The sequence below is a fragment of the Streptomyces sp. NPDC017529 genome (genome assembly GCF_044329785.1).
Taxonomy (GTDB): Bacteria; Actinomycetota; Actinomycetes; order Streptomycetales; family Streptomycetaceae; genus Streptomyces.
Genome location: NZ_JBIRJY010000012.1, coordinates 141,590 through 198,064, shown reverse-complemented (window position 1 = coordinate 198,064; position 56,475 = coordinate 141,590). Strand labels below are relative to the sequence as shown.

46 protein-coding genes and 2 pseudogenes (2 of these 48 only partly in view) are annotated in these 56,475 nt (G+C 73.7%); 23 read left to right on the top strand and 25 right to left on the bottom strand.

Annotated features, from left to right (window positions below; translation table 11 throughout):
* The 8 genes from ACH4K4_RS27535 to ACH4K4_RS27500 form a co-directional block, all read right to left on the bottom strand.
* Positions 1-76, bottom strand: partial view of a GNAT family N-acetyltransferase gene (locus ACH4K4_RS27535; RefSeq protein ID WP_398170919.1) — the 5' end (the start) only. The gene continues 1,133 nt to the left of window position 1, outside the view; 76 of the gene's 1,209 nt are visible here — the first part of the coding sequence; the start codon lies at positions 74-76; its stop codon lies off the left edge, out of view.
* Between the two features lie 40 nt (positions 77-116).
* On the bottom strand, positions 117-920 hold the full coding sequence (locus tag ACH4K4_RS27530; RefSeq protein WP_398170917.1) for an MgtC/SapB family protein: 804 nt from the start codon (positions 918-920) through the stop codon (positions 117-119).
* 69 nt (positions 921-989) lie between these two features.
* The gene (gene mgtA / locus ACH4K4_RS27525; protein WP_398170915.1) at positions 990-3,716 is read right to left on the bottom strand and encodes a magnesium-translocating P-type ATPase; all 2,727 of its coding nucleotides are present in this window, start codon (positions 3,714-3,716) and stop codon (positions 990-992) included.
* Positions 3,717-4,492: 776 nt separating this feature from the next.
* Complete coding sequence (locus tag ACH4K4_RS27520; protein WP_398170913.1) at positions 4,493-5,662, bottom strand: XdhC family protein; 1,170 nt, start codon at positions 5,660-5,662, stop codon at positions 4,493-4,495.
* 38 nt (positions 5,663-5,700) lie between these two features.
* On the bottom strand, positions 5,701-7,158 hold the full coding sequence (locus ACH4K4_RS27515; RefSeq protein ID WP_398170911.1) for an NCS2 family permease: 1,458 nt from the start codon (positions 7,156-7,158) through the stop codon (positions 5,701-5,703).
* A gap of 165 nt (positions 7,159-7,323) precedes the next feature.
* Entirely contained in the window at positions 7,324-9,708 is a 2,385-nt protein-coding gene (locus ACH4K4_RS27510) for a xanthine dehydrogenase family protein molybdopterin-binding subunit (RefSeq protein WP_398170910.1), read from the bottom strand.
* Positions 9,709-9,710: 2 nt separating this feature from the next.
* Positions 9,711-10,340 carry a (2Fe-2S)-binding protein gene (locus ACH4K4_RS27505; protein ID WP_398170909.1) on the bottom strand — a complete coding sequence of 210 codons (630 nt, stop codon included), beginning with the start codon at positions 10,338-10,340 and terminating at the stop codon, positions 9,711-9,713.
* Positions 10,331-11,218: an FAD binding domain-containing protein gene (locus tag ACH4K4_RS27500; RefSeq protein WP_398170907.1), complete on the bottom strand. Its 888-nt coding sequence runs from the start codon at positions 11,216-11,218 to the stop codon at positions 10,331-10,333. Before ACH4K4_RS27500 ends, ACH4K4_RS27505 begins: the two co-directional genes overlap by 10 nt.
* A gap of 304 nt (positions 11,219-11,522) precedes the next feature.
* Here ACH4K4_RS27500 and ACH4K4_RS27495 point away from each other — a divergent pair, with 304 nt between their 5' ends.
* The 3 genes from ACH4K4_RS27495 (at position 11,523) to ACH4K4_RS27485 (ending at position 15,468) form a co-directional block, all read left to right on the top strand.
* Complete coding sequence (locus ACH4K4_RS27495) at positions 11,523-13,202, top strand: PucR family transcriptional regulator (RefSeq protein ID WP_398170906.1); 1,680 nt, start codon at positions 11,523-11,525, stop codon at positions 13,200-13,202.
* Positions 13,203-13,589: 387 nt separating this feature from the next.
* Positions 13,590-14,414 carry a hypothetical protein gene (locus ACH4K4_RS27490; RefSeq protein WP_398171053.1) on the top strand — a complete coding sequence of 275 codons (825 nt, stop codon included), beginning with the start codon at positions 13,590-13,592 and terminating at the stop codon, positions 14,412-14,414.
* Positions 14,415-14,592: 178 nt separating this feature from the next.
* Positions 14,593-15,468 carry a hypothetical protein gene (locus ACH4K4_RS27485; RefSeq protein ID WP_398170904.1) on the top strand — a complete coding sequence of 292 codons (876 nt, stop codon included), beginning with the start codon at positions 14,593-14,595 and terminating at the stop codon, positions 15,466-15,468.
* A gap of 43 nt (positions 15,469-15,511) precedes the next feature.
* On the opposite strand, the gene ACH4K4_RS27480 is transcribed toward ACH4K4_RS27485, so the two are convergent.
* On the bottom strand, positions 15,512-16,381 hold the full coding sequence (locus ACH4K4_RS27480; RefSeq protein WP_398170903.1) for a GntR family transcriptional regulator: 870 nt from the start codon (positions 16,379-16,381) through the stop codon (positions 15,512-15,514).
* Between the two features lie 118 nt (positions 16,382-16,499).
* Here ACH4K4_RS27480 and ACH4K4_RS27475 point away from each other — a divergent pair, with 118 nt between their 5' ends.
* A complete protein-coding gene (locus tag ACH4K4_RS27475; RefSeq protein ID WP_398170902.1) occupies positions 16,500-17,339 on the top strand; it encodes a (2Fe-2S)-binding protein in 840 nt (279 codons plus the stop codon).
* A 196-nt stretch (positions 17,340-17,535) separates the two neighbouring features.
* The gene (locus ACH4K4_RS27470) at positions 17,536-18,657 is read left to right on the top strand and encodes a DUF2637 domain-containing protein (RefSeq protein ID WP_398170900.1); all 1,122 of its coding nucleotides are present in this window, start codon (positions 17,536-17,538) and stop codon (positions 18,655-18,657) included.
* Positions 18,658-18,688: 31 nt separating this feature from the next.
* Here ACH4K4_RS27470 and ACH4K4_RS27465 read toward each other — a convergent pair whose 3' ends face one another.
* The 3 genes from ACH4K4_RS27465 to ACH4K4_RS27455 form a co-directional block, all read right to left on the bottom strand.
* A complete protein-coding gene (locus ACH4K4_RS27465; RefSeq protein ID WP_398170898.1) occupies positions 18,689-19,147 on the bottom strand; it encodes an ATP-binding protein in 459 nt (152 codons plus the stop codon).
* Positions 19,148-19,278: 131 nt separating this feature from the next.
* Positions 19,279-21,021, bottom strand: a complete 1,743-nt coding sequence (locus ACH4K4_RS27460; RefSeq protein ID WP_398170897.1) for a pyruvate dehydrogenase — start codon at positions 21,019-21,021, stop codon at positions 19,279-19,281.
* A 109-nt stretch (positions 21,022-21,130) separates the two neighbouring features.
* Complete coding sequence (locus tag ACH4K4_RS27455) at positions 21,131-22,279, bottom strand: protein phosphatase 2C domain-containing protein (RefSeq protein WP_398170895.1); 1,149 nt, start codon at positions 22,277-22,279, stop codon at positions 21,131-21,133.
* Between ACH4K4_RS27455 and ACH4K4_RS27450 the strand changes: the two are divergent.
* A pseudogene (locus ACH4K4_RS27450) lies at positions 22,250-22,798 on the top strand (DUF456 domain-containing protein); the annotation flags it as partial. The gene ACH4K4_RS27455 and the pseudogene ACH4K4_RS27450 sit on opposite strands and share 30 nt — an antisense overlap.
* On the opposite strand, the gene ACH4K4_RS27445 reads toward ACH4K4_RS27450, so the two are convergent.
* Positions 22,726-24,351, bottom strand: a complete 1,626-nt coding sequence (locus ACH4K4_RS27445; protein WP_398170893.1) for an AlkA N-terminal domain-containing protein — start codon at positions 24,349-24,351, stop codon at positions 22,726-22,728. The pseudogene ACH4K4_RS27450 and the gene ACH4K4_RS27445 sit on opposite strands and share 73 nt — an antisense overlap.
* A 115-nt stretch (positions 24,352-24,466) precedes the next feature.
* Positions 24,467-25,594 carry a ribosome small subunit-dependent GTPase A gene (rsgA, locus tag ACH4K4_RS27440; RefSeq protein WP_398170892.1) on the bottom strand — a complete coding sequence of 376 codons (1,128 nt, stop codon included), beginning with the start codon at positions 25,592-25,594 and terminating at the stop codon, positions 24,467-24,469.
* 332 nt (positions 25,595-25,926) lie between these two features.
* Between rsgA and ACH4K4_RS27435 the strand changes: the two genes are divergently transcribed.
* Entirely contained in the window at positions 25,927-26,334 is a 408-nt protein-coding gene (locus ACH4K4_RS27435) for an STAS domain-containing protein (RefSeq protein ID WP_398170890.1), read from the top strand.
* 21 nt (positions 26,335-26,355) lie between these two features.
* Here ACH4K4_RS27435 and ACH4K4_RS27430 read toward each other — a convergent pair whose 3' ends face one another.
* Positions 26,356-27,312 (bottom strand): LLM class F420-dependent oxidoreductase, encoded by a 957-nt coding sequence (locus ACH4K4_RS27430; RefSeq protein WP_398170888.1) that lies wholly within the window; start codon positions 27,310-27,312, stop codon positions 26,356-26,358.
* A gap of 295 nt (positions 27,313-27,607) precedes the next feature.
* Between ACH4K4_RS27430 and ACH4K4_RS27425 the strand changes: the two genes are divergently transcribed.
* From ACH4K4_RS27425 to ACH4K4_RS27390, 8 genes are all read left to right on the top strand, one after another.
* On the top strand, positions 27,608-28,798 hold the full coding sequence (locus ACH4K4_RS27425) for a zinc-dependent alcohol dehydrogenase (RefSeq protein WP_398170886.1): 1,191 nt from the start codon (positions 27,608-27,610) through the stop codon (positions 28,796-28,798).
* Positions 28,799-28,853: 55 nt separating this feature from the next.
* Entirely contained in the window at positions 28,854-29,855 is a 1,002-nt protein-coding gene (locus tag ACH4K4_RS27420; protein ID WP_398170884.1) for an SDR family NAD(P)-dependent oxidoreductase, read from the top strand.
* A gap of 75 nt (positions 29,856-29,930) precedes the next feature.
* The gene (locus tag ACH4K4_RS27415) at positions 29,931-30,608 is read left to right on the top strand and encodes an HAD family hydrolase (RefSeq protein ID WP_398170882.1); all 678 of its coding nucleotides are present in this window, start codon (positions 29,931-29,933) and stop codon (positions 30,606-30,608) included.
* Complete coding sequence (locus tag ACH4K4_RS27410; RefSeq protein ID WP_398170880.1) at positions 30,605-33,697, top strand: FAD-linked oxidase C-terminal domain-containing protein; 3,093 nt, start codon at positions 30,605-30,607, stop codon at positions 33,695-33,697. Before ACH4K4_RS27415 ends, ACH4K4_RS27410 begins: the two co-directional genes overlap by 4 nt.
* A gap of 126 nt (positions 33,698-33,823) precedes the next feature.
* Positions 33,824-35,632, top strand: a complete 1,809-nt coding sequence (locus ACH4K4_RS27405; RefSeq protein WP_398170878.1) for a thiamine pyrophosphate-requiring protein — start codon at positions 33,824-33,826, stop codon at positions 35,630-35,632.
* 75 nt (positions 35,633-35,707) lie between these two features.
* On the top strand, positions 35,708-36,331 hold the full coding sequence (locus ACH4K4_RS27400; RefSeq protein ID WP_398170876.1) for a diguanylate cyclase: 624 nt from the start codon (positions 35,708-35,710) through the stop codon (positions 36,329-36,331).
* A 70-nt stretch (positions 36,332-36,401) separates the two neighbouring features.
* Positions 36,402-36,734 (top strand): plasmid stabilization protein, encoded by a 333-nt coding sequence (locus tag ACH4K4_RS27395; protein WP_398170874.1) that lies wholly within the window; start codon positions 36,402-36,404, stop codon positions 36,732-36,734.
* Between the two features lie 14 nt (positions 36,735-36,748).
* Positions 36,749-37,393, top strand: a complete 645-nt coding sequence (locus ACH4K4_RS27390) for a DNA polymerase ligase N-terminal domain-containing protein (RefSeq protein WP_398170872.1) — start codon at positions 36,749-36,751, stop codon at positions 37,391-37,393.
* A gap of 1 nt (position 37,394) precedes the next feature.
* Here ACH4K4_RS27390 and ACH4K4_RS27385 read toward each other — a convergent pair whose 3' ends face one another.
* From ACH4K4_RS27385 to ACH4K4_RS27355, 7 genes are all read right to left on the bottom strand, one after another.
* Positions 37,395-38,588 carry a 4-hydroxybenzoate 3-monooxygenase gene (locus ACH4K4_RS27385; protein ID WP_398170870.1) on the bottom strand — a complete coding sequence of 398 codons (1,194 nt, stop codon included), beginning with the start codon at positions 38,586-38,588 and terminating at the stop codon, positions 37,395-37,397.
* A 5-nt stretch (positions 38,589-38,593) separates the two neighbouring features.
* The gene (pcaD, locus tag ACH4K4_RS27380) at positions 38,594-39,808 is read right to left on the bottom strand and encodes a 3-oxoadipate enol-lactonase (RefSeq protein WP_398170868.1); all 1,215 of its coding nucleotides are present in this window, start codon (positions 39,806-39,808) and stop codon (positions 38,594-38,596) included.
* Positions 39,805-41,205: a 3-carboxy-cis,cis-muconate cycloisomerase gene (gene pcaB, locus ACH4K4_RS27375; protein ID WP_398171051.1), complete on the bottom strand. Its 1,401-nt coding sequence runs from the start codon at positions 41,203-41,205 to the stop codon at positions 39,805-39,807. The genes pcaD and pcaB overlap by 4 nt, the downstream gene beginning before the upstream one ends.
* Positions 41,206-41,227: 22 nt before the next feature.
* On the bottom strand, positions 41,228-41,911 hold the full coding sequence (pcaG, locus tag ACH4K4_RS27370; protein WP_398170866.1) for a protocatechuate 3,4-dioxygenase subunit alpha: 684 nt from the start codon (positions 41,909-41,911) through the stop codon (positions 41,228-41,230).
* Positions 41,908-42,762 (bottom strand): protocatechuate 3,4-dioxygenase subunit beta, encoded by an 855-nt coding sequence (pcaH, locus tag ACH4K4_RS27365; RefSeq protein ID WP_398170864.1) that lies wholly within the window; start codon positions 42,760-42,762, stop codon positions 41,908-41,910. The genes pcaG and pcaH overlap by 4 nt, the downstream gene beginning before the upstream one ends.
* 200 nt (positions 42,763-42,962) lie before the next feature.
* Positions 42,963-43,754 (bottom strand): CoA-transferase subunit beta, encoded by a 792-nt coding sequence (locus tag ACH4K4_RS27360; RefSeq protein ID WP_398170862.1) that lies wholly within the window; start codon positions 43,752-43,754, stop codon positions 42,963-42,965.
* Between the two features lie 12 nt (positions 43,755-43,766).
* On the bottom strand, positions 43,767-44,585 hold the full coding sequence (locus tag ACH4K4_RS27355) for a CoA transferase subunit A (protein WP_398170860.1): 819 nt from the start codon (positions 44,583-44,585) through the stop codon (positions 43,767-43,769).
* A gap of 146 nt (positions 44,586-44,731) precedes the next feature.
* Here ACH4K4_RS27355 and ACH4K4_RS27350 point away from each other — a divergent pair, with 146 nt between their 5' ends.
* The gene (locus ACH4K4_RS27350) at positions 44,732-46,402 is read left to right on the top strand and encodes an IclR family transcriptional regulator C-terminal domain-containing protein (protein ID WP_398170858.1); all 1,671 of its coding nucleotides are present in this window, start codon (positions 44,732-44,734) and stop codon (positions 46,400-46,402) included.
* Positions 46,403-46,518: 116 nt separating this feature from the next.
* On the opposite strand, the gene ACH4K4_RS27345 is transcribed toward ACH4K4_RS27350, so the two are convergent.
* From ACH4K4_RS27345 to ACH4K4_RS27335, 3 genes and pseudogenes are all read right to left on the bottom strand, one after another.
* The gene (locus ACH4K4_RS27345; protein WP_398171049.1) at positions 46,519-47,241 is read right to left on the bottom strand and encodes a restriction endonuclease; all 723 of its coding nucleotides are present in this window, start codon (positions 47,239-47,241) and stop codon (positions 46,519-46,521) included.
* Positions 47,242-47,983: 742 nt separating this feature from the next.
* A pseudogene (locus tag ACH4K4_RS27340) lies at positions 47,984-48,220 on the bottom strand (XRE family transcriptional regulator); the annotation flags it as partial.
* Between the two features lie 142 nt (positions 48,221-48,362).
* On the bottom strand, positions 48,363-49,517 hold the full coding sequence (locus ACH4K4_RS27335) for a YihY/virulence factor BrkB family protein (protein ID WP_398170856.1): 1,155 nt from the start codon (positions 49,515-49,517) through the stop codon (positions 48,363-48,365).
* Positions 49,518-49,535: 18 nt separating this feature from the next.
* Here ACH4K4_RS27335 and ACH4K4_RS27330 point away from each other — a divergent pair, with 18 nt between their 5' ends.
* From ACH4K4_RS27330 to ACH4K4_RS27300, 7 genes are all read left to right on the top strand, one after another.
* Complete coding sequence (locus ACH4K4_RS27330; RefSeq protein ID WP_398170854.1) at positions 49,536-51,218, top strand: acyl-CoA dehydrogenase family protein; 1,683 nt, start codon at positions 49,536-49,538, stop codon at positions 51,216-51,218.
* A gap of 384 nt (positions 51,219-51,602) precedes the next feature.
* Positions 51,603-52,880 (top strand): GAF domain-containing protein, encoded by a 1,278-nt coding sequence (locus ACH4K4_RS27325; protein ID WP_398170852.1) that lies wholly within the window; start codon positions 51,603-51,605, stop codon positions 52,878-52,880.
* A 57-nt stretch (positions 52,881-52,937) separates the two neighbouring features.
* Entirely contained in the window at positions 52,938-53,504 is a 567-nt protein-coding gene (locus ACH4K4_RS27320; RefSeq protein WP_398170850.1) for a GNAT family N-acetyltransferase, read from the top strand.
* Positions 53,505-53,658: 154 nt separating this feature from the next.
* The gene (locus ACH4K4_RS27315; protein ID WP_312024626.1) at positions 53,659-53,742 is read left to right on the top strand and encodes a putative leader peptide; all 84 of its coding nucleotides are present in this window, start codon (positions 53,659-53,661) and stop codon (positions 53,740-53,742) included.
* Between the two features lie 193 nt (positions 53,743-53,935).
* Positions 53,936-55,633, top strand: coding sequence for a nitrite/sulfite reductase (locus ACH4K4_RS27310; RefSeq protein WP_398170848.1), 1,698 nt, complete (start codon positions 53,936-53,938; stop codon positions 55,631-55,633).
* Entirely contained in the window at positions 55,630-55,827 is a 198-nt protein-coding gene (locus ACH4K4_RS27305; RefSeq protein WP_398170846.1) for a hypothetical protein, read from the top strand. The genes ACH4K4_RS27310 and ACH4K4_RS27305 overlap by 4 nt, the downstream gene beginning before the upstream one ends.
* Positions 55,824-56,475 carry the 5' portion of a phosphoadenylyl-sulfate reductase gene (locus ACH4K4_RS27300; RefSeq protein WP_398170844.1) on the top strand. The gene runs 56 nt beyond the window's last position, so 652 of the gene's 708 nt are visible here — the first part of the coding sequence; its start codon is at positions 55,824-55,826; its stop codon lies off the right edge, out of view. The genes ACH4K4_RS27305 and ACH4K4_RS27300 overlap by 4 nt, the downstream gene beginning before the upstream one ends.

The window sequence follows — 56,475 nt, the reverse complement described above, 5'->3', positions numbered from 1 at the left end:
CGTGGAAGGCGAGACAGGCGAGATCGAGCGCCCGGTCGACCTGTGCTTCGGGGAGGTCCCGGATGTCTGTCGTCACCCGTGGAAGCTAACCCGGGCCCCGCGCGCCGTCATCCGGTTTATCCGGCACCCCCGCCCCGGCGGCGTCCGGCGCCCGGCCGCGGGCCGTCGTAGTCCTCCTCGGCGCCGTCCGGGTTGTTCATGACGGTCCAGCTCACGGCCGACACCGCGGGCTCCAGCGACAGCCTGCTGACGGCCTCTTCGAGCAGGCTGTCGTCGCGCCGCTCGGTGGTCAGCTCCGCGGCCACGGTGACCTTCGGCGCCGCCTCGCCGTCCCGTCCAGCGGCCCCGTCGTCCCGGCTGTGCACCGCCCGCAGCCGGAAGCCCGGCCGGCTGACGGCCTGGACGACCAGCGCCCGGATGTGCGCCTCCTCTGGCTCGGCACACACCGCCTCGAAGTAGTAGTCGGTCGCCACCTCCGCGCCGCCGCCCGGCTCCCGGTCCATGCGCCGGCCCAGCGGCCGCAGCACCAGGTTCGCGCCGACCACGCCGGCCGTGCCCAGCGCCGCGACCACGTACAGCCCGGTCCCCGCCAGGGCGCCGACCGCGGCCGAGCACCACAGCGTCGCCGCGGTGTTCAGGCCGCGCACGCTCAGTCCGTCGCGCATGATGACGCCGGCGCCGAGGAAGCCGATGCCGGAGACGATCTGCGCGGCGACCCGCGAACCGTCGTACCCGGTGGTACTGGTCGCGGCGGCGAAGCCGTACTGGGAGAGCAGGACGAAGAGCGCGGCACCGGCGGCGACCAGCGCGTTGGTCCGCAGTCCCGCCATCCGGGCGCGCCACTGCCGCTCCAGGCCGATGACCGCGCCGAAACCCAGGCCGGCGGCGATGTTGCCCGCCAGCTGCCACTCGTTCACCATGATCCGCGCTCCTCCTCGATGCGCCGGTGCGGGGGCCGCCCGGGGCGGCCCCCTCTCTCCATCGGCGGTTCACAGCCAGGTGTTGAACCGGCGGATGTACCAGGTCTTCACGCCCTGGGTCAGCAGGCAGTACGCCAGCAGCGTCCCGGCCAGCCACGGGAAGTAGCTCACCGGCAGCGCCGTGAGGCCCAGGGCCGGGGCCAGCGGCGAGCACGGCAGCGCGATGCCGAACGCCATGACCAGGCCGGTCATCAGCAGCACCGGCCAGGTCGCCCGGGACCGCAGGAACGGGATCTTGCGGGTGCGCAGCATGTGCACCACGAGCGTCTGCGTCAGCAGCCCCTCGACGAACCAGCCGGACTGGAACAGCGCCTGGTGCGCCTCGCTGTCCGCCCCGAAGACGTGCCACATCAGCAGGAAGGTGGTGATGTCGAAGATCGAGCTGGTCGGGCCCAGGACCAGCATGAAGCGCCCGATCCCCCGGGCGTCCCAGGTCCGCGGCTTGCGCACGTACTCCTCGTCCATCCGGTCCCAGGGCGTGGCGAGCTGCGAGATGTCGTAGCAGAGGTTCTGTACGAGCAGCTGGGTGGCCAGCATCGGCTGGAACGGCAGGAAGGCGGAGGCGGCCAGTACCGAGAAGACGTTCCCGAAGTTCGAGGAGGCCGTCATCTTGATGTACTTGATGGTGTTGCCGAAGGTCCGGCGGCCCTGGAGGACGCCCTGTCCGAGGACGGTCAGGTCCTTCTCCAGCAGGATGACGTCCGCGGACTCCTTGGCGATGTCGACGGCGGTGTCCACCGAGACGCCGACGTCCGCCTCGCGCAGCGCCGCGGCGTCGTTGATGCCGTCGCCGAGGAAGCCGACGGTGTGCCCGGCGCCCTGGAGCGCACGGACGATCCGGGCCTTCTGTACGGGGTTGATCTTGGCGAACACGGTCGTCGTACGGACCAGCGCGGTCAGCTCCGACTCGTCGAGGAGGTCGAGGTGCGGCCCGGTGACGACGGTGCCCACCTCGATGCCGACCTCGTCGCACACCCGCGCCGCCACCAGCTCGTTGTCGCCGGTGACGACCTTGACGGCGATGCCGCTGCCGGTCAGTGCCCGCAGCGCCTCGGCGGCGTCCCGCTTCGGCGGGTCGAGGAAGGCGAGGAAGCCCCGCAGGGTCAGCCCGGTCTCGTCGCCGACCCCGTACGTCTCGCGGGTGGCGGGCAGCGTGCGGGTCGCCACCGCGAGGACCCGCAGTCCCTGCCGGTTGTGGTTCTCGGCGGTCAGGGCGACCTGCCGGCGCAGCGCGTCGGTCAGCTCCACGCGCTGCCCGCCGTCGACGAGGTGGGTGCACAGCGCCAGGACCTCCTCCCCGGCCCCCTTGGTGACGAGGAGGTGTTCCGCGGCCGGCCCTTCGAGGTCGTTGCGCCGCAGCACCACCGACATCCGGCGCCGCGCGAAGTCGAAGGGGACCTCGTCGACCAGCGTGAACCGCGCGTCGACGACCACCTCCTCGGCCTCGTGCATCCGGTCGACGACGGCCTGGTCCATGAGGTTCCGCAGCCCCGTCTGGAAGTGGCTGTTGAGGTAGGCGTACTCCAGCACCTCACCGTCCTCGTGGCCGCGTACGTCGAGATAGCGGTCCAGGACGACGCGGTCCTCGGTGAGGGTGCCGGTCTTGTCCGTGCACAGCACGTCCATCGCACCGAGGTTCTGGATGGCGTTCAGACGCTTGACGACGACCTTGCGCTGCGCCATGGCGACCGCGCCGCGCGCCAGGTTGGTGGTGACCACCATCGGGAGCATCTCGGGCGTCAGGCCCACCGCGACGGCCACACCGAAGGTGAACGCCTCGGCCCAGTCGCCCTTTGTGAGGCCGTTGACGGCGAACACCAGCGGCACCATCACCAGCATGAAGCGGATCAGCAGGAAGCTGACCTTCTTCACCCCGGCGTCGAAGCTGGTCTCCGGGCGCTCGCCCGCCAGCGAACCGGCCATCGAACCGAAGTAGGTGTCCGCGCCGGTGGCCACGGCCACACCGGCCGCGGTACCGGAGGTGACGGACGTGCCTGCCAGCACCAGATTGCCGGCCTCCACCGGGTCGGCGGTCGCGTGCCGGCCGTCGTCCACAGCCCGTGTGTCGGCCTTGGCGACGGGCAGCGACTCGCCGGTCAGCGCGGCCTGGGCGACCATGAGGTCCTTGGCGGACAGCAGCCGCAGGTCGGCCGGTACGAGGTCACCGGCGGCCAGCTTGACGATGTCGCCGCGCACGACGTCCGCCACGGGGATCTCGACGGTGGCCGGCGCCTGCTCCCGTCCGGCCCGGCGCTGGACGGCGGTGGTCGTGGTGACCAGGGCGCGCAGCGCGGCGGCGGAACTGCCCGAGCGGTACTCCTGCCAGAACCGCAGCAGTGCGCTGATCAGCACCATCGCGCCGAGGATCGGAATTTTCGGGTCGAAGGGCTCCTCGTCGGCGACCTGGAGCCACTGCGCGTACATGACGGCCGCCAGGGCGGTGAGCACGAGGATGAACGGGTTCCAGAACGCCTTGGCCAGCTGCACGTACCAGCGCGGCGGTCGCTCGTGCGCGATGACGTTGGGCCCGTAGCGCTCCAGGCGGGCCACGGCGTTCTCGTGCAGCAGGCCGTCGCGGCCGGTGCGCAGGTCCTGGAGGACCCGGGACGCCGGACGCGCGCTGACCGCGGTCAGGTTCTCGCCGACGGCGCGGGTACGGGCCGCCAGTTCGGCGGCCTTCCGCTCCCGGCGGCGGCCCGGCGGCGCGAGCTTCTCGGGGATGAGCAGATCGGTCATGACAGAGCCTCCCTCCGTACGAGGGCTCGCCGGCACCGGGTCATGCCGGCATGAGGGCATGACGGCATGGCCCGGTGGCGCGGGGCCCCGGAACAAGAGAATTTCGTTTATCCGTGATGTGGAATCACGAGAAAGGGAAAAAGAAAGCACGCCGAAACGCGTCACGACACAGCCGTACACATTTCCGCGCGCGGCGAGTTGTGCGCGACGCACGGAAAAGAGCACGGAAAGGCGGAACGCGGAGAGGAAACGGCCGGGGCAGTGCACACCGGCAGCCGCCGTCATCGCCGCACTCGGCGGTTCCCGGCAGCAGACGCCCGGCAGTTCTCAGCGGTATCGGCACACAGCGCGGCGGTACACCGGCCCCTTCGGGACGCCGGTGTCAGCTCACGGTGAAATCAGCAGTCAGCACACTGCAACGCTGCGGCAAGGACTTCCTTCGGGACTCATCCCGATCACCTCCTTGCTCGCGCGGACACAAACCCGGGCGCCGCGCGTTCCGGCGCCCTCACCACCGAATCATGCCATACCCGGCCCGCCGACCCCTCCCCCTTTCGGTCAAGAATTCTCCAAACGCCGGTGTGATTCACCTTGCCCACCGGCCGGTACGGCGTCATCGCCCTATGGTGACGGGAAATGCCACGGCCGCCGCGGGCGGCGGTGACCTGCTCGGCGCCTACCGGACCGCGCTCCTGGTCCCGCTCCTGGCCGCCGTGCTCGCCACCCTCCTGGCCCCCCGGAGCCGCCCCCGCCGCGCCGCCCCGGCGCCCCGGGCCTCACGCCACCGAAGCCGGCCCTATGCGGTCCAGGGCCGCGGGCGCGTCGTGGTGGATGGGGGTGTGGGCGCCGGTGAGGGGGGTGCCGGTGCCGCCGCGGCGGTTGGCGACGATCTCGGCGGCGATGGAGAGGGCGGTTTCCTCGGGGGTGCGGGCGCCGAGGTCGAGGCCGATCGGTGAGCGCAGGCGGTTGAGTTCGAGTTCGGTCAGGCCGACGGCGCGCAGGCGGTCCAGGCGGTCCAGGTGGGTGCGGCGGGAGCCCATGGCGCCGACGTAGGCGACGGGGAGCCGCAGGGCGCGTTCCAGGAGCGGGACGTCGAACTTGGCGTCGTGGGTGAGGGCGCACAGCGCGGTGCGGGCGTCGAGGTCCTGGGTTTCGAGGTAGCGGTGCGGCCAGTCGACGACGATCCGGTCCGCCTCGGGGAAGCGGGCGCGGGTGGCGAAGACGGGGCGGGCGTCGCAGACGGTGACGTGGTAGCCGAGGAACTTCCCGGCGCGCACGAGGGCGGCGGCGAAGTCGATGGCACCGAAGACGATCATGCGGGGGGCGGGCACGGAGGACTCGACGAGGAGGCGGACGGGCTCGCCGCAGCGGGAGCCGTCCGCGCCGATCTCGACGGTGGCGGTGCGGCCCGCGTCCAGGAGGGCGCGGGTTTCGTGGACGGCGGTGCGGTCCAGTTCCGGGTGGCCGCCGAGGGTGCCGGTGACGCTGCCGTCGGGGCGTACGAGCAGCGCGCGGCCCAGCAGGCGGGCCGGGCCGCCGACGACCCTGGCCACCGCCGCCGCGTCGCCCGATGCGGCGGCGGACAGGGCGGCGGTGAGGGTGCCGGCGTTGCCCGCGGGCTCGCCGGGCGCCGGTGCCCCCACCGGCGTGATCAGGATGTCGATGACGCCGCCGCAGGTCAGGCCGACCGCGAAGGCGTCCTCGTCGCTGTAGCCGAAGCGTTCGAGGAGCGTCTCCCCGGTCCGGAGCGCTTCCTGGCACAGTTCGTAGACCGCGCCTTCCACGCATCCGCCGGAGACCGACCCGACTGCCGTGCCGTCGTCGTCGACGGCCAGTGCGGCGCCCGGCTGGCGGGGCGCGCTGCCGCTGGTGGCCACGACGGTGGCCACCGCGAAGGGTCGTCCCTGCCGGGCCCACCGGTGCAGCTCGTCGGCGATGTCCAGCATGTCGGTCTCCTTACGGGTGGATGCGGGAGGGGCGGGCGTTACTTGGCGCCCAGCCAGTTCTCGATGGGGTGCAGCGAGAAGTAGCAAAGGAAGACCAGAGCGAGTACCCACATGAAGGCGCCGACCTCCCGCCACTTGCCCTGCGCGGTCTTGATGGCGGTGTAGGCGATGACGCCGGCGCCGACCCCCGCGGTGATGTTGTACGTGAAGGGCATCAGTGCCACGGTGAGGAACACCGGGATCGACACCGATCGGTCGCTCCAGTCCACGTGCTTGGCGGCACTCATCATCATCGAGCCGATGACGACGAGGGCGGCCGCGGCGACCTGGGCGGGCACGAGCTGGGTGAGCGGGGTGAAGAAGAGGCAGGCCGCGAAGAACAGGCCGGTGACGACCGAGGACAGGCCGGTACGGGCGCCCTCGCCGACGCCGCTGGCCGACTCGATGAACACGGTCTGCCCCGACGCGCCCGCGACACCGCCGATCGCGCCGCCGGCGCCGTCCACGAACAGCGCCTTGGAGAGGCCCGGCATCCGGCCCTTGGCGTCGGCGAGCCCGGCCTCCGTACCGACGCCGATGATGGTGGCCATGGCGTCGAAGAACCCGGCGAGGACCAGGGTGAAGACGATCATGCCGACGGTGATGGCACCGATCTGGTCCCAGCCGCCGAACTCGACGTGCCCGAAGAGCCCGAAGTCGGGCGGGGCGACGGCGCTGCCGTGCAGTTCGGGCGAGGTGCCGCCCCAGTCCTTGTCGGTGAGGCCGCCGAGGGTGGTGGCGAGCACGGACAGGATGGTGCCGACGACGATGCCGATGAGGATGGCGCCGGGGACGTTACGGGCCTGGAGCATGAAGATCAGCAGCAGGGTGACGGCGAAGAAGAGGACCGGCCAGCCGGAGAGTTCGCCGGTCGGGCCGAGCTGTACGGGGCCGCCGGTGCCCTTGCCGACGAAGCCGGCCTTCACCAGGCCGAGCAGGGCGACGAACATGCCGATGCCCATGGTGATGGCGTGCTTGAGGGCCGGCGGGATGGCGTTCATGATCATCTCGCGTAGCCCGGTGACCACCAGGAGCATGATGACCACGCCGTACAGCACGCACATCCCCATGGCCTGCGGCCACGTCATGTACGGGACGACCTGCGAGGTCAGCGCCGCCGAGACGTTCAGCCCGGCGGCCAGGGCCAGCGGCACCTTGCCGACGAAGCCCATCAGCAGCGTGCAGAGCGCCGCGCCGAGCGCCGTGGCCGTCACCACCCCGGCGCTCGCCAGGGTGTTCTTCTCGACGTCCGGCGTGGCCAGGATGAGGGGGTTGAGCAGGAGGATGTAACACATCGCCATGAAGGTGGTGATGCCGCCGCGCACCTCGCGCGCGACCGTCGACCCTCTGTCGGATATGTGGAAGTACCGGTCGAGCCAGGACCGGCCGGCGGGCTGACGCGTGCCGGTGCCCGCGTCGTCCGCCGTGGTCTTCGGCTCCAGGGACTGCTGGGTCATGGTGCCTTACTCCCAAGGTTCATAGGGGCCCTCGCGTCACGCGCGCACCGCGCCGCGAGATTTGGGATGGAACGTCGGCTGCACGACCCGGGGGACGGCCCAGGTAGCGGCGGCGGGGCGGCCGTACGGCGGTGGGTGCACCGCGTACGGCCGTTCCGCCGGCGGCTATGTGCCGGTCAGGTGCTCCGGGCGGACCGGAGTCTTGTTCAGTTCCAGCCCGGTCGCGTTCCGGATCGCCGCGAGGACGGCCGGGGTGGACGACAGGGTGGGGGCCTCGCCGATGCCGCGCAGCCCGTACGGGGCGTGCTCGTCGGCGAGTTCGAGCACGTCGACCGGGATGGTCGGCGTGTCGAGGATGGTGGGGATCAGGTAGTCCGTGAAGGAGGGGTTGCGCACCTTCGCGGTCTTCGGGTCGACGATGATCTCCTCCATCACCGCGACGCCGAGGCCCTGCGTCGTGCCGCCCTGGATCTGGCCGACGACGGAGAGCGGGTTGAGCGCCTTGCCGACGTCCTGGGCACACGCCAGTTCGACGACCTTGACCAGGCCGAGTCCGGTGTCCACCTCGACGACCGCGCGGTGCGCGGCGAAGGAGTACTGGACGTGGCCGTTGCCCTGGCCGGTGCGCAGGTCGAACGGCTCGGTGGGGCGGTGCCGCCATTCGAGTTCGAGGTCGACGACCTCGTCCTCCAGGACGTCCGCGAGGTCGGCGAGCACCTCGCCGCCGTCGGTGACGACCTTGCCGCCCTCCAGCAGGAGTTCGGCGGTGGCCCACGCCGGGTGGTAGGTGCCGAACTTGCGGCGGCCCAGCTCCAGGACCTTTTCGCGCACGTGCTCGCAGGTGTTCTTCACCGCGCCGCCGGTGACGTAGGTCTGCCGGGAGGCGGAGGTGGAGCCCGCCGAGCCGACCCGGGTGTCGGCGGGGTGGATGGTGACCTGCTCGACGCCCAGTTCGGTACGGGCGATCTGCGCGTGGACGGTGACGCCGCCCTGGCCGACCTCCGCCATCGCGGTGTGCACGGTCGCGACCGCCTCGCCGCCGACGACCTCCACGCGGACGCGGGCGGTGGAGTAGTCGTCGAAGCCCTCGGAGAAGCCGACGTTCTTGATGCCGACGGCGTAACCGATGCCGCGTACGACGTCCTCGCCGTGCGTGGTGTTGGACAGCCCGCCGGGCAGCGCGCGGACGTCGGCGCCCTCGGTGGTCTCCCACTGGTTCTCCGGCGGCAGCGGCATCGCCTTGACGCGGCGCAGCAGTTCGGCGACCGGCGCCGGGGAGTCGACCACCTGCCCGGTCGGCAGCAGGGTGCCCTGCTCCATGGCGTTCACCTGCCGGAACTCGACCGGGTCCATGCCCAGCTTCGCGGCGAGCTTGTCCATCTGCGCCTCGTACGCGAAGCACGCCTGGACGGCGCCGAAGCCGCGCATGGCGCCGCAGGGCGGGTTGTTCGAGTACAGGGCGATGGCCTCGATGTCCACGTCGTCGACGGCGTACGGGCCGACCGCGAGGGAGGAGGCGTTGCCGACGACGGCCGGGGAGGCGGACGCGTAGGCGCCGCCGTCCAGCACGATGCGGCACTTCAGGTGGGTGAGCTTGCCGTCCTTGGTGGCGCCGTGCTCGTACCGGAGCTTGGCGGGGTGCCGGTGGACGTGCCCGAAGAAGGACTCGAACCGGTTGTAGACGATCTTGACGGGCTTGCCGGTGCGCAGCGCGAGCAGGCAGGCGTGGATCTGCATCGACAGGTCCTCGCGGCCGCCGAAGGCACCGCCGACGCCGGAGAGCGTCATGCGGACCTTGTCCTCGGGCAGGCCGAGGACCGGCGCGATCTGGCGCAGGTCGGAGTGCAGCCACTGGGTGGCCACGTACAGGTCGACGCCGCCGTCCTCGGCGGGCACCGCGAGGCCGGACTCCGGGCCGAGGAACGCCTGGTCCTGCATGCCGAAGACGTACTCGCCGGTCACGATCACATCGGCGCGGCGGGCCGCGGCCTCGGCGTCGCCGCGCACGATCGGCTGGCGGTGCACGATGTTCGGGTGCGGTACGTGTCCGGCGTGGTCGTCGTCGCGGTGCTCGTGGACCAGCGGCGCGCCCTCGCGGGTCGCCGACTCCTCGTCGGTGACCAGCGGCAGTTCGGCGTACTCGATTTTGATCTTGGCGGCGGCGCGGCGGGCGGTCTCCGGGTGGTCGGCGGCGACCAGCGCGACCGGCTCGCCGTGGTGGCGGACCTTGCCGTGCGCCAGTACGGGCGTGTCCTGGATCTCCAGGCCGTAGTTCTTCACGTCCGTGGGCAGGTCGTCGTAGGTGAGGACCGCGTACACGCCGGACTGGGCGAGCGCCTCGGAGGTGTCGATGGAGACGATCTCGGCGTGCGCGACGGTGGAGCGCAGGGTGAAGCCCCACAGCATGTCCTCGTGCCACAGGTCCGAGGAGTACGCGAACTCGCCGGTCACCTTGAGGGTGCCGTCCGGGCGCAGCGTGGAGGCGCCGATGCCCGCGTCGGTCTTGCCGCCCTGGGTCAGGTGGGTGGGTGTGCGGGTGACTCCGGCCATGGTCAGGCCCCCGTTCCGGTGGTCTGCGCGTCGCCGCGGGCGGCGGCGAGCCGTACCGCGTCGAGGATCTTCTCGTAGCCCGTGCAGCGGCACAGGTTGCCGGACAGCGCCTCGCGGATGTCCGCGTCGGACGGCTGGGCGTTGCGCTCCAGCAGCTCGTCGGCGGCGACGAGCAGGCCCGGCGTGCAGAAGCCGCACTGGACGGCGCCCGCGTCGATGAACGCCTGCTGCACCGGCGCCAGTCTGACCTGGTCACCACCCGTCCGGCTGCCGGCGCCCGCCGGCTTGGCCTGCCAGGCCTGCCAGGCCTGCGCGGCGTCCATGCTCGTACCGGCCGCGGTGCCGCAGGTGCCGGTGGCGCAGCCGCCGCGCCGCGCGCGCTCCTCGGCGAAGTCCGCGAGCCCTTCGACGGTGACGACCTCGCGGCCCTCGGCCTGCCCGGCCGCGACCAGGCACGAGCACACCGGCACGCCGTCCAGACGGACCGTGCAGGAGCCGCATTCGCCCTGCTCGCAGGCGTTCTTCGAGCCCGGCAGGCCCATCCGCTCGCGCAGCACGTACAGCAGGCTCTCGCCTTCCCATACGTCGTCGGCCTGCTGTTCGCGGCCGTTGACGGTGAAGTTCACGCGCACTGGGCGCTCCTCTCGTTGCCGCGGTAGGACTCCCAGGTCCAGCCGAGGGTGCGGCGCGCCATGATCCCTACCGCGTGGCGCCGGTACTTCGCGCTGCCGCGCACGTCGTCGATCGGGTTGCAGGCGCCGGCCGCCAGCTCGGCGAACCGCTTCGCCACGGACGGCGGAACGGGCCTCCCCGACTCCCAGAAGCCGCCCTCCTCCAGCGCCGCCGTCAGGAATTCCTCGGCGGCCTCGGCCCGTACGGGGGTGGGCGCGGCCGAGCCGATGCCGGTCCGTACCGTGCGGGTGCGCGGGTGCAGCGCGAGGCCGAAGGCGCACACCGCGATGACCATCGCGTTGCGGGTGCCGACCTTGGAGAACTGCTGCGGCCCGTCCGCCTTGGGCAGGTGCACGGCGCGGATCAGCTCGTCCGGCTCCAGCGCGTTGCGCTTGACGCCCAGGTAGAAGTCGTCGACGGGGATCATGCGGCGGCCGCGTACGGACTCCGCCTCGACCTCGCCGCCGGAGGCGAGCAGCGCCGGGTGCGCGTCGCCGGCCGGGGAGGCGGTGCCCAGGTTGCCGCCGACGCCGCCGCGGTTGCGGATCTGCGGGGAGGCCACGGTGTGCGAGGCGAGCGCGAGCCCTGGCAGCTCGGCCCGGAGGTGCTCCATGATCTGCGTGTACGGCACGGACGCGCCCAGCCGTACGGTCTCCTCGCCCACCTCCCACTCCCGCAGGTCGTCGATGCGGTTGAGGTCGAGCAGGTGCTCGGGGCGGCGGTGGTCGAAGTTGATCTCGACCATCACGTCCGTGCCGCCCGCGATCGGCACAGCGGTGGGGTGCTCGGCCTTGGCGGCGAGCGCCTCCTCCCAGCTGGCGGGGCGAAGGAAGTCCATTCGAGGCTCTCTTCTGTGAATCTTCGGCGCGCCGGAACGCCGGGGCACCGGCTGCTGCGAAATCAGGTCGTCCGCCGCCTGCGGCGGGGACCGTCGGCCCTCGACCCGAGGGGGCCGTTCGTGTCTCGTTCGTGCGGTGAGGCCCAGTGAACGCGCCCCGTACCCACCGGGTGCAGTCACCGAAACCATGAAGCGGTTGGCTGGCCACGGCGCATGTCTTGTAGATTCGAACGAAAGGCGGGGCCCAGAAACCTCGCGGCATTCCACCGGCAACACAAGACAGCAAAGATCGGCGGGCGAGGTCATGCGGCTCCGCGCACTTTTGGACACCGGCACGCTCGGCCTGCGCCTGCTGGGCGGCGGCGAGGAACTGGACCGCACGGTGCGCGGCGTGATGACCACCGACCTGCGCGACCCCAGCCGCTACCTGTCCGGCGGCGAGCTGGTGCTGACCGGGCTGGCCTGGCGCCGCGAGCCGGCGGACTCCGAGCGCTTCGTGCGCATCCTGGCCTCGGCCGGGGTCGCCGGTCTCGCGGCGGGCGAGGCGGAGCTGGGCTCGGTGCCGGACGATCTCGTTGTGGCATGCTCCCGTCACCATCTCCCGCTCTTCTCCGTCGTCGAGGACGTCTCCTTCGCCTCCATCACCGAGTACGTCGTGCGCCAGGTCTCCGGCGAGCGGGCCGGCGACCTGGCCGCCGTGGTCGACCGGCACCGCCGCCTGATGACCTCGGGCCCCGCGGGCGGCGGCCCCGAAGTGGTCCTCGACCTGCTCGGCTCGGACCTGGACCTGCGCGCCTGGGTGCTGTCCCCCACCGGCCGCCAGATCGCCGGGTCCACCCTGGCGGACGCCGGCCCCGAACTGCCCGCCGAGACCGCGGCACGGCTGGCCGGCGAGCACCTGGCCGCCTCCCGCACCGGCCGCCGCGGGCCCTGCCGGCTCACCCTCGGCGGCACCGCGTACTCCCTGTTCCCCATCCGCGGCAGCGGCCGGGACCTGCGCGAGACGGTGCTCTCCGACTGGCTGCTGGCCGTCGAGGCGGACGCGGGCGACTGGGCCGAGGAGCGCCTGGACCTGCTGCACGGCGTCACCCAGCTCATCGCCGTCGAACGCGACCGCCGTGACGCGGCCCGCACGGTGCGCAGGCGCCTCGCGCAGGAGGTCCTCGAACTGGTCCAGACGGGCGCCGCGCCCGCCGAGATCGCGGCCCGCCTGCGGGTGGCCGCGCCGGTGCTGCTGCCGGGGCTGGGCACGGCGCCGCACTGGCAGGTCGTCGTCGCCCGCGTCGAGTGGTCGGGCGGGGACGTGCCCGGCGGGCCGGTCGCCCAGACGCTCCTGGAAGAGGTCCTGGTCGACCCCGGCACGTTCGGGCCCGACCCCTCCGACCGGATCGCCGTCGCGCACACCGGCGACGAGGCGGTGGCCCTGGTCCCGCTGCCGGCCGTACCGGACGACGACGGCGCGCGGGACGCCCGTGACACGCCCGCCACCGGCCTCCAGGCCGACACGCTGCTGTCCGTCGTCCGGGAACCGCTGACCCGGGGGCTGGCCGACGACGGCCGCCTGACGATCGGCGTCAGCGCCTCCGTGCACTCCGCCGAGGGCCTGCGCGGCGCCCTGGAGGAGGCCCGGCACGCGCGCCGGGTCGCCGCCGCCCGCTCCGGCCGGGTCTGCGCCGCGGGCCACGAGGAACTCGCCTCGCACGTCCTGCTCCTGCCGTTCGTCCCGGACGACGTGCGCCGCGCCTTCACCGCCCGCCTCCTGGACCCGCTGCGCGACTACGACCGCCGCCACCGCGCCGAGCTGATCACCACCCTGGAGGCCTTCCTCGACTGCGACGGCTCCTGGACCCGCTGCGCCACCCGCCTCCACCTGCACGTCAACACCCTGCGCTACCGCGTCGGCCGCATCGAACAGCTCACCGGCCGCGACCTGTCGCGCCTGGAGGACAAGCTCGACTTCTTCCTGGCGCTGCGGATGAGCTGAGGCGCGGACCCGTGCGCATCCGGCCACGACGGGATGGCCGGTTTGCGCCGCCCGTCGTCCGGACGGGCAACGCACCACCGTGCTACGGGTGCTGACCCAGCGTCAGCAAATCCGCGGCCGTCCCCGGCAAATCCCGTACCGGCATCACCCGTTCGGACGCATCCCGGCGGCACGGCCCACCGGCGTACGAAGCACCCCGCCTCCCCCGGGGACGCCGTACGCCGCCCGTACCAGGCCGCGGCACCGGCCGTCCGGACCGCAGGAGAGATTGTGAAATCATTCACCTTCCCCCTTGGCCGCACCATGTGATTCGTGCTGAGATGCGCCCACTGCTTCCAGTTCCAGCTCAATGGCGCGCTCGGGGAGGGCAATGTGGCGGACACCGCCATGTCAAGGGCAGCAGACTCCGCGGATCCCGCGGAACCGGCGCCGGATGTTCCGGCGGCCAGATCCGCGGCCGGGGCGGACGCCCTGGACCGGGCCGTGTGGCGGCTGCGCTCGCGCGGCTGCTGGGACGACGCGGCGGCCCTGCTGGAACCACACGCGGCGGGCCACCCCCCGTACGCGATCCACCGCGCCGCGCTCCTGGTGGAGCGCTGCATGTTCACCGCCACCGGCTGGGCCGCGGCCGAGGACGCGCTGCGCGCCGCCGAGGCGGTGGCGGGCGACAACGACGAGCGGGGCGCGGCGGCCTGCGAGCGCGGCCACCTCGCGTACGCCGCCACGGTCCTGGGCGTACGCGACCGCGCCGACGAGGCCCGCTCCGCACTCGGCAGGGCCGCCGCGCTGCTGGACCCGGCGGCGCCCGGCCGCGCGCTGCTGGACTTCCGGCGCGGGCTGATGGCCGAACACGTCGCCGACAGCCCGGAGTCCGCCCGCGCCGCCTACCGGCGCGCCCACGCGGGCGCCACCGCGCACGGCGACGCCCTGCTGCTGTCCTTCACCTGGCGCCACCTCGCCGGACTCGCCCTGCGCGACGGCGAACTGGCCGAGGCCCGGCACGGCTTCGGCGAATCCCTGCGCATCCGGGAGGAGTTGGGGTACCTGATCGGCACGGCCCCGGCCCTGGCCGCCCTCGCCGACGCGGCGCCCGCCGAGGAGGCACCCGGGCTGCGCGCCGAGGCCGCCCGCCTCCTGCGCCTCATGGGCGGCGTACCGTCCTGGCTGGCCGGGCACCTCACCCAGGCGTCCGCGTCACCCGCGCCTTCGTAGCCGGCCCGGGCACGGCCCGCCGCACCTCACCCGGCGGCGGGCCGCGGAGGCCCAGCCTCCTACGCGCCCCACGCGCCCCGAATTTGGCCTCAAGTCGCACTGTTTGGCGGCGACTTGGCACTGGATGCTGGTGCGGTCGACTCCCGACCTTCGGCAGCGCCTTTCAGGAGGCCACACCTTGGCAGCAGGAGCACCGCACACATCGGCCGGTTCCGACTGGGGAAAGGCGGACTTCGAGGACATCTACGACTGCCCCGATCCACGTACGTACTTCCGGACGCTGCGCCCTCTCGACTACCAGATCCCGCACCACGGGCAGCTCGTCTTCCGCACGCTGACCGAGTCCCTGCAACGGCGCCGTCCCGGCCCCCCGCCGCTCCGGGTCCTCGACCTGTGCTGTTCCTACGGCGTCAACGCCGCCCTGCTCAACCACAAGCTGAGCCTCGCCGACCTGTACGAACGGTACGCCGACGTACCGGACGCCCCCGGCATGACGCCGCAGCGGCTGGCGACCGAGGACCGCGCGTTCTTCGACGAACTGCGGCGGCCGGAGGCCGTGCGGACGGTCGGCCTCGACGCGGCCCGGCACGCGGTCGGCTACGCGGAGGCCGTCGGCCTCCTCGACGCCGGGTTCGCCGAGAACCTGGAGGCCGCCGAGCCGACCGAACGGCTGCGGCGGGCCCTGGCCGGCACCGACCTGATCACCGTGACCGGCGGCGTGGGCTACATCTCCGCCACGACCTTCGGCCGGCTGCTCGCCTGTATGCCCACCGCGCCCTGGATCGCCGCGTTCGTGCTGCGGACCGTGTCCTACGAGCCGGTCGCCCAACTCCTCGCCGGCACGGGCCTGGTGACGGAGCGGCTGCCCGCGCGCACCTTCCGCCAGCGCAGGTTCGCCGACCTCGCCGAACGCCGGGCGGCCTTCGGCGCCCTCCGGACGCGGGGCCTGGAGACCACGGGCAAGGAGTCGGACGGCTTCTACCACGCGGATCTGTACCTCTCCCGCCCCGCCGCCGACGTCGCGGCGCTGCCACTGGAGCGGCTGCTCCCCTGAGGCGGCACGGCGTGCCCCTTCGGCAGCGGTCCGCCGCCGGCGCTCAGTGCGGGCGGCGGGCCGGGGACAGGTGATCGCGGGCGATCCGCTCCACGATCGCGTACTCCCGCGCCATCAGGGCGTCCAGCAGCGCCGTGTGCTCGGACGCGGCGGCGAGCAGTTCGGCCGTGCGGGCCGCGCTGCCGCCGGTGACCGGCCACTGCGTACGGCGGTGCAGGTCGTCGGCGACCTGCACGAGCCGCCGGTTGCCGGTCAGGGCGATCAGCGCGTGGTGGAAGGCGCGGTCCGCCTCCGCGTAACCGGCCCGGTCGCCGTGTGCGGCGGCCGCGACGCCCGCCGCGGCCAGCGGGCGCAGCTCCTCCCACCGCTCCGCGGGCAGCGCCCTGGCCAGCCGGAGCAGCGCCGGGACCTCCAGCATCGCGCGCACCTCGGCCAGCTCGGCGAGGTCGCGGTGGGTGCGCTCGGCGACGCGGAAGCCGCGGTTCGGCGCGACCTCGACCGCGCCCTCGCCGGCGAGGAGCTGCATGGCCTCCCGGACCGGGGTGGCGGAGACGCCGTAGCGCGCGGCGAGCGCGGGCGCCGAATAGACCTCGCCGGGGACCAGTTCGCCGGAGATCAGGGCCTCGCGCAGCGCGGCCAGCACCTGGCCGCGCACGGAATGCCGCTGCGGCTGCCGGGGCGGCACGGCGGCCCGAGGGGGCACGGGCGCGGGCACGAACGCGGTGGCAGGGTCCGGTACGGCGGGCCGGTGCTCGTACGCGCCGTCGGGCGGTACGGCGGCCCCGGCGTGCCCGCCGGAGTGTTCCCCTGGCCCGTCGTGGCCGGCGTGTCCGCCCCGCACGGGCTGCGAGCCGCCCTGTGCGGGCACCTGCGCCCGCAGCCGCGGCGCCGGTTCCGCTCTGCCCTGCTCCATGCGCATTCCTCCTCACGTTTTCCAGCACCATAGGCGCACCCTGTGGCAGTTCAAACCCGGCGATGATCGGGTAAGGTAAGGCTTACCTGCTAACGATCGCGATACGGTGGTGTCCCGCATGCCTCCTCTGCTCGCCGCCCGGCCGCGCGTGGAGCCGGTGGCCGGCGCCTACGCACGGCTCACCGAGGTCTACCCCGGACTGCGGGTGTCGGAGTGGGAGACGGCCCCGCCGCGCGGCGCGGGCTGGGTGACCGCGGCCGCGCTGGCCACCGACGCCGAGGCCCGCGACACCTTCCTGGCCTGGGACGACGCCCAGGTGGTGCGGGACTACGGACAGCGGGCACGCGCCGACGTCGTCGCCACCTTCGCCCTGCACCGCTACGCCTGGCCCGCCTGCCTGCTGATCACCGTCCCCTGGTTCCTGCACCGCCGGGTGCCGCGGCTGCCCGTCCAGGACGTGGCCCACCACCGCGAGCTGGGCCGGATGGCGGTACGGGTCCGCTCGTTCGCCTGCCTGCCCGGCGACCCGGCGGCGGAACTGCCCGGCGCCCGGGTCGTACCGGACGAGGAGGCCCTGCGCGGCGAGGTGCGCGGCGCGGTCGCCGAGCACCTCGGGCCGGTCCTGGACGGCTTCAGGCCCCTGCTGCGGCGCGGCCCGCGCGCCCTGTGGGGCATGGCCTCGGACGAGATCGTCGAGGGGCTGTGGTACGTGGGCCACCTGCTGGGCGAGGAGGCGCGCGCGACGGCCGAGCTGGCGCGGCTGCTGCCGGGCGGCACGGCCCCGTACGTGGGTGGCGCCGCCTTCCGCGAGCTGACCGGCCCGGACGGCGCGGCGCTCGCCACGCGGGACCGGGCGAGCTGCTGCATGTTCTACACGCTGCGCCCCGAGGACACCTGTGTGACGTGCCCCCGGACGTGCGACGCGGATCGCATCAAGCGCCTCACCGCAACCACCTGACCCCCACACCACCCGTTCGGGTAGCCACATTCGAACCCAACCGCGTCTCTTCTTAGAGGAGTTCGAACCGAACGCACCTATCCGTAGGCCCCCGCACCCCCCTTGGCGTTCTCTTGCGCAATATCCCCCGGCGGAGCGGTCGGATTCCGCCAGGATGTCGCGCGAAACCGCGTACGCCGAAGCAAGGGGCCCCAGGATGAGAATGACCGATATATCGCTGAATTGGCTGGTTCCGGGGGTCCTGCTGCTCTTCGGCATCCTCGCCGCCGTGGTCGTGATCCGGCGCGGCAAGCGCACGACCGAACCGGCGGCGGGCGAAGACTCCTGGGAGCGCACCGAGGAACGCCGGCGCCGGAAGGAGGCCGTGTACGGCACCGCCTCGTACCTGCTGCTGTTCTGCTGCGCCGCGGTCGCGGCCGCACTCTCCTTCCACGGCCTGGTCGGCTTCGGCGTGACCAACCTCAACCTCTCCGGAGGCTGGGAGTACCTGGTGCCCTTCGGGCTCGACGGCGCGGCGATGTTCTGCTCCGTGCTCGCCGTGCGCGAGGCCAGCCACGGCGACGCGGCGCTCGGCTCGCGGCTGCTCGTCTGGCTGTTCGCGGGCGCCGCCGCCTGGTTCAACTGGGTGCACGCGCCCAGGGGATTCGGCCACGACGGCGCCCCGCAGTTCTTCGCGGGGATGTCGCTGTCGGCGGCGGTCCTCTTCGACCGGGCGCTGAAGCAGACCCGCCGGGCCGCCCTGCGCGAACAGGGCCTGGTGCCGCGCCCGCTGCCGCAGATCCGCGTCGTACGGTGGCTGCGGGCCCCCCGGGAGACCTTCGGGGCCTGGTCGCTGATGCTGCTGGAAGGCGTACGGACGCTGGACGAGGCAGTCGAAGAGGTACGCGAGGACCGGCGGCAGAAGGAGCAGAACCGTCACCGCAGGCGCGAGCAGGACAAACTCGACCGGGCCCGCATCAAGGCGATCAACCGCCAGCACCGGCACTGGAGCCGCGGGCGCGGCGGCCGGCAGCTGCCGCTGACGACGGGCACGCCGACGGCACACGGCACCCCCGCCGCCGCCCAGCAGGCCGGCGCGGAACCCGCCATAGCCGCCGACCCGGAAACCCTGCCGCCCGGATCGTTCTCCGCGGGGTCCGACCCCCTGCACCCCGTCAACGCCCGTCCGGCACTGAAAGCCGTGCACGCCCCCGGCACTGAGACCGCGGTCCCGTACCAGCGGACGGTGGACCTGACCGCCGAGGACGACACCCAGGCGCTCCCCCGGCTGGACTCGCTGGAGGAGAAACTCGCCCAGATCGAGAAGCAGTTCGGCTGACCGGCGGCGGACCGAGCCCGCACCCCCGGCCTCAGGCCGGTCCGCCGCCCAGCTCGAACCACACGCACTTGCCCACGCCGTGGGCCTTGACCCCCCACGCGTCCGCGAGGGAGTGCACCAGCATCAGCCCCCTTCCCGAGGTGCCGTCCGATGTCGGCGGGCGCAGTCTGGGCCGCCGCCCGACGAAGTCCCGTACCTCCACACGCAGCCGGTCGGTGACCGTGGCGGTCACGACGGCGCCCCCGTTCGTGTGCACGAGGGCGTTGGTGACCAGCTCGCTGATGAGCAGCTCCGCTATGTCGGTGTCTTCGGATTCCCCCCACTGGCGCATCAACTGGCGCAGCTCCGCGCGGACCCCGGCCACCGCCGTCAGATCCGCGTGCCGCAGTTTGCGTTCCATCGTCCCGGGCAGCCGGGTCCCGTTGCGGACGCCCTCGCGCCCGGCGGCCGGCCCGCCTCTGTCCTCGCGCCGCACAGACTGACGCTTCATCCTCCCCGCCCCGTACGCTTTCCGGTCCCTCTCTCTCGAACAGCTTCACGGTCATGCATGCCCACCGGACCCGGGGCCATGCTTCGGCCCGCGAGGCGGCGGACCCGGGCGCGAAGGGGTGTGCCACCGGCTCAGATGCGGGGAATATTCCGGAGATTGGAGCGGGCCATCTGGAGCATCCGGCCGACGCCGCCGTCCAGCACGATCTTGCCGGCGGAGAGCGCGAAGCCCTGGACCATGTCCTTGCTGATCTTCGGCGGCATGGACAGCGCGTTGGGGTCGGTGACGATGTCGACCAGGGCGGGCCCCTTGTGCTTGAAGGCGTCCCGCAGCGCGCCGCGCACGTCCTTCGGCTTCTCGACCCGCACGCCGTACGCCCCGGCCGCCCGCGCGATGGCCGCGAAGTCCGGGTTGTGGTTGGTGGTCCCGTACGACGGGAGGCCGGCCACCATCATCTCCAGCTCCACCATGCCCAGCGAGGAGTTGTCGAACAGGACCACCTTCACCGGCAGGTCGTACTGGACGAGGGTGAGGAAGTCGCCCATCAGCATCGAGAAGCCGCCGTCGCCGGACATCGAGACGACCTGGCGGCGGCGGTCGGTGAACTGCGCGCCGATCGCCTGCGGCAGCGCGTTGGCCATCGAGCCGTGGGTGAACGAACCGATCACCCTGCGGCGGCCGTTGGGGCTGATGTAGCGCGCCGCCCAGACGTTGCACATCCCGGTGTCGACCGTGAAGACCGCGTCGTCGGCCGCCTCCTCGTCCAGTACGGAGGCGACGTACTCGGGGTGGATCGGCGTGTGCTTGTCCACCTTGCGGGTGTAGGCCTTGACGACGCCCTCCAGGGCGTCGGCGTGCTTCTTCAGCATCCGGTCGAGGAACTTGCGGCTCTTCTTGGGCGTGACGCGCGGGTTGAGGCAGCGCAGCGTCTCGCGTACGTCGCCCCAGACCGCGAGGTCCAGCTTGGAGCGGCGGCCGAGCCGTTCGGGGCGTACGTCGACCTGGACGATCTTGACGTTGTCCGGCAGGAAGGCGTTGTACGGGAAGTCCGTGCCCAGCAGGATCAGCAGGTCGCACTCGTGGGTGGCCTCGTAGGCGGCGCCGTAGCCGAGCAGGCCGCTCATGCCGACGTCGTACGGGTTGTCGTACTGGATCCACTCCTTGCCGCGCAGCGCGTGGCCCACCGGGGCCTTGAGGCGCTCGGCGAACTCCATCACCTCGGCGTGCGCCCCCGCCGTGCCGCTGCCGCAGAAGAGCGTGACCTTGCCGGCGTCCTCGATCATCCGGACCAGCTGGTCGATCTCCGCGTCCCCGGGGCGTACGGAGGGGCGCGAGGTGACCAGCGCGGTCTCGATGGAACGCTCGGGCGCCTCCTCGTCGGCGATGTCGCCGGGCAGCGAGACGACCGCGACGCCGCTGAGCCCGATGGCGTTCTGGACGGCGGTCTGGAGCACCCGCGGCATCTGGTCCCGGCTGGAGATCATCTCGCTGTAGTGGCTGCATTCGGTGAACAGCCGGTCCGGGTGGGTCTCCTGGAAGAAGCCGGTGCCGATCTCGCTGGAGGGGATGTGCGAGGCGAGGGCGAGCACCGGGGCCATCGAGCGGTGGGCGTCGAAGAGGCCGTTGATCAGGTGCAGGTTGCCGGGGCCGCAGGAGCCGGCGCAGGCCGCCAGCCGCCCGGTGAGCTGGGCCTCGGCGCCCGCCGCGAAGGCGGCGACCTCTTCGTGGCGGACCTGGACCCAGTCGATCGCGGCGGTGCGGCGGACCGCGTCCACGACGGGGTTGAGGCTGTCGCCGACGACTCCGTAGAGCCGCCGCACCCCGGCCCGCACCAGGATGTCGACGAACTGCTCGGCCACCGTCTGTTTCGCCATGTCGCTGTCGCTCCTCCGCTGCGGGGCCGGCGAGCGCGATGTCCAGACCGGCCCGCTTTGTGGCATTCCTTCCGGTTCTACCACTCCCGCGGGCCCGTGTCCGGCCGGACTACGCCTGCCGCTCCGCCCCCTCCGCCGCGTCGCGGCCCTCCCACACCGCCACGGCCGTACGGTCCCGCCCGTAGCCCTCCGCGCCCAGCCGGACGTCGCCCAGGAACTCCGCGAATCCCGGCGGTCCGGCGTCCGCCCAGCGCTTCGCCAGCCGCCCCGCGAACCCGGCGGCGCCGGTCAGCGGCTCGGCGAGCCCGGCGCTGCACAGCAGCAGCGTGTCGCCGGGCCGGGCGACGGAGGCCCGGAAGCGGAACGGCTCCGGCCACGTGCGCGGCTCGGCCGGGTACAGGCTCCCGCCGGCCCCGCCGTCCGGTGCCCCGGCACCGAATCCGACGACCGGGCCGCCCGATGTGTCCTCCGCGGGCGGTGCGGGCTCCAGGTCCTGCCAGACGCCGTTGCGCAGCCGGAACAGCCCGCCCGCGCCGACGCCGAAGAACACGCGCGTACGGCAGGCGGGGTCGGCGGGCAGCAGCAGGCAGCGCAGCGCGGCCGTGTACTCGCCGGCCTCCGGGCCGTGCTCGCCCGCGCATGCGCGGAGCTTGCCGTAGCTGCGGTCGGTGAGGCGTTGCAGGCCCGATTTGAGCGCGCCGCGGTTGCCCGTGCGCACGTCCTCGGCCAGCCGGGGGTAACTGCGGCCCACCGCACCGCCGATCCGGTGACAGGCGTCGCGGGCGGCACGGTGGGCGGCGCCCGCGCCCGTGGGCGTACCGTCCGCTTCGCGGGCGCCGGTGGCCACCGCGACCAGGACCAACGCGTGCCGCCCGGCCCCGAACCGTGCGGTGAGCAGGGCGTCCCCGCGCGGCTCGGCCCGCCGGCGGGCGGTCTCGCCGCGCAGCGAGGCGGCACGCAGGGTCAGGACGCCGTAGCCGGCGCCGTCCAGCTCCGTGTCGGTGACGAGGCCGTCGAGCGCGGCCGGATCGGCGGTGGGCAGTTCCATCGGCTCGGGGTCGGGCTCCGGACCGGGCGGCGGCCACCGGTCCGGGTCCGAAGGCACGGGGCCCACCGCGCGGAAGGCGGAGGCCACCCGGTCGTCGAGCGAGTCCGGGGCCGCCGCGGGCCCGGTGTCCCGCACCGCCGCTCCGTCGCCCTCGTACAACTGCCGCCACCAGTCGTCCTCATGGCCACGCCGATCCCCCAGTGGGTCCATGGGGCGTATTGTCCATCGGCGGACGGCCGGGAAACAGGGCGCGGGAGCGTACCGGCGGGCCGCCCGGCCGGTACGCGCCAAGGGGCGCGCCGGTGCCGCTTCCGGCACGCTGGGGCCATGGGCGTGTGGCAGTTGCTCGCGGTCGGCCTCGTCTTGCTGCTCGGCCTGCTCGGCGTGCTGGTCCCGGGAGTGCCGGGGCCGGCGATCGTGTGGGCGGGCGTGCTGTGGTGGTCGATGACCGAGCGGACCGGCCCGGCCTGGTACGTCCTCATCGGCACCACCGCCGTCCTGCTCCTGAGCCAGGTCGTCACCTGGCTGCTGCCGCCCCGTGATCCGCGGGCCGCCGGCGCCCCGTACCGCACGCTGTTCCTGTCGGGCGTCGCGGGCATCGCCGGGTTCTTCGTGATTCCGGTCGTGGGGGCCGTGCTGGGCTCGGTCGGCGGGCTCTACCTGCTGGAGCGGACGCGGCTGGGCAGCCACGGCGACGCGTGGGCCGCCACCCGCACCGTCATGCGGTCCGTCGGGCTCAGCGTGCTGGCCGAACTGTCCGCCTGCCTGCTGGCGGCCGGCTCCTGGGCGGGTGTGGCCGCCGCGGGCTGGTCTTCGTGAGGGCGGGCGCCCGCCGCGAGGCGCAGGTGGTGGAACGCGTACGACCGCCACGGCCGCCAGGCGTCCCAGGACGCCGCTTCCCGGCCGCCGTCCGCCGCCGGGCCCACGTCCGGGTCCCCCAGCGCCCGCATCCGGATGTACGCGGCGGCTGCCGGGCCCACCCCCGGCAGCGCGCTCAGCGCGTGTTCGGCCGCGTCCCGGTCCGCGCCCGCGTCCAGGAGGACGGCGCCGTCGGCGAGCGCGGCACACAGCGCGCGCACCGCGTCCGGCACCCCGTCGCCGGCCAGCGCCGCGGGCTCGGGGAAGAGGTGGGTCAGCGTGCCGTCCGCCGCGTCCAGCGGCTTCCCGTACGCCCGTACCAGCTCGGCGGCGCGCTCCGGCGGCCCGCCGAGGACGACCCGCACGGCCAGTTCCCCGGGGTCCGCCGCACCCGGCGAGCGCAGGCCGGCGCGTGCCGCGACCAGCGGCCCGAGCCGCGGGTCCGCGCCCAGCCGCTCGGCGACGGCGAACGGGTCGGCGTCCAGGTCGAACAGGCGGCGCGTCCGCTGCACGGCGGTGGACAGGTCCCGCAGGTCGGCCAGGTGCAGCCGGCACTCCAGCCAGCCGCCGTCCGCGCCCCTGGCGGCCGGGCACACGAGCCCGGCGCGCGGGCGGCGCGGCTGCCGCGCCCCGGCGTGCTCGTCGACCTCGGCGACGCCGCTGCCGTGTGCCAGGCGCAGCGTCCGGCGGTACGTGCGGGCGCCCCGCGCGCCGCGTATCTCCTCGACGCCGGGCACCGCGCGCTCCTGGAGGAAGTCGAAGATCTCGGCCGCCGCGTACGGGCCCCGGTAGGCCAGCCGCAGCGGGACCCCGGCGGGCGTGCCGTGCCGCGCGGCGCCGGACGGAGCCGCAGCCGCCTTGTCGCGGGCCCCCGCCGCCGCGCGCAGCTCGCTCGGCGTACTGGCGTAGATCTCCCGCATCGTGTCGTTGAACTGGCGGATGCTGGCGAACCCGGAGGCGAAGGCCAGGTCGGTGACCGGCAGGCCGGTGGTCTGGAGCAACAGCCGCGCGGTGTGCGCGCGGCGGGCCCGCGCCAGGGCCACCGGGCCGGCGCCCAGCTCGGCCGTGAGCTGCCGCTGCACCTGCCGCGCGCTGTAGCCCAGCCGTCGCGCGAGGCCGGCGACGCCCTCCCGGTCGATCACGCCGTCGCCGATGAAACGCACGGCGCGGCCGACCAGGTCGGCGCGCACGTTCCACTCGGCCGAGCCGGGCACGGCGTCCGGGCGGCAGCGGCGGCAGGCCCGGAAGCCGGCGCCCTGCGCGGCCGCGGCGGAGGCGTAGAACCGTACGTTCGCGCGCTTCGGGGTGACGGCCGGGCAGCTCGGCCGGCAGTAGATCCCGGTCGTCACGACGGCGAAGAAGAACTCGCCGTCGAAGCGCGCGTCACGGCTGGTCACCGCCTCGTACCTGGTCTCGTCGTCCATCACACGCCCAGTGTGCGCCACCGGGCGACCTGCCACCGGCGGATATCGGACGCGGCGTTCGGAGCGGCCGAGGGGCGGGGCGCCGGGCGGCCCCGCCCCTTGCGTGGAGCGCCGCTCAGCCCCGGATCCCCCGCTTCCTCTCCACCATGTGCCGGCCCAGCGCCTTCTTCTGCTTCCAGTCCTTGCGGATCTCCGCCCGCAGCCGGGCGTCGGTCTTCGCCACGATCCACTCGTTTTCGCGCAGCAGCTTGCGGTAGCTCTCCAGCCGCCGCTGCGGAAGGTCTCCGCGGACGATGGCGGCCAGCACGGCGCACCCGGGCTCCGTGTGGTGCCCGCAGTCGTGGAAGCGGCACTCCGCGGCCAGTTCCTCGATGTCCGAGAAGGTACGCGCCAGCCCGGCGTCGGCGTCCCACATGCCGACGCCCCGCAGCCCGGGGGTGTCGATGACCACCCCGCCACCGGGCAGCACCAGCAGGTCCCGGGTGGTCGTGGTGTGCCGGCCCTTGCCATCGCGGTCCCTGGCGGCCCGTACGCCCTGTACGTCCTCGCCCAGCAGCGCGTTGGCCAGCGTCGACTTGCCCGCGCCGGACTGCCCGAGCAGCACGGACGTACCGCTCGCGAGCACCGCGGCGAGCGCGTCCAGCCCCTCCCCGGTGGCCGCGCTGACCGCCAGCACCCGCACCCCCGGTGTGGCGGTCTGCGCGTCCGCGAGCAGGTGCGCCACCGCGTCCGGACCGCCGCCGAGGTCGGCCTTGGTCAGTACGAGCAGCGGCTGTGCCCCGCTCTCCCAGGCCAGGGAGACGAAGCGTTCGACACGTCCGAGGTCCAGCTCCACGGCGAGCGAGACCGCGATCACGGCGTGGTCCACGTTCGCCGCCAGTACCTGGCCCTCGGACCGCTTGGACGAGGCCGACCGCGTGAACGCGGTGCGCCGCGGCAGCAGCGCCCGCACGGCGGCGTCCCGGCCCGTGCCGACCTCGCCGAGGTCGATCACCGCCCAGTCGCCGGTGCACGGCACCCGCAGGGGATCGCCGGTGGCCACCAGCGCGGTGTCCGCCAGCACGGTCCGTACGCCGTCACCTTCGGGGACCACGGCGTCCACGCGCCCCCGGTCCACACGGACGATCCGGCCGGGCAGGAAGCCCCGCCCGGCGTGGGGGAGGAAACTCTCCGCGAATCCGTCGTCCCAGCCGTAGGCGGTCAGCGGGCACGGCGAAGCGGATGAAGCGGAAGACGAATGCAAGGGAAACCCTTCACAAGGGTGGTCCCGGCCCCACGCGCCCAGCGCGCGGGAAGAAGTGAGGTGAGGTCAGCCGGAGACCACGGAAGCGGAACTGATGGTCTTCTGGATGCGGGCAGCGCCCATCGCAAAGACAGCCATCGGGTCACACCTCCTGGTTCTCGCACGGCCGGACGCGGCGGCCGGCGGCCACCGCGAGGAACGTGTTCACCCTAGCCCGGCCGCGAAATCCCGCGCCACCGTATTTTCGCGCCGCCGGGGGCGGCGCCCGGAGCCGGCGCGGCGGCGCCAAGTGGGCGTGGACAGGGGGTTTGAGTCCTGCCACGATGGGGGCCATGTCCTTACAGACAGACCGGTCTCCCCTGGCCGGTCCGGACGCCCTCGGGGTCCGTACCCGGCTGTTCGGCTCCTCCGCCGTCCTGACCGTTCGGGGAGAGATCGACTACGGCACCGTCCCGGTCCTCGACGAGGCCGTCGAAGCGCTGCCGCCCGGCCTCGGGAGCGTGGTGCTCGAAATGGCGGGCGTCACGTTCATGGACGCGGCCGGCCTGCACTTCCTGCGCCGGCTGGACGCCTACGGGCAGCGGCGCGGCGTCGCGGTGTGCGCGCTCAACTGGCGACGGCAGCCGCGCCGCGTGCTGGAGTTGGCCCGTTCCTGGCCGGGCACGCCGGCCGCGACGGGCAAGTTCTTCGGCTGTGCGGCGCCGGCCGGTGTGGTGCCGGTGCCCGGCGAGGCGCTGTGAGCCGGCGCGCCCTACGGGTGCTCAGTCCCCGAGCTGGGGCAGCACCTTGGTGCGGTAGAAGTCGAAGAAGCCCCGCTGGTCCGGGCCGATCTGGTTGACGTAGACGGTGTCGAAGCCCGCCTCGGCGTAGGCGTGCACCGCCGCGACATGGGCGTCCACGTCGTCGCCGCAGGTGACGGCCTCCGCGACCCGCTCGGGGGTGACCAGCTGCGACGCCTGCTCGAAGTGGCGCGGGGTGGGGAGGACCTGCGGCAGTTCGCCGGGGAGCTGCTCGTTGGCCCACAGGCGGTGCGCGGTGGCGAGCGCCTCGTCGCGGTCCGGTCCGTAGCAGACCTTCAGGCCGCCCTGTACGGGCTTGTTGCCGCCGCCGCCCCGCCGGAAGCGTTCGACGGCGTCGGCGTCCGGTGACATGGTCACGAAGCCGTCGCCGACGCGGGCGGCCAGTTCGGTGGCGTTGGGGCCGAACGCGGACACGTCGATCGGCACCGGCTCGTCGGGCACGGTGTAGAGCCGGGCGTTCTCCACGGTGTAGTGCTTGCCGTGGTGGCTGACCTCGCCGCCCTCGAAGAGCTGCCGCATCACCTGGACCGCTTCCTCCAGCATCTCCAGACGCACCGAGGTCTGCGGCCAGTAACCGCCCAGCACGTGTTCGTTGAGGGCCTCTCCGCTGCCCACGCCGAGCCGGAAGCGACCGTCCAGGAGCACTCCGCTGGTGGCGGCGGCCTGGGCCGTCACGACCGGGTGCAGCCGCATGATGGGGCAGGTCACCGCGGTCTCCACCGGCAGCGAGGTGACCTGGGAGAGGGCCCCGATCACCGACCACACGAACGGGCTCTGGCCCTGCTCGTCGTTCCACGGGTGGAAGTGGTCGGAGATCCACAGCTTGGTGAAGCCGGCCTGTTCGGCCATGCGGGCCTGCTCGACCAGCTCGGCGGGACGGTGCTCCTCGCAGGAGAGGAAGTATCCGTAGTCGGTCATCGGGGCTCCGTGCGGTCTCGACGGCCCGCTGCGGGGCCGGGTGGGGTGGCTGAGGGTCGCCCCCTTGGGTGCTGCGGCGGGTAACCGCTTTCCCGGCCGGGGAAACCCGCCGTCCCGGCGTGCGGGAGACGATTCGGGCCGGGCGATGCGGGTACTGGAGCTGCCACGGCAAAGAACACCGCTTTAGACTTCGAAGCGGCTTTTGGGTCGGTATGGCCGGTCGGCCTTGCCCAGGGCCCTGCCGCCGCGTCCGGGCGGCGGGCGGCCGCCGCCCGGAAGGGAGAGGAGATCCGCGATGCGAGCGACGGTCTGGCACGGCAAGCGTGACGTCCGTGTGGAGCACGTCCCCGATCCGAAGATCGAGAAGCCGACCGACGCGATCGTGCGGATCACGTCCAGCGGGCTGTGCGGCTCGGACCTGCACCTGTACGAGGTCCTGACACCCTTCATGACGCCCGGCGACATCCTCGGGCACGAGCCGATGGGCATCGTCGAGGAGACCGGCTCCGACGTGCCGGGCCTGAGCCCCGGCGACCGGGTGGTGATCCCGTTCCAGATCGCCTGCGGCACCTGCCGGATGTGCGGTGACGGCCTGCAGACGCAGTGCGAGACCACGCAGGTCCGCGAGCAGGGCATGGGCGCGCCGCTGTTCGGCTACACCAAGCTCTACGGCCGGGTGCCCGGCGCGCAGGCCGAGTACCTGCGCGTGCCGCAGGCCCAGTACGGGCCGATCAAGGTCCCGCACGGGCCGGCCGACGACCGCTTCGTCTACCTGTCGGACGTGCTGCCCACCGCCTGGCAGGCCGTGCAGTACGCGAACGTGCCCGAGGGCGGCAGCGTCGCCGTCCTGGGGCTCGGGCCGATCGGCGCGATGGCCTGCCGGATCGCCCGGCACCTGGGCGCCGGGCAGGTGATCGGCATCGACCACGTGCCCGAGCGGCTGGCGCGGGCGCGCCGGGACGGGGCCACCGTCCTGGACCTGGACGGCTTCGACAGCGAGGACGAGCTGCTCACCGCCGTCAAGGACCACACCGGGGGCCGCGGCCCGGACTCCGTCATCGACGCGGTGGGCACCGAGGCGCACGGCAGCCCGGCCGTGCGCCTCGCGCAGCAGGCCGCCGGGCTGATGCCGTCGCGCTGGGCCGAGAAGCTGATGAGCAAGGCCGGCGTCGACCGGCTGAGCGCGCTGCATCTGGCCATCTCCCTGGCGCGCCGCGGCGGCACGATCTCCATCAGCGGCGTGTACGGCGGCATGACGGACCCGATGCCGATGCTGGTGATGTTCGACAAGCAGCTCACGTTCCGGATGGGCCAGGCCAACGTCCGCCGCTGGGCCGACGCCATCCTCCCGCTGCTCACCGACGACGACCCGCTGGGCGTGGACGACTTCGCCACGCACCGGCTGCCGCTCGACAAGGCGCCCGAGGCGTACGAGATGTTCCAGAAGAAGACGGACGGCGCGATCAAGGTGCTGTTCACCCCGTGACGGGGCGCCCGGCGGCGCGCCGGTGGACGAGGGAACCGAAGTGAAGGGAGCCGGCATGCCGCGTCTCACATCCGCGCCGCCGATCGCGGGGCTGTCCGCCCTGGTGACCGGGGGGTCGCGCGGGCTGGGCCTGCTGATGGCGCGTCAGCTCGTGGCGCGGGGCTGCCGGGTGACGGTGCTGGCCCGCGACGCGGAGGAACTGGCCGAGGCGGCCCGGTCGCTGCGGCGCCCCGGGGGCCCGCCGGCCGGCACGGTGGTGTGCGACGTACGGGACCGGGCGGCGGTCGAGGCCGCCGTCGCGGACGTCGCGGCGCGCGAGGGCGGGCTGGACATCGTCATCGGCAACGCCGGCGTCATCCAGGTGGGCCCGTCGGCCTCGCTGGGCCCCGAGGCGTTCCACGACGCCATGCGATCGATCTTCGACGGCGCCCTCAACACGGCCCTGGCGACCCTCCCCCATCTGCGGCGCAGCCCGTCCGGCGGGCGGCTCGCGCTGATCGGTTCGGTCGGCGGTCTGCTGGCCGTGCCGCACCTGCTGCCGTACTCCTGCGCGAAGTCCGCCGTGGGCGCGCTGGCCGAGGGGCTGCACGCGGAGGAGGGCGCCTACGGGGTGACGGTGACGGCGGTGCACCCGGGCCTGATGCGCACCGGGTCCCATCTGCACGCGCAATTCGGCGGGGACGCGCCGCGCGAGTTCGCCTGGTTCTCGGCGCTGGCGGGCACGCCCGTGCTGTCGATGAACGCCGAACGCGCCGCGGAACGCATCGTCACGGGGGTGCAGCGGCGCCGCCCCCGCATCGTCCTGACGCCCGCCGCCCGCCTGGCGGACAAGGCGCACGGGCTGGCGCCCGCGACCACCACCCGGCTCTCGTCGGTCCTCGCGCGGGTGCTGCCGCGGGACGCCGTCGGCGAGCCGGGCGTGACCGAGGGCGTCGCGGTACAGGAAGGCGGCCGGGCGGCGGGCTCGCGGGTGCGCAAGGTGCTCAGCGCCCTCAACGACCGGGCCGCCGGACGCTTCAACCAGCGTGGACGGGCAGCGCCGCCCGCCCGCGGATAGCCGGGCCGGGCCCGGCGGGCGACAGGGCAGGACGGCCGGCTCCGTACGGGAGCGGCCCTCGCGGAAGGAAACACGGTGAGCGCACGCGGAGCCGCACTCTTCGACGTCGACGGAACGCTGGTCGACAGCACCTATCTGCACGCCGTCACCTGGTGGGAGGCGTTCCGGCAGTCCGGCCACCGGGTGGCCATGGCGGAGATCCACCGGGCCATCGGCATGGGCTCCGACCATTTGCTGGACCACCTGCTCAGCGGCGACCGGGACCGCGGGGAGGACGAGACGATCCGCACGGCGCACGGCACGCTCTTCGCGGAGTACTGGGAGCGGCTGGCCCCGCTCGACGGCGCGGCCGAGCTGCTGCGGGCGTGCGCGAAACGCGGCTGGACGGTGGTGCTGGCGAGTTCGGCGCACGGCCCCGAGCTGGCGGCGATGCGCCGGGCGCTGGACGCGGAGGACGTGATCACCGCGGTCACCAGCTCCGACGACGTGTCGGCGAGCAAGCCCGCGCCCGACCTGGTGGAGGCCGCCCTCCGGCACGGCGGGGTCGCCGCCGAGGCGGCCGTCTTCGTCGGTGACACCGTCTGGGACGTCCGGGCGAGCCACCGGGCCGGGGTGCCGTGCCTGGCGGTGCTCAGCGGCGGCTATCCGGAGCGTGACCTGCGGGAGGCCGGCGCGCACGAGGTGTACGACGGCCCGGCGGACCTGGCGGAGCGGCTGGACGGCAGCCTGCTCGCGGCGCCGGAGCGGCGATGACGGCGGGGACGGACGGCGGCGGGCGCTCCCCGGCACGGTGGCCGGAGGCGCGTACCGCGGAGCTGGCGGCGGCGCTGCGCGAACGCGTGGACGGCGAGGTGCGGTTCGACGCGGGAAGCCGGGGCGCGTACGCCACGGACGGGTCGAACTACCGGCAGGTGCCGATCGGCGTGGTCGTGCCGCACAGCACCGACGCGGGCGCGGCGGCCGTCGCGGTGTGCGCCGAGTTCGGCGCGCCGGTGCTGTCCCGGGGCGGCGGGACGAGCCTGGGCGGCCAGTGCGCCAACACCGCCGTGGTCATCGACTGGACCAAGTACTGCAACGCGTTGGTGTCCGTGGACCCCGACCGCCGTACGTGTGTGGTGGAGCCCGGCATCGTCCTGGACGAGCTGAACCGCTTGCTGGCCCCGCACGGGCTGAAGTTCGGGCCCAAGCCGTCGACGCACAGCCACTGCGCGCTGGGCGGCATGATCGGCAACAATTCGTGCGGCGCGTCCGCCCAGGCGTACGGGAAGACCGCGGACAACGTCCGGCGGCTGGAGATCCTGACGTACGACGGGCTGCGCTGCTGGGTCGGGCCGACGTCCGAGGACGCGTACGAGGAGGCGGTCGCCGGGGGCGGGCGCAAGGGGCAGCTGTACGAGGGACTGCGGAGCATCGCCACGCGCTACATGGCCGACGTCCGGCGCGGCTTTCCCGACATCCCCCGGCGGGTCTCCGGCTACAACCTGGACGCGCTGCTGCCGGAGCACGGCTTCAACCTCGCCCGCGCGCTGGTGGGCAGCGAAGGCACGCTGGTCACCGTCCTGCGCGCGGAGCTGGAACTCGTCCCCGTACGACCCTACGAGGCGATACTCGTCCTCGGCTATCCGGACATCTGCACGGCCGCCGACGACGTGCCGCGACTCCTGGAGCACGGCGATCCGACGCAGTTGGAGGCCATTGACGGCCGGATGGCGCAGCTGATGCGGGAGGAAGGCGCGTACCTGGACTCGCTGGAGCGCTTCCCGGCAGGCGACAGCTGGCTGCTGGTGCAGTTCAGCGGCGACAGCCGGGAGGAGGTGGACGCGCAGTGCCAGGAGATGCTGGACGGAATCGGCCGGACCCGGGACGACGCGTCGGTGGCCTTCTCCGACGACCCGGTGCGCGAGCAGCAGATGCTCAAGGCGCGGGAGGCGGGGCTCGGCGTGACCGCCCGGCCGCCGGACGGGCGGGAGACCTGGGAGGGCTGGGAGGACTCCGCGGTGCCGCCGGACCGGCTCGGCGACTACCTGCGGGACCTGCGCACGCTGTTCGCCGAGTTCGGGTACGACCACGCGGCGCTGTACGGGCACTTCGGGCAGGGCTGTGTGCACACCCGCGTCCCGTTCGACCTCAAGAGCGCCGAGGGCGTCGCGGACTTCCGCGCGTTCCTCTTCCGCGCCGCCGACCTGGTCGCGTCCTACGGCGGATCGCTGTCCGGCGAGCACGGTGACGGGCAGGCCCGCGGCGAGCTGCTGCCGCGGATGTTCGGTGAGCGGCTGGTGACGGCGTTCGAGGAGGTCAAGGCGCTGTTCGACCCGGACGAGCGGATGAATCCCGGCAAGGTCGTCCACCCGGCGGCGGTCGACGAGCACCTGCGCCTGGGCGCCCGGTGGCGGCCGCGGAGCCTGGAGACCCGCTTCTCCTACCCCGACGACGACCGCAGCTTCACACAGGCGGTGATGCGCTGCGTCGGGGTGGGCAACTGCCGTACGCGTTCCGGGGGCGTGATGTGCCCCTCGTACCGGGCGACGGGTGAGGAGGAGCACTCCACCCGCGGCCGGGCCCGGCTGCTGTTCGAGATGCTGGACGGGCACGCGGACTCCCCGGTCACCGACGGCTGGCGCTCCACCGAGGTGCGCGACGCGCTGGATCTGTGCCTGGCGTGCAAGGGCTGCAAGTCGGACTGCCCGGTCGGTGTCGACATGGCGACGTACAAGGCGGAGTTCCTCTCCCACCACTACGCGGGGCGGCTGCGGCCCGCCGCGCACTACTCGATGGGCTGGCTGCCGCTGTGGGCCCGGCTCTCCCGGCTCGCGCCGGGGCTGGTCAACGCCGCGCTCAACGCGCCGGGTCTCGCCCGGCTCGGCAAGCGCCTGGCCGGGGTGGCCGCCGAGCGGGACGCGCCGGTCTTCGCGCCCGAATCGTTTGTGCAGTGGTGGCGGGCGCGCGGCACGCCCGAGCCGGACCCGGCGGACCCGCGCACGGTCGTGCTGTGGCCCGACACGTTCAGTACGTACTTCCACCCGGGCGTCGCGAAGGCGGCGGTGCGGGTGCTGGAGGACGCCGGCTTCCGGGTGGCCGTGCCGGAGCGTGCGGTGTGCTGCGGGCTGACGTGGATCTCCACCGGCCAGCTGGACACCGCCGGGCGGGTGCTGCGGCGGACCCTGGACGTGCTGCGGCCGTGGATCGAGGCGGGCACCCCCGTCATCGGGCTGGAGCCGTCCTGCACCGCCGTCTTCCGCGCCGACGCGCCCGAGCTGATGCCGGACGACGAGGACGTGCAGCGGCTGGCGCGGCAGTTCCGCACCTTCTCCGAACAGCTCGTCAACCACGCGCCCGAGGGCTGGCGGCCACCGTCACTGGACCGGCCGGCGACCGTGCAGACGCACTGCCACCAGCACGCGGTGCTCGCGTTCGACGCCGACCGGGAGCTGATGCGCCGGGCCGGGGTGGACGCCGACGTGCTGGACGCCGGGTGCTGCGGGCTCGCCGGGAACTTCGGCTTCGAGCGCGGACACCACGGCCTGTCGACGGCCATCGCGGAACAGGGCGTGCTGCCCGCCGTCCGGGACACGGCGCCCGGCGCGCTGGTACTGGCCGACGGCTTCAGCTGCCGCACGCAGATCGAGCAGGGCGGCACCGGACGGCGTCCCGTGCACCTGGCCGAGGCCCTGGCCCTGGGGCTCGACCGGCGGCTGCCCGCCGGCCACCCGGAGCGGACCGCGGACCGGCCCGCGCCGCCCGCCGCCGGCACCGGCCGCCTGGTGACCGCGGCCGCCGCCGTGGCGGCCGGCGGCGCGCTGGGCGCCGGGCTGCCGGCCCTGGTCCGCAGGCTGCGCCGCTGACCGGCCGCCCCGGACCGTACGCCCGTCCGCAATCCGTACGGCCCCGCCGTGCATCCGCGGGGCCTGGACGGGCACACGGAACACCGGTCGGCCACCTGCCGCCGAGATCGTGAGAGGAAGAACCGCATGTCCACCAAAGTCTCCGACTACGTACTCCAGCGCCTGCGCGAATGGGACGTCGACCATGTCTTCTCCTACGCGGGGGACGGCATCAACGGCCTGCTCGCCGCCTGGGGCCGGGCGGCCAACCGGCCGAAGTTCGTGCAGGCCCGGCACGAGGAGATGGCCGCGTTCGAGGCCGTCGGGTACGCCAAGTTCTCCGGCAAGGCGGGCGTGTGCGCGGCGACCTCCGGGCCCGGCGCGATCCATCTGCTGAACGGGCTCTACGACGCGAAGCTGGACCACGTACCGGTGGTGGCGATCGTCGGCCAGACCGCGCGCAGCGCGATGGGCGGCTCCTACCAGCAGGAAGTCGACCTGATGAGCCTGTACAAGGACGTCGCTTCCGAATTCTGCGAGATGGTGACCGTCCCCGAGCAGCTGCCGAACGTCATCGACCGGGCGATGCGCACCGCGTACGCCAAGCGCACCGTCACCGCGGTCATCATCCCCGGGGACGTGCAGGAGCTGGAGTACAGCGCGCCGACCCACGAGTTCAAGATGGTGCCGTCCAGCCTGGGCGTGTCGCAGTACGCGCCGGTGCCGGCCGACGAGGACCTGCGGCGCGCCGCCGAGGTGCTCAACGCGGGCGAGAAGGTGGCCATCCTGGTCGGGCAGGGCGCCAGGGGCGCCCGCGAGCGGGTCGAGGAGACCGCCGAACTGCTCGGCGCCGGGGTGGCCAAGGCGCTGCTGGGCAAGGACGCGCTGTCCGACGAGCTGCCGTACGTGACCGGAGCCATCGGGCTGCTGGGCACCCGGCCCAGTTACGAGCTGATGCAGGAGTGCGACACGCTGCTGGTGATCGGCTCCAGCTTCCCGTACTCCCAGTTCCTGCCCGAGTACGGGCAGGCCCGCGCCGTGCAGATCGACATCGACCCGTTCATGGTGGGGCTGCGCTACCCCTTCGAGGTCAATCTCGTGGGGGACGCCTCGGCGACGCTGGAGCGGCTGCTGCCGCTGCTCAAGCGCAAGAAGGCACGCAAGTGGCGGGAACAGATCGAGTCGAACGTCGAGCGCTGGTGGACGGTCATGGAGCGGCGCGCCGCCGTGCAGGCCGATCCCGTCAACCCGGAGTACGTGGTGCACGCGCTGGACGCGCTGCTGCCCGACGACGTGATCCTGGCGGCGGACTCCGGCTCGGCGGCCAACTGGTACGCGCGCCACCTGCGGCTGCGCGGCTCGATGCGCGGCTCGCTGTCCGGGACGCTGGCCACCATGGGCCCGGGCGTGCCGTACGTCATCGGCGCGAAGTTCGCCCACCCGGAGCGGCCCGCGCTGGCGATCGTCGGTGACGGGGCGATGCAGATGAACGGCATGGCGGAGCTGATCACCGCGGCCAAGTACTGGCGGGAGTGGAGCGACCCGCGGCTGATCGTCGCGGTGCTGAACAACGAGGACCTCAACCAGGTGACGTGGGAGATGCGGGCCATGTCGGGGGCGCCGCAGTTCGAGGAGTCGCAGCGCATCCCGGACGTGCCGTACGCCGACTTCGCCCGCTCGATCGGGCTGGCGGGCGTCCGGGTCGAGCGGCCCGACGAGGTGGAGAGCGCGTGGCGGCAGGCGCTCGCCGCCGACCGGCCGTTCGTCGTCGACTTCCGTACCGACCCCAACGTGCCGCCGATCCCGCCGCACGCCACGCTGGACCAGATCGAGGCGGCCGCCACGGCCATCCTCAAGGGCGACCCGGAGACGGCCGGCGTGCTCAAGCAGGGCGTCAAGGCGAAGATCCAGGAGTTCCTGCCGGGCGGCAAGCACCGCGGGGAGAACCAGGACTGACCGCCGCTCCCGGCCCCGTGACGCGCTCGCGGGCCGGGCGGCGGACGACCCGACCGACCGACACAAGGAGGCCCCGTGGCCAGGTTGACGGCACTGAAGGACTGGCGGCACTGGCGGCGGGGGAAGGCCCTGCGGCCCTCCCCCGGCGCCGACGACGTGGAGAACGCGGCCCAGCGCGTCCTGCTGTACGGCGTGCTGCCCATGTGGTTCGTACCGGCCGTCGCCGACTGGGTGATGCACCGGCGCACGAACATCGAGAAGACCACCGGCGTGAAGGAATCCGCGATCCACGCGGTGATGATGGCCGAGGCCGGGGTGCCGGTGCTGGCCGGGCTGGTCGCGAAGGTCAACCCGCTGGTGCTGACGATGATGGGCGGGGCCGCCGCCGCGCACAGCGCCACCGCGATCTGGGACGTGACCGTGGCCACCGAGGACCGCGAGGTACGCCCGGTGGAGCAGCACATCCACAGTTTCCTGGAAGTGCTGCCGCTGGCGGCGGTGGCCTTCACCGCCTGCCTGCACTGGGAGTCCGTACGGGACCTCGCACACGGCGGCCGGCGCCCCGACGCCTGGAAACTGCTGCCCAAGGAACGCCCGCTGCCCGGGAAGTACCTCGCCGGTATCGCGGCCGGGGTGGGCGCGTGCGTCGCCCTGCCGTACGCGGAGGAATTCATCCGGTGCCTGCGGGCCCGTAAGTGACGCGCGTGATCGTTACATTCCGGAATTCACGGGTATCCGTAGTGCCGGAAACGGAACAAGGAGGAACATCATGCCCGCAGGATCGAACGCCAAGCGTGAGCGCCAGTACGAGCACATCAAGGAAGGCGCCCAGAAGCGCGGTACGTCCACCGGCCGGGCCAAGGAGATCGCGGCCCGCACCGTGAACAAGGAACGCGCCCGCGCCGGCGAGTCGAAGACCGCCAGCAAGTCGTCGACCAAGGACCGCAAGTCGGCGCCCGAGCGCGGCGGCCAGCGCTCCGGCAACCGCACCGGGTCCAAGGGCCCCACCCGCGACCAGCTGTACAACGAGGCCAAGCAGCGCGGCGTGGAAGGCCGGTCGAACATGAACAAGGACCAGCTGGCCAAGGCGCTCGGCCGCTGACGGCGGGGGCGTCCATGAGCCAGGGGCCGCTGCGCACCTACCTCTCCAAGCGGCACTTCGACCAGACGTCGGAGCCGCAGGGCGGTGCCGCTCCCGACCCTTCGGGGAAGCCGCGCTTCGTGGTGCAGATCCACGACGCGAGCACCATGCACTTCGACTTCCGGCTGGAGGTCGACGGGGTGCTCAAGTCGTGGTCCGTGCCCAAGGGGCCGTCCACCGACCCGAAGGACAAACGGCTGGCGATGCCCACCGAGGACCATCCGCTGGACTACCGGGATTTCGAAGGCGTCATTCCGGCGGGTGAATACGGGGGCGGCACGGTCATCGTGTGGGACCAGGGCCATTACCGCCCGATGTCACACGACAAGAAGGGCCGCCCGGTGCCGTTCGCCGAATCCCTGGAAAAGGGCCATGCCCGGTTCTGGATGGAAGGGAAGAAACTGCACGGCGGTTATGCCCTCACCCGGTTCCGCGGCGGGCGCGGCAGCGACGAGCGGGAATCCTGGCTGCTGGTGAAGACGGACGACGAGCACGCGGGCGGCCGGGGCACGCCCGACCCCCGCCGTGCGCGCTCGGCGCTGAGCGGGCACACGCTCAAGCAGGTGGCCGAGGACGTGGCGGCGGAGTCCGGCGAGGACAGCGAGCGGCGGCCTCGGTGAGTCACGGCAGGCCCGTGTAGTTCTCGGCCAGCTCGGCGGCGGCGTGCGGGGAGGCCGCCAGGCGGTCCAGGCGGGCGATCTGCAGCCGGGTGTCGAAGGCACTCTGGCCGGGTTCGGTGTGCAGCGCCGTCGTCATGGAGTACGAGAAGTGCTCGGCGCGCCACACCCGGCGCAGGCAGCTGTCGGACCAGGCGTCCAGCTTCCGCGTGGAGCCGGTCCCCTTCAGGTGGGCGAAGGCGCCGGCCAGTTCGGTGACGTCGGAGGCGGCGAGGTTCAGTCCCTTGGCGCCGGTCGGCGGGACGATGTGCGCGGCGTCCCCGGCGAGCAGCACCCGCCCGTACCGCATGGGCTCGGTGACCACACTGCGCATCGGCAGTACGGACTTGGCGGTGATCGGGCCGCGCGCCGGCTGCCGGCCGTCCTCGGTGGCGTACCGGGCGTCGAGTTCGTCCCAGATCCGGTCGTCCGGCCAGTCGGCGGGGTCGGTTCCGTTGGGCACCTGGAGGTAGAGCCGGCTGACCGTGGGCGAGCGCATGCTGAACAGCGCGAAGCCGCGTTCGGAGTGGGCGTACACCAACTCGTCGCAGGACGGTGGCGCTTCGGCGAGCACGCCGAGCCAGGAGTACGGGTAGCCGCGCTCGTACGTGCGCCGCGCGGCCGCCGGCACCGCGTCGCGGGTGATGCCGTGGAAGCCGTCGCAGCCGACGACGTAGTCGCAGGCGAGGGTGTGCTCCCGGCCCCGGTGCGCGTAGCGGATCACGGGCCGGCCGGTGTCCGCGCCCTCGACCGCGAGCGCCCGCGCCCCGAACAGCAGCGGCCCGCCGCCGGACAGCTGGAGCGCTATGAGGTCCTTCACCACCTCGGTCTGCGCGTAGACCAGTACGCTGCGGCCGCCGGTCAGAGAGGGGAAGTCGACGCGGTGGGAACGCCGGTCGTAGTGGAGCCGGATGCCGTGGTGGACCAGGCCTTCCCGGTCCAGGCGCTCCCCGGCGCCGCAGCCGCGCAGGGTGTCGGCGGTGCCCTGCTCCAGGATTCCGGCCCGCTGCCGCTGCTCGACGTAGGCGCGGTCGCGGCTCTCCAGGACGACGCTGTCGATGCCGGAACGGTGCAGCAGCCGGGCCAGGAGCAGTCCTGCCGGGCCGCCGCCGACGATGCCGACGGTGGCGGCGGCGGGTGCGGCGCTCGTCGTGCGCATCGGGATCACGTCCCTTCCCGGTGTTCGGCGATGACGCGCTCGGCCAGCGCGAACGCGGAGTTCGCCGCCGGTACGCCGCAGTAGACGGCCGACTGCAACAGGACCTCCTGGATGTCCTCGGCGGTGAGCCCGTTGCGCAGGGCTGCGCGCAGGTGCAGGGCCAGTTCGTCGTGGTGGCCGCGGGCCACCAGCGCGGTGATCGTCACGCAGCTTCGGATGTGCCGGGACAGCCCCGGGCGCGTCCAGATCTCTCCCCACGCGTAGCGGGTGATGAAGTCCTGGAAGACGGCGGTGAAGGCGGTGGTGCGGCCGGCCGCGCGGTCGACGTGGACGTCGCCGAGGACGGCGCGGCGGACGGCCGTGCCGGCGGCGCGCCGCGCGTGGTCGTCGGCGGGGGCGCCGTCGTGCGCGGGCGGGTGGGCCGCGAAGTGGCCGAGGAGCGCGGCGAGCACCGGCGCGGGCCGTTCGGCGTTGGCCAGGTGGGCGGCGCCGGCCAGTTCGGTGAGGCTCGCGCCCGGGATGCCGTCGGCGAGTTCGCGGGCGTGTGCCGGCGGGGTCGCGGGGTCGGCGCGGCCCGCGACGACCAGGGTGGGCGCGCCGATCCGGCCGAGTTCCGCGCGCAGGTCGTACGCGGCGAGCGCGTCGCAGCAGGCCGCGTAGCCCTCGGGAGCCACGGTCCGTAGCCCGGCCAAGAGGCGGTCCGCCGCCGGGGAGCCGGCGAACGCCGGGGTGAACCAGCGGCCCGCGGTGGTGCCGGCGACCGGTCCGATGCCCTGTTCCCGTACGAGGGCGGCCCTTTCCCGCCACCCGGCGGGCTCGCCGAAGCGGGCCGAGGAGCAGACCAGCGCGAGGGACGCGACGCGCTCGGGGTGGCGGGCCGCGAGCCAGGCGCCGACGGCGCCGCCCAGGGAGATGCCCGCGTACCCGAACCGGTCGATGCCGAGGGAGTCGGCGAGCGCGAGCACGAGCCCGCCGAGGCCGGCGACGGTGCAGGGCCCGTCCGTGCGGCCCGCGAGCACGTCGTACGGCGTCCCGCCGTGTCCCGGCAGGTCCCAGCGGATGACGCGGAACCGGCGCGCCAATACGTCGAGTTGGGGATCCCATACGGCGAGCGAGGTGCCCAGGGACGGCCCCAGGAGCAGCGGGGGCGCGCCTGCCGGGCCGTCCTCACGGTGGTGCGGGACCGGGTGGGAGCCGCGGCCGGTGGTCGGTGTGGTCATGCGTTCTCCTGCGGGTTCTGTGCGGTACGGCGCAGGGCGCGGTCGACGAGCGCTCCGGCCGCACCCAGGTAGGCGGCCGGGTCGGTCAGCTCCCGCAGCCGCTCCGCCGGGAAGGCCGCCGCGGCGGCGGGGTGCGCCGCGCGCAGCGCCCGGCCCAGCGCCTCGTCCAGGCCGCCGCCGTCCGCCGCGGCCCGGCGTGCCGCCTCGGTGAGCAGGTCCTTGGCGGTACCCCGTCCGAGCACGGCGCCGAGCACGGCCGCCAGGCGTTCGGTGACGACCAGCCCGCCGGTCGCGGCGAGGTTCGCGCGCATCCGCCGCGGGTGCGCCCGCAGCCCGGCGGCCAGTTCGGCGGCGTTCCCGGCCGCGCCGCCGGCCAGCCGCAGCGCGTCCCGCAGCGGCTGCCACTCCGCGTGCCAGGCGCCGGCCGGCCGTTCGTCCTCGGCGGCCAGCGATCCGTACAGCACCCCGGCCAGGGCCGGTACCTGCCGGGCCGCGGCCGCGATCAGCGTCGCCCGTACCGGGTTGGCCTTGTGGGGCATGGCGGAGGAGCCGCCGCCGCTGCCCTCGGCGAGTTCGCCGGTCTCCGTACGGGAGAGGACCAGCACGTCGGCGGCGACCTTCCCGAGGGCGCCCGCCGTGTGCGCCAGGGCGCCCGCGAGGTCGGCGACGGGCGTGCGCAGGGTGTGCCAGGGCAGGGCCGGCTCGGCGAGGCCGGTCTCCTCGGCGTACGCGGCGAGCAGCCGGAGACCGAGGTCGTCCGCCGTCACCGGCTCCGCCTCGGCTTCCGCGTACGCGTGGAACGCCGCGAGGGTGCCCGCCGCGCCGCCCAACTGCACGGGCAGCGCGGCCCGTACGGCGGCGAGCCGGTCCCGGGCGTCCAGGACGAGGGAGCGCCACCCGGCGGCCTTGAGGCCGAACGTGGTCGGCACCGCGTGCTGCGTCAGCGTGCGACCCGCCATCGGGGTGTCCCGGTGTGCGGCCGCCAGACGGCCCAGGGAGGCCGCGGTGGCGTCCAGATCGGCCAGGACGGCTTCCAGTGCGCGTGCGCAGACCAGCATGGTGGCCGTGTCGAGGATGTCCTGACTGGTGGCGCCGCGGTGGACGTACGCGGCCGCCGCGGCATCGCGCCCTGCCACGGCGGACGTGAGGTCGGCGACCAGGGGGATCACCGGGTTGCCGCCGGCGCGGGCGCGTCCCGCGAGCGCGCGGGCGTCGTGGCGGCCGTGGTCGGAGGCGGCTGCGGTGACCGCTTCGGCCGCCTCCGCCGGTGCCAGGCCGAGCGCCGCTTGGGCGCGGGTCAGGGCCGCTTCCGCGGCCAGCAGGGCGCGTACGTACGCGGCGTCACCGGTGGCGGCCTCGACGGCGGAGCCCGCCCGGACGGGCGCCAGCAAGCCCATGTCGGCGGCATCGGCGCGAGGCTCAGCGGAACTCAAGGAAAACCGTCTCCTCGCACTCCTCGCCGCCTTCCTCCGCGCCGCTCGGCGTGGCGGCCTGGAGGCGGATGTCGAAGCGGTACCGGCGCTCGCCGTCGGCCCGCGCGACCAGCGTGCGCGCCCGGTGCGCGGGGAGCCGGGACAGCAGCGGGTCGGCCGCGTGGGCCGCCGCGTCGCCGGGAAAGTAGACCCGGGTGAACAGGTGGTGCAGCAGCCCCCTGGCGAAGACGCACACCGCGATGTACGGCGCCGCGTCCGGCCGGCCCGCCGGGGCCGTGGCGGGCAGCGTGCGCAGCACGTAGCGGCCGTCGGCGTCGGTGGGGACCCGGCCGAAGCCGGTGAAGTCCACGCCGTTGCGGCCGGCGTCCGTGCCGGTCACCGGGTCGCGGCGCATCGACCCCGGCACGCCGCGCAGGCTCCCGTCCGGACTGGCCTGCCAGAACTCCAGCAGCGCGTCCGGCACCGGCTCGCCCGCGCCGTCCAGGACGCGGCCGTGCAGGGTCAGCGTGCCGGTGTGCCCGGCCGGGGCCATCTGCCCGCCGCCGGTGAACGGCAGCGCGTAGCCGAAGAACGGGCCGATGGTCTGGGACGGCGTGGGAGCCGGCGCCCCCTCCGCCTCCTGCGCCGCGGCGGGCTGCTGCGGTACGCCGTCGTGCGGCAGCCCGGTCATCGGGGGCCCTCCTCGGTCCAGGTGGCGGCCGGTCCGTCCAGCACGATGTCCCAGCGGTAGCCGAGCGAGAACTCCGGCCGGGTGAGCCCCGGGTCGTACGCGCAGACCAGCCGCTCACGGGCCCGCGGGTCGGTGCACGAGGCGAGGATCGGGTCGTACGGGAAGAGCGGGTCGCCCGGGAAGTACATCTGGGTGACGAGCCGCTGGGTGAAGGCGGTGCCGAACAGCGAGAAGTGGATGTGGGCCGGGCGCCAGGCGTTGTCGTGGTTGCGCCACGGGTAGGCGCCGGGCCTGACGGTGGTGAACGCGTAGCGGCCCTCGTCGTCGGTCAGGCAGCGGCCGGCGCCGGTGAAGTTCGGGTCGAGCGGCGCCGGGTGCCGGTCGGCCCGGTGTGCGTACCGGCCGGCGGCGTTGGCCTGCCAGATCTCGACGAGCTGGCCGCGCACCGGGCGTCCGGCGCGGTCCCGTACCCGGCCGGTGACGGTGATCCGTTCGCCGAGCGGCTCGCCGGCGTGCTGCCGGGTCAGGTCGGCGTCGAGGGCGGTGACGTCGGTGCCGCCGAAGGCGGGCCCGGCCAGTTCGACGGCCTCCGGGTCGCGCCGCACGTCGATCGCGGCGAGCGGCCGGCGGGGGTGGCGGAGCCGGGTGCTGCGGTACGGGGCGAAGTCGCGGGCCGGGTGCACGCGTTCGGGGCCGCCCGCCGCGCGCTCGCGGGCGGCGGCGGTGTGCAGCGCGGCGGTCTCGCGGTCGATGACGGACTGCGGTTCGGGGCCCGGCGGGGGCGGGGCCGGGGCCGCGGGGGCGTTCGGGGCGGGAGGCGCGGGTGCGGCGGATGCGCTCGGTGGAGTCATCGGGGCTTCTCCAGACGTGGGGCCTTCGGTGTCTTCCGCGGTCCTTCGGTGTTCTCCGTCTCCGTACGGGGCGAGTGGCGTTCTCCGATTCCGTACGAGGCAGGGCGGTTGGCGGTGTCCGGGCGCACGGGTGCACGGGTGCACGGGTGCACGGGCCAGCCTCGCCGATCCGCCGCCGGATACCCAGGGCGCCTCGGCGCTCACGCCGTCTCGCCCCCCTCCTCCCCGGCTGCTTTCAGTGCGCGCAGGGCCGACAGTTCGGCGTCGGTCGGCGCCCGGGTGGTCGCGAGGTCCGGTGCCGTGCGCAGGTCCCAGCCGGTGGCCGCACGGACCTGACCGGGCGTCACGCCCGGGTGCACGGCGGTCAGCACGAGTTCGGCGGTGGCCGGGTCGGGGCGCAGGACGCCGAGGTCGGTGATGACGGCGGTGGGTCCGGCGCCGCGCATGCCGAGCGCCGCGCGGTCGCCGGGCCCCGCGCCGTGGCCGACGGTGGTGACGAAATCGAGCGCCGGGACGAGATTGCGGCGGGTGTGCCGCAGCACGATGAGCACCGCATCGCAGTTCGCGGCGATCTCGGGGGCGCCGCCCGCACCGGGCAGCCGCCCCTCGGGCCGGCCGGGGCCGCGGCCCACGACCGTCGTGTTGATGTTGGCGAACCGGTCGAGCTGGGCGGCCCCGAGGAAGCCGACGCCGATCCGGCCGCCCTGGAGCCAGTAGTTGAACATCTCGGGCACGGACACCACGGCGTCGGCGGTGTCGGCCAGTTCGCCGTCGCCGATCGACAGCGGCAGCCGCGTCGGCCGGGAGCCGATGGTGCCCGACTCGTAGACCAGGACCAGGCCCGGGTTGACGGTGCGGCGCGCCAGGTTGGCGGCCGTGCTGGGCAGCCCGATGCCGACGAAGCAGCTCTTCGCGCCGGCCAGCGCGCGGGCCGCGTTGACCTCCATCAGCTCGTCGCGGCCGCAGCGCGCGGCGTCCTCCGTAGCGCCCATCGGTCCCATTCCTCACGCGCTCGTCGATGTCCGCACGTGCTCGTCGATCCACCGCGAGAAGGCCTCCCGGTCGCGGGAGACGGCGTCCCACGCCTGGTAGAAGTCGTTGTCGCGGACCGAATAGCCGGCCGCGTACGAGGGGTGGGCGCCGCCGGGCACCTCCGCGACCGCGTCGATCACCCACCCGGGCAGCACCACCGAGCCCGGCCGGGGCTCCAGGGCCCCTTCGACGATCTCCTCGACGGTGACCAGCACCCGCGCCGCGGCCAGCACCGCTTCCTTCTGCACTCCGGTCAGGCCCCACAGCTGCACGTTGCCGTCCCGGTCGGCCTGCTGGGCGTGGACGACCGTGACGTCCGGGTTGAGGGCGGCCACGGCGGCCAGCTCCTCGCCGGTGAACGGGCAGGTGACGGTGGAGATCGTGCCCGTACGGGCGGGCAGGCCGCTGCCGCGGTAGCCGCGCAGCACCGCGAACGGCAGCTTCGACGCGCCGGCGACGTAGCGGTTGGCCATGCCCGCGTGGCTGTGCTCGTCCAGTTCCAGCGGGTGCGGCCAGCCGTTCTCGACCGCGTCGCGGAAGCGGTGCAGCGAGCCGACGCCGGGGTTGCCGCCCCAGGAGAAGACCAGTTTGCGTGCGGCGCCCGCGCCGATCAGTTGGTCGTAGACCAGGTCCGGGGTCATCCGGACCAGCGTCAGGCCGGTGACGCCCTGCCGGATGATCTCGTGCGCCGCGGCGAACGGGATCAGGTGGGTGAAGCCCTCCAGCGCGACGGTGTCCCCGTCGTGGACCAGGTCCCGCACGGCGTCGTGCAGGGAACGGATGTCGGCCATGTCCTCGCCCGCCTTGTCCACTCACGTCGTTCGCCTGGTGAACCTAAGTTCATAACTAATGTGCCCCGAGTTTGAGCCCCTCTCCCAGACCTGTCAACGGGTCAGCGGGTACGGTTCCGACGAGATTTCCGCACCGTGGAGAGCCCATGACGCACCCCGCCACCGACGCGCCGCCGCCCCGGGAAGCCGTGGGGCCGCTGCTGCGCGGCCTGTCCGTGCTGCGTGTGCTGAGCGCCGGCGGCGGACGCCAGGCCGTCGGCGACCTCGTCCGCGCGACCGGGCTGGCGCGCTCCACCGTCGACCGCGTCCTGAGCACCCTCGCCCGCCTCGGCCACGTACGCACCGAGGGCCGGGACGCGGTGCTCGCGCCCGGCCTCCTGGAACTCGGCAACGCCTACCTGGCCGCCTGCGAACTGCCCGACCGGCTCGGCCCGTACGCCGAGCGGCTCGCCGACGCGCTCGACGAGTCGGTCTCCCTCGCCGTGCCGGACGGCGACGGGGTGCGCTTCGTCCACCAGACGACCCGGCGGCGCGCGATGTCGCTCGCGTTCCGCATCGGCGACCTGCTGCCCGCCGAACGCGGCGCGGCCGGCGCGCTGTTCGCCGCCGACTGGGACGAGGACGCCTGGCGGCGCTGGCGGGAACGGCACGCGGCGGACCCCACGGACGCCGGGTTCCCCGCGGTCCCGCCGCGCCGGGGAGACGGCTCCGGCACGGACCCCGCCACGGACTTCGCCTCCCGGGCCGAAGCGGCCCGTACCGCCGGCTGGTCACTGGACGACCAGCTGATCGAACCGGGCCTGGTCGCCGTCGCCATGCCCGTACGCGACGCCGTGGACCGCCCGGCCTGCGTGGTGAGCGTGGTCAGCCACACCAGCCGGCTGGCCCCCGGGGACCTGCCCGCCGCCGCACTCCCCCGACTACGCGAGACCGTCGCCCGAATGGAACAGGCCCTCGCCGCCCCGGCCCCGCCCGTCACCGCACCCACCGCTCCCCGGCACGCCTCCTGGATGCGCGCCGCCAAGCGGGAACTGGGACCGGAGTTCGTGGAATCGCTGGCCCGCGGTCTGCTCACGCTCACCGCGTTCGGCACCGGCCGGGCGGCACTGCCCCTGACCGCCGTGGCAGAGGCCACCGGCCTGGCCCGCGCCACCGCCCGCCGCGCCCTGCTCACCCTCGAACACCTCGGCTACCTCGCCTCGGACGGCCGGCTCTTCCGCCCCACGCCGAAGGTGCTGGAACTGGGCTTCGCCCCGCTGTCGGGCCTGACGCTCCCCGAGATCGCCCAGCCCCACCTGGCCACCCTGGTGGAGCAGGTGCACGACTCCGCCTCGATGGCGGTGCTGTCCGGCACGGACATCCAGTACGTGGCCCGGGTCCCCACCGTACGGATCATGAGCGTCAACATCACCGTGGGCACCCGCTTCCCGGCCTACCCGACCTCCATGGGTCGGGTCCTGCTGGCGGACCTGCCACCGGCCGAACGCGCGGCACACCTCGCCCGCACCACGCTCGCCCCGCTCACCCGGCACACCGTCACGTCCGCCGACCGCCTCGCGGCCCTCCTCGAACAGGTCCACGAGGACGGCTACGCCCTGGTGGACGAGGAACTGGAGGAGGGCCTGCGCTCGATCGCCGCCCCCGTCCGCGACCGGGACGGCCGGGTCGTCGCCGCGGTCAACGTCTCCACCCACGCCGGCCACCGCTCCCCCACCGAGGACCGCGACGCCCTGCTGCCCGCACTCAGGGCGGCCGCGGCACGCATCGAGGCCGACCTGCACACGGCGGGCCGGTACCGACAGGTCCCGCTCACCTGAGCGGAACCCGCGATTCCGGCGCCGCTGCCGCCGACGCCCCGGAGCCGCCCTGCCCTGCGACAACCGAGGCCACAAGACGAGCAGTGGCGTCTAGGCCCTGCCGTCACGGGCGCGCGTCACGCCCAGGGCGCCGGCCCGGCGCCGTTCGACCAGGCCATCAGCTTGTCCCCGTCGAAGCAGCGGATGCCGCAGGTGCCGGCGTAGTCGGTGGCGGGCTCGGTGAAGGCGCTCGTGGTGACCACGGCCGCGATGTCGGCCTCGTGCACCGTGTAGCACGTGCCGCCGAAGCGCTGCACGTCCTGGGAGCCGACCTTGTTCGTCGCGCAGTACCGCTTGCACTGGATGATGATGCGGCGGCCGTCGGACGTGGTGGCCAGAATGTCCGCGCCCAAGTCCCCCGCGCCGCCGACGACCTTCACGTCCCGGCAGCCGTCCCGTTCGCAGAGGTGGGCTATCGCCTGCTCGAAGGCGTCCGCGTCCATGGCGAGGAAGTCTTCGACGCTCCAGACGGCGGCCAGGGGCGCGGGCTCGTCCGCGGCGGCCGGGGCCACAGCAGCGTCCACGGCGGCCAGAGCCGCTTCCCCCCGCACCGCCGCCCTGGCTGCCTCCGCCTCCGCCTCCGCCTTCCCCTCCCGGGCCGCGCGCCGCAGTTCGCGCATCCGCGGCATGCCCCGGATGGCCACCACGAGGAGGACCAGGGCGGCCGGGAGCACGGCGCAGGCCGTGACGGTGGCCGCCTCCGGGTTCTGCACCGCCCACCGCACCAACTGCCGGAGGGCGAGGTAGACGCCGCAGGCGAGGGCGCTGACGACGGCCAGGACGAACAGCGTCCGCCACATCGGGTAGGTGCGGCGACGAGCTGAGGAGTAGTCACTTCTCACGGGTGCGGCCACGATCGGTGCTCCTTCGCTTCCGCGGCACGGGAACGGCCGCGCTGATCACCGTGTGCCCCGTGACGCCGCATCCATGATCATCAGTACGCGGCCGGGGGCCCGCGCCCCCCGTCAGTCCTTCGCGCGCCCGCTCCCCGCCGCCCGCCGCCGCCTGTTCCGCAGGTCCCGCCCCACGGCCGCCGTCACCGCACCCACGATGACCAGCACCGCGCCCAGCGCGGCAACCGTCATCCCGGTGCCGCCCCCGGTCACGGGGAGCGCGGGACGCGCGCGTCCGGCACCGGGCCCCGGAGCGACCGTCACCACCGCCGGAAGACAGTCACCGGGCACGGAGCACCGGACGGTCCCGCCGTACGGCACCGGCCCACCGCTCGGCACGGGCGCGCCCACCGTGGCCGGTCGCGGGTCGGTGAGCGGTGCGGTGGCGTACGCGCCGCCTGGAGAGCCGCCCACGATAATCAGGAGAGCGGCGAGCAGCGGCGCGCAAAGAGAAAAAGGGTGCACGGCTCTCCCGGAAAAGGTGGCAGGGAATCAGCTCCCGGAATGCACCTTGCAACACGGCTGCCACCACCGCGCCCCCGCTCGCCGGTCCACCCGCACCCCGGCCACCCGAATTCACCCCATGGGCCCGCCCCGAGCCGGCATTCCTCCCCGAACCAGAACGCGCCCTACGCCGGCACGTGCTTTCGCTGAACCGAACTTCCAGACCGTCCACCTGCCCCATGCGGTCCAGTTGCTCCAGCGTGGTGCGGATGCGGGTGGAGACCGTCAGCGTCACGTTCTCCGCACTTTCCCGGCCCCGTGTGACCTCTCCCTCCGGGTCACCGAGCAGGAACCGTACCCGGCACCCTGCCCCGGCCTTCCGCCGCAGCGCTTCGGGAAATGCCGGCACCTGCAACCACAGGAAGTAACTCGTGTACCCCGCGCACCCTCAAGGACGAATCTGCCCCTGGCCACCGTGACCGACTGCAACGTCTACCTGCGTCGCCACCCGGAGGGCCACGGGTGAGCAGCCGGAAAACCGGGACGGCGGGTGGCCCGCCGTCCCGGTTTTCCGGGGCCGGCCGTCAGTGACGCCGGTGCCGCTTGGCGTACGTGTGGAGGCGGGCCCGTATGTCGGGTGGGGGCAGGTGGTGGGTCCAGCGTTCGGGGTACTCGGACGGGGGTGGGGTGTCGTCGTCCTCGGTTTCGTCGTCCTCGTCGTCCTCGTCCTCGTCGTACGGGTCCGGCGCGTCGGCGGGGGCGGGGGGCCGGGCCGCGGCCGCCTCGCGGGTGCGGCGTTCCTTTTCGGCGCGGCCCGCGGCGGTGGCGACCGACGGCCACACCCGGTCGATGGCGGCGTTCATGGCCGCGCCCACCAGGACCGCGAAGGCGGAGACGCCGATCCACAGGAGGACGGCGACCGGGGCCGCGAGCGAGCCGTAGATGGTGGGGCCCTCGACGGTCTGGGTGAGGTAGACGCGCAGGAGCAGGCTGCCCAGCAGCCACATGGCGAGCGCGACGACCGCGCCGGGGATGTCCTCGCGCCAGGGTGAACGCACCGGTACGGACGCGTGGTAGAGCGTGGTGAGGAAGGCGACGGACAGGATCAGGACGACCGGCCAGTACAGGACGCGGATGACGTTCTCGCTCGCCGGCAGCCAGCTGACGACGGTGTCGGGCCCCGCCACCATCAGCGGCAGCGCGACGGCGCCGACGACCAGCGCGGCCAGGTAGAGCGCGAAGGCCAGCAGCCGGGTCCTGACGATGCCGCGGCGGCCGTCCAGGCCGTACATGATGGTGATCGTGTCGACGAAGACGTTCAGCGCGCGGGAGCCGGACCACAGGGCGATGGCGAAGCCGAGCGAGATGACGTCCGGGCGGCGGCCGGTGAAGACGTCGTCGAGCAGCGGCCGGGCGATCTCGTTGACGCCTTTGCTGGAGAGCAGCGTGTCGGACGCGGCGAGGATGTTCTCGCGGATGTGGTCGATGGTCTCCTGGCCGATCCAGGGTTCCATGTAGCCGAGCAGTCCGATGAAGCCGAGGAGCAGCGGCGGCAGCGACAGCAGGCAGAAGAACGCGGCCTCGGCGGCGAGCCCGGTGACGCGGTACTCCATGCAGGAGTTGACGGTGTCCTTCAGCAGCAGCCAGGCGAGGCGGCGTTTGGAGACGTTGCGGTACAGGACCCGGGCCCTGTGCAGACGGCCGGACGGCCGCTGCGCTGCTTCTTTCACTGGCTGCACCTCCTTACCGTAGCTGCCATGGCAGCCACCACTCACACGGTCACGAACCAGCCTCCGCCGCTGGTCGGGTACGACGTCTTCGCGGCGGACGCGGCGCTCACCGAGGGCGTGGAACGGCATGTTCCGCCCGCCTTCCTGGACGAGGCACGCACCGAACTGGGCGAGCTGGGCCGCGCGGCGGGCTCCGCGCACGCGCAGCGCTGGGGGGAGCAGGCCGACGGCCATCCACCCGTCCTGCGTACACACGACCGCTACGGCCACCGGGTGGACGAGGTGGAGTTCCACCCGTCGTGGCACCGGCTGCTGGGGCACGCCGTCTCGTCGGGGCTCACCGGCGCCTGGTCGCGGCCGGCCGGGCACGTACGGCGTACGGCGGGGTTCCTGGTGTGGACGCAGGCCGAGGCGGGCCACGGCTGCCCGCTGTCGATGACGCACGCGGCGGTGCCCGCGCTGCGGGCCGACCCGGAGCTGGCGGCGGAGTGGGAGCCGCTGCTGACGTCGCCGGTGTACGAGCCGGGGCTGCGGCCGGTGGCGCAGAAGCCGGGCGCGCTCGCCGGGATGGCGATGACGGAGAAGCAGGGCGGCAGCGACGTACGGGCGATCACGACGCGTGCCGAGCCGCTGGCGGGCGACGGCGAGTACGTGCTGACCGGGCACAAGTGGTTCTGTTCGGCGCCGATGTCGGACGCCTTCCTGGTGCTGGCCCGGACGCCGGGGGACGCGCCCGTGGACGACGGCGGGCAGGGCGGGCTGACCTGCTTCCTGCTGCCGCGGGTGCTGCCGGACGGCAGCCGCAACTCCTTCCGTATCCAGCGGCTCAAGGACAAGCTGGGGAACCGTTCGAACGCCTCGGCGGAGGTCGAGTTCGACGGTACGACCTGGGCGCGGCGGGTCGGCGACGAGGGGCGCGGGGTGGCGACGATCATCGAGATGGTCGCGGCGACCCGGCTGGACTGCGTGACGGGGTCGGCGGCGGTCATGCGGCAGGCGGTGGCGCAGGCGCTGCACCACACCGCGTACCGGCGGGCGTTCGGCAGGCCGCTCGCCGACCAGCCGCTGATGCGCAACGTGCTGGCCGACCTGGCGCTGGAGTCGGAGGCGGCGACGGCGCTGGCGCTGCGGCTGGCGGCGGCGTACGACGCGGACACCGAGCAGGAGCGCGCGTTCCTGCGGCTGGCGGTCCCGGCCGCCAAGTACTGGGTGACCAAGCGCTGCACGCCGGTGGCGGCCGAGGCGCTGGAGTGCCTGGGCGGCAACGGGTACGTGGAGGAGTCCGGCATGCCGCGGCTGCTGCGCGAGTCGCCGCTCAACTCCGTCTGGGAGGGGTCGGGCAGCGTCCAGGCCCTGGACGTGCTGCGGGCGCTGCGCCGCGAGCCGGCGGCGCTGCACGCGTTCCTGACGGAGATCGGCACGGCCCGCGGCGCCGACCACCGCCTGGACGCAGCGGTCAAGGACCTGCTGACCGAACTGGCCGACCTGGAGGGCGTCGAAGCCCGCGCCCGGCGGCTGGCGGAGCGGATGGCGCTGGTCCTCCAGGGCGCACTGCTCGTACGCTACGCGCCGCCCGGGGTCGCCGACGCGTTCTGCGGCTCGCGCCTGGGCACCGACCACGGCGCCACGTTCGGCACCCTGCCCCCCACGCTCGGCCTGCGCGCGATCGTGGAGCGGGCCCGGCCGGTGGTGGCGGGCGAGGAGGGCTGAGGAGAGGCGGCGGAGTTCCCGGACGGGGCGGTGACGGGCCCCGTTCCCTTCAGAGGGGGGTGGGGTCCGGGGCCCGCCACCGCGTGGTCGGGGAGCGGTGCCGCGCCGACCCGGCACCCCCTCCCCGGTCTCGGGCCTGCCCTCAGGGCGGGCCCGCTGGGTCTGTTGCCGCCCGGCCGCGCGGCCGCGGCGCGCCGTCGGCGCGAGGAGGTCCGGTCACCATGCCGTCGCCCCCTCTCGTCCTGCCGGCCACCCTCCCCGCCGCCGTCATACGCCACAACGGTTGCAGCCGGTTGCAGCCAATTCCGCCGATTCGGCGTTCGAAGCGGTCCGGTGGCGGCACCATGGGCGGCAACTTACGGACAGTGCACAACGGAGAACAGCGTGAGCGACAGACCGATCGACATGGGTATCTGGTCGGCCCAGGAGGTACGCGAGACCACGCGGCGGCTCGCGTCGGTCCGTGAGGCCGCGCTCTGCGGGGGCCTGCCGGCCACCGCTCCCCGTGCGGTGATCGGCGAGTCCTGGCGCCGGGTGCTGGGCCGCGGCGTCGACCCGGACAGGGACCGCCGCGAGCGCCCGCTGACGGTGGAGGAGCTGGAGCACCGGCGGCACGGTTCGCAACTCGCGACGCTGCTGCCGCTGTTCAACACCGGCCTGCTGCCGGCCGCCGACGCCGCCCAGCAGATCATGGTCGTCACGGACGCCGAGGGGCGGGTGCTGTGGCGGGAGGGCTGCGCGCAGGTCCGGCGGATGGCCGACCGGCACGGCTTCGAGAAGGGTGCCGACTGGTCCGAGGACGTCGTCGGTACGAACGCCATCGGGACCGCGCTGGTGGCCCGGCGCCCCGTCCTGGTGCACTCCGCGGAGCACTTCGTCCGCACCCACCACCCGTGGACGTGCGCGGCGGCGCCGCTGCACGACCCGCGCGACGGGCGGCTGCTGGGCATCGTGGACGTGAGCGGCCCGGCGCACACCTTCCATCCGACGACCCTGTCGCTGGTCACGGCGGTCGCCCGGCTCGCCGAGTGCGAGCTGCGCGACCGGCACCACAGCGCGCTGGACCGGCTGCGGGCGAGCGCCGCGCCCGTACTGGCCAGGCTCGGCGGGCAGGCGCTGGCCGTCGACAAGGACGGCTGGACGGCGGCGGTCACCGGGCTGGCGCCGCCCGACCGGGTCGCGCTGCCCAAGTCCCCGGGGGCCGGGCCGCTGTGGCTGCCGCGCTACGGCATGTGCACGCTGGAGCCGCTGCCCGGCGGGTGGCTGATACGCGTCGGCGGGCCGGGCCAGGAGCCCCTGGCCAGCCGGGTGCTGCTGGACCTAGGCAGCCGGAACCGGCCCGCGGTCACGCTCACCTGCGCGGCCGGCAGCTGGACGCACGAGCTGAGTCCGCGCCACGCCGAGGTGCTGTTCGTACTGGCGCGGCGGCCGGAGGGGCGCAGCGCGGCCGACCTGGCGCAGGACCTGTTCGGGGACCGCGCCCGTACGGTCACGGTGCGGGCCGAGCTGTCGCGGCTGCGCCGCCATCTCGCGAGCGTGCTGGCGCACCGCCCGTACCGCTTCGCCGACGGGGTGGACGTGGAACTGCGGCTGCCGCCGCACCCGGTGGACCTGCTGCCGCATTCGACGGCACCGGCGGTGGTAGCGGCGCGGGGCGCCTGACCGGTGGGACCGCCTCCGGTCCGCGGGCGCGCGTGGGGCTGTGATTGGCTGGCCTTCATGAGCCTCACCGTGACCACCTGGCACCTCGAACAGACCTCTCCCGACGACCTCGCGCCCGCGGCCGCGCCCCCGGAGGAGCAGCGGATACGGATTGCCCGCGCGGAGGTGGTTTCGCCCGAGTTCAGCCGGTTCCTGTACGCATCCGTCGGCGGGGACATCGCCTGGACCGACCGGCTGGGGTGGTCGTACGGGCAGTGGGAGGAGTTCCTCGGGCGGCCCGGCGTGGAGACGTGGGTGGCGTACGAGCGGGGCACGCCGGCCGGGTACGTCGAGCTGGACCCGCAGGCCGAGGGGGTCGTCGAGATCAGCTACTTTGGTCTGCTGCCGGCGTTCCGGGGCCGGCGGATCGGCGGCCACCTGCTGACGCACGGGGCCGCGCGGGCGTGGGACCTGGCCGAGCGGTGGCCGGGGCGGGCGAAGACCCGGCGGGTGTGGCTGCACACGTGCAGCAAGGACGGGCCGCACGCGCTGGACAACTACCGGCGGCGCGGGTTCCGGGTGAGCGCGACAGAAGTGACCGAGGAACCGGACGTGGCCGCTCCGGGCCCGTGGCCGGGCGCCTGAGGAGTCGGGAGGGCGGGGCGGGTGTCCGGCGAGGCCGGGGACCCGCCCTTCCGCTTGCGTGACCGGCACCACATCGTCTCACTCCACGGGACACAGTTGTCCATATTCCGGATGACGGTGGACTGGCCCAAGAGCGCCGTGACACGCTTCCGTCATGTCTACAGCTGGAATTGCCTTGGTGAGTCGGCGGCACGTCGACCTCGGCCGCATGTCCAGCGCCATCTGTCCGGCGGGCTGACAGTCTCAGCAACGTCATCCTTTTCGCCGTCCCCACCGTCGCGGACGCGCGGGCACCCCTGATCCGACCCGCCCCGGACACTTTCGTACCAACACCTCGCGCCGCTCCGCGATGAGGTGCGTCCGCGCAGGTCACAGTGGGGTTGCCGCTGCCCGCCCCACTCTCACCGAGCCGCCCAGAAGGACATACCGCCATGGCCGCCACCCCCGAACGAACCGGTTCCGCCACGACCCGCCGCAAGGCCGGACGCCATCGCGGAGAAGGCCAGTGGGCCGTAGGTCACTTCACTCCGCTGAACGGCAACGAGCAGTTCAAGAAGGACGATGACGGTCTCAATGTGCGGACACGCATTGAGACGATCTACGCCAAGCGCGGTTTCGACTCGATCGACCCCAACGACCTGCGCGGACGGATGCGCTGGTGGGGCCTGTACACCCAGCGCAAGCCCGGCATCGACGGCGGCAAGACCGCGGTGCTGGAGCCCGAGGAGCTGGACGACAAACACTTCATGCTGCGGGTCAGGGTCGACGGCGGACGGCTGAGCGTCGCGCAGCTGCGGGCCATCGGCGAGGTGTCCCAGGAGTACGCGCGCGGCACCGCCGACATCACCGACCGGCAGAACATCCAGCTGCACTGGATCCGCATCGAGGACGTGCCGGCGATCTGGGAGAAGCTGGAGTCCGTCGGGCTGTCGACGACCGAGGCGTGCGGCGACTGCCCCCGCGTCATCATCGGCTCGCCGGTCGCCGGCATCGCGGACGACGAGATCATCGACGGCTCGTCCGCGATCGCGGAGATCGAGCGGCGCTTCATCGGCAGCAAGGAATTCTCCAACCTGCCGCGGAAGTTCAAGTCGGCGATCTCCGGCTCGCCCGTGCAGGACGTGGTGCACGAGATCAACGACATCGCGTTCGTGGGCGTCGAGCACCCCGAGCACGGTCCCGGCTTCGACCTGTGGGCGGGCGGCGGCCTGTCCACCAACCCGCGGCTCGGCGAACGGCTGGGCGCGTGGGTGGCGCTGGACGACGTACCCGAGGTGTGGGCCGGTGTCGTGGGGATCTTCCGTGACTACGGCTACCGGCGGCTGCGCAACCGCGCCCGGCTGAAGTTCCTGATGGCGGACTGGGGCCCGGAGAAGTTCCGTGAGGTGCTGGAGAACGAGTACCTGAAGCGGAAGCTGGCCGACGGTCCGGCGCCCGCCGAGCCCAGCTCGCGCTGGCGCGACCACGTGGGCGTGCACCGCCAGAAGGACGGCCGGTTCTACGTGGGCTTCGCGCCGCGCGTCGGCCGGGTGGACGGCGCCACCCTCGTCAAGATCGCCGAACTGGCCGCGGCGCACGGCTCGGACCGGCTGAACACCACCGTCGAGCAGAAGATGATCATTCTCGACGTGGCGGAGGAGCAGGTCGAACCGCTGGTCGCGGGACTGGAGGCGCTGGACTTCCAGGTCCGGCCCTCGCCCTTCAGGCGCGGCACGATGGCCTGCACCGGCATCGAGTTCTGCAAGCTGGCGATCGTCGAGACCAAGGCGCGCGGCGCCTCCCTCATCGACGAACTGGAGCGCCGGATGCCGGACTTCGAGGAGCCCGTCTCCATCAACATCAACGGCTGCCCGAACGCCTGCGCCCGCATCCAGACCGCGGACATCGGCCTCAAGGGACAGCTGGTGCTGGACGCCGACGGCAACCAGGTCGAGGGCTACCAGGTGCACCTGGGCGGCGCACTCGGCCTCCAGGCGGGCTTCGGCCGCAAGGTCCGCGGCCTGAAGGTCACCGCCGACGAGCTGCCCGACTACGTCGAGCGGGTGCTGACCAGGTTCCAGGAGCAGCGCGAGGAGGGCGAGCGGTTCGCCACCTGGGCCGCCCGCGCGGAAGAGGGTGCGCTGAAGTGAGCGGGCGGGCCGCGCCGTTCTACTGCCCGTACTGCGGGGACGAGGACCTGCGCCCGTCCGAAGAAGGACACGGCGCATGGGAATGCGGGGCGTGCAACCGCGCGTTCCGGCTCTCGTTCCTCGGACTGCTGGCCAAGGGTGTCGCCACCCCGGCCCCGCAGTACGACAACCGCCAAGGGGGCAGCAGCACATGACGACGACTCAGGACCGTACGGAAACCGAGCTGGCCGCGCTCGCCGAGCAGGCGGGCCGCGACCTGGAGGACGCCTCCCCGCTTCAGATCCTCACCTGGGCCGCCGAGACCTTCGGCCCGCGCTTCTGCGTCACCTCCTCGATGGAGGACGCGGTCGTCGCGCACCTGGCCTCGCGCGCCTTCCCCGGCGTCGACGTGGTCTTCCTCGACACGGGCTACCACTTCCCGGAGACCATCGGCACCCGGGACGCGGTGGCCGAGGTGATGGACGTCAACGTCATCACCCTCACGCCCCGGCAGACGGTGGCCGAGCAGGACGCCGAGCACGGGCCGCGGCTGCACGACCGCGACCCGGACCTGTGCTGCGCGCTGCGCAAGGTCAAGCCGCTCGAAGAGGGGCTGACCGGGTACGACGCGTGGGCGACGGGCCTGCGCCGGGACGAGTCGCCCACCCGGGCCGGCACCCCGGTCGTCGGCTGGGACCCCAAGCGGCGGAAGGTGAAGATCTCGCCGATCGCCAGGTGGACGCAGGCCGACGTGGACGCCTACGTCACCGGGCACGGCGTGCTCACCAACCCGCTGCTCCTGGACGGCTACGCCTCCGTCGGCTGCGCGCCCTGCACCCGGCGGGTGCTGGCGGGCGAGGACG

What these genes read in the sequence shown, in the direction of transcription:
- ACH4K4_RS27475 (WP_398170902.1), top strand. Translation starts at nt 16,500, where the DNA reads ATGCCTCCTCTGCTCGCCGCCCGGCCGCGCGTGGAGCCGGTGGCCGGC.
- ACH4K4_RS27310 (WP_398170848.1), top strand. Translation starts at nt 53,936, where the DNA reads ATGGCCGCCACCCCCGAACGAACCGGTTCCGCCACGACCCGCCGCAAG.
- ACH4K4_RS27460 (WP_398170897.1), bottom strand. Translation starts at nt 21,021, where the DNA reads ATGGCGAAACAGACGGTGGCCGAGCAGTTCGTCGACATCCTGGTGCGG.
- ACH4K4_RS27350 (WP_398170858.1), top strand. Translation starts at nt 44,732, where the DNA reads ATGACGCACCCCGCCACCGACGCGCCGCCGCCCCGGGAAGCCGTGGGG.
- ACH4K4_RS27345 (WP_398171049.1), bottom strand. Translation starts at nt 47,241, where the DNA reads ATGTGGCGGACGCTGTTCGTCCTGGCCGTCGTCAGCGCCCTCGCCTGC.
- ACH4K4_RS27390 (WP_398170872.1), top strand. Translation starts at nt 36,749, where the DNA reads ATGAGCCAGGGGCCGCTGCGCACCTACCTCTCCAAGCGGCACTTCGAC.
- ACH4K4_RS27470 (WP_398170900.1), top strand. Translation starts at nt 17,536, where the DNA reads ATGAGAATGACCGATATATCGCTGAATTGGCTGGTTCCGGGGGTCCTG.
- pcaH (WP_398170864.1), bottom strand. Translation starts at nt 42,762, where the DNA reads ATGACTCCACCGAGCGCATCCGCCGCACCCGCGCCTCCCGCCCCGAAC.
- ACH4K4_RS27480 (WP_398170903.1), bottom strand. Translation starts at nt 16,381, where the DNA reads ATGGAGCAGGGCAGAGCGGAACCGGCGCCGCGGCTGCGGGCGCAGGTG.
- ACH4K4_RS27385 (WP_398170870.1), bottom strand. Translation starts at nt 38,588, where the DNA reads ATGCGCACGACGAGCGCCGCACCCGCCGCCGCCACCGTCGGCATCGTC.
- ACH4K4_RS27330 (WP_398170854.1), top strand. Translation starts at nt 49,536, where the DNA reads ATGGCAGCCACCACTCACACGGTCACGAACCAGCCTCCGCCGCTGGTC.
- ACH4K4_RS27490 (WP_398171053.1), top strand. Translation starts at nt 13,590, where the DNA reads ATGTCAAGGGCAGCAGACTCCGCGGATCCCGCGGAACCGGCGCCGGAT.
- ACH4K4_RS27530 (WP_398170917.1), bottom strand. Translation starts at nt 920, where the DNA reads ATGGTGAACGAGTGGCAGCTGGCGGGCAACATCGCCGCCGGCCTGGGT.
- pcaG (WP_398170866.1), bottom strand. Translation starts at nt 41,911, where the DNA reads ATGACCGGGCTGCCGCACGACGGCGTACCGCAGCAGCCCGCCGCGGCG.
- ACH4K4_RS27320 (WP_398170850.1), top strand. Translation starts at nt 52,938, where the DNA reads ATGAGCCTCACCGTGACCACCTGGCACCTCGAACAGACCTCTCCCGAC.
- pcaD (WP_398170868.1), bottom strand. Translation starts at nt 39,808, where the DNA reads ATGACCACACCGACCACCGGCCGCGGCTCCCACCCGGTCCCGCACCAC.
- mgtA (WP_398170915.1), bottom strand. Translation starts at nt 3,716, where the DNA reads ATGACCGATCTGCTCATCCCCGAGAAGCTCGCGCCGCCGGGCCGCCGC.
- ACH4K4_RS27520 (WP_398170913.1), bottom strand. Translation starts at nt 5,662, where the DNA reads ATGCTGGACATCGCCGACGAGCTGCACCGGTGGGCCCGGCAGGGACGA.
- ACH4K4_RS27465 (WP_398170898.1), bottom strand. Translation starts at nt 19,147, where the DNA reads ATGAAGCGTCAGTCTGTGCGGCGCGAGGACAGAGGCGGGCCGGCCGCC.
- ACH4K4_RS27315 (WP_312024626.1), top strand. Translation starts at nt 53,659, where the DNA reads ATGTCTACAGCTGGAATTGCCTTGGTGAGTCGGCGGCACGTCGACCTC.
- ACH4K4_RS27495 (WP_398170906.1), top strand. Translation starts at nt 11,523, where the DNA reads ATGCGGCTCCGCGCACTTTTGGACACCGGCACGCTCGGCCTGCGCCTG.
- ACH4K4_RS27445 (WP_398170893.1), bottom strand. Translation starts at nt 24,351, where the DNA reads ATGGACGACGAGACCAGGTACGAGGCGGTGACCAGCCGTGACGCGCGC.
- ACH4K4_RS27405 (WP_398170878.1), top strand. Translation starts at nt 33,824, where the DNA reads ATGTCCACCAAAGTCTCCGACTACGTACTCCAGCGCCTGCGCGAATGG.
- ACH4K4_RS27500 (WP_398170907.1), bottom strand. Translation starts at nt 11,218, where the DNA reads ATGGACTTCCTTCGCCCCGCCAGCTGGGAGGAGGCGCTCGCCGCCAAG.
- ACH4K4_RS27425 (WP_398170886.1), top strand. Translation starts at nt 27,608, where the DNA reads ATGCGAGCGACGGTCTGGCACGGCAAGCGTGACGTCCGTGTGGAGCAC.
- ACH4K4_RS27410 (WP_398170880.1), top strand. Translation starts at nt 30,605, where the DNA reads ATGACGGCGGGGACGGACGGCGGCGGGCGCTCCCCGGCACGGTGGCCG.
- ACH4K4_RS27395 (WP_398170874.1), top strand. Translation starts at nt 36,402, where the DNA reads ATGCCCGCAGGATCGAACGCCAAGCGTGAGCGCCAGTACGAGCACATC.
- pcaB (WP_398171051.1), bottom strand. Translation starts at nt 41,205, where the DNA reads ATGGGCTTGCTGGCGCCCGTCCGGGCGGGCTCCGCCGTCGAGGCCGCC.
- ACH4K4_RS27515 (WP_398170911.1), bottom strand. Translation starts at nt 7,158, where the DNA reads ATGACCCAGCAGTCCCTGGAGCCGAAGACCACGGCGGACGACGCGGGC.
- ACH4K4_RS27355 (WP_398170860.1), bottom strand. Translation starts at nt 44,585, where the DNA reads ATGGCCGACATCCGTTCCCTGCACGACGCCGTGCGGGACCTGGTCCAC.
- ACH4K4_RS27420 (WP_398170884.1), top strand. Translation starts at nt 28,854, where the DNA reads ATGCCGCGTCTCACATCCGCGCCGCCGATCGCGGGGCTGTCCGCCCTG.
- ACH4K4_RS27430 (WP_398170888.1), bottom strand. Translation starts at nt 27,312, where the DNA reads ATGACCGACTACGGATACTTCCTCTCCTGCGAGGAGCACCGTCCCGCC.
- ACH4K4_RS27510 (WP_398170910.1), bottom strand. Translation starts at nt 9,708, where the DNA reads ATGGCCGGAGTCACCCGCACACCCACCCACCTGACCCAGGGCGGCAAG.
- ACH4K4_RS27435 (WP_398170890.1), top strand. Translation starts at nt 25,927, where the DNA reads ATGTCCTTACAGACAGACCGGTCTCCCCTGGCCGGTCCGGACGCCCTC.
- ACH4K4_RS27360 (WP_398170862.1), bottom strand. Translation starts at nt 43,754, where the DNA reads ATGGGCGCTACGGAGGACGCCGCGCGCTGCGGCCGCGACGAGCTGATG.
- ACH4K4_RS27455 (WP_398170895.1), bottom strand. Translation starts at nt 22,279, where the DNA reads ATGGACCCACTGGGGGATCGGCGTGGCCATGAGGACGACTGGTGGCGG.